The following is a 57,671-nucleotide window of genomic DNA, read 5'->3' on the forward strand; positions in this document are numbered from 1 at the left end:
TCGTACCGCTCATCCCCGTCGATCCACGCCGTGTGCCGCTTCCCCTCGCGCGCGGCCTTCACCAGGTAGGCCACCGCACGGTCCGCATCGATCGGCCACGTCCCGATCAGCGTCTGCAGCAGCAGCAGCTCGTGCTCCGGCGCTGGTCCGTGGACGCCCCGGTGGCGGGCGCCGAGCTCGTCCCACTCGCTGACGGTCCGCACCCACAGGTCCGGGCACTGCGACAGCGTCGCGAGGCGCGCTCGAACGTCCTCGCTGCGCTTGGTGTCGTGGGTCGAGGTCGTCAGCATCGTCGCGGGCCGCTCGAGCTGGCGTCGCAGGTTCGCGCCGTGGAACTCCGCGAGGCTGGTACCGAGGGAGCTCGGGTCGCCGCCGACCTCGTTGACCGCGACGAAACGCAGGTACCGGTAGAAGGTGGTGTCCTCGACACCCTTGGCCATGACGGGGCCGGACAGCTGCTGGAACCGCATCACGAAGTCGGCCGAGTCGGGGCCGCCCTGTTCGAGCGTGAGCAGCTCGGCGAGCAGGTCCAGCGGCTCGTCGAGGTCGGGGCGTCGGGCGCGAGCGCGCGAGACCGCCTCGGTGATGTAGCGACGGTCCTCGTCGGTCAGGTCGGCGCGGTCCGCCCGGACGTAGGTCCGGTAGACCGGGAAGGTGACGAGGACCTCGATCAGCGCCGCCCGCAGCGCCTCGGTGTCGCTGACGCAGGCGGCACCGTCGGCGAGGTCGCAGAGCTGGTCGTGGAGCGCGTCGAGCTCGGCGGCGAACAGCTCGGTCACGACCTCGCGCTTGGCGACGTCGACCACGTGGTCGTAGCCGGTGCGGTCGCCGGTCACGGCGGTCCAGGTGTCGTCGACCACACCGGTGATGCGTGGGTCGATGAAGAGCCCGAGCACGAGGTTGGCGAACTCGTACCCGACCGTTCCGTCGATCGGCCAGTCCGACCGCGACCCCTCCCCCGGCTCCAGGATCTTCTCGGCCACGATCCACGCGTCCGGCGCCGCAGCGCGGAGCTGCTCGAAGTAGCCGGTCGGGTCGCGCAGTCCGTCAGGGTGGTCGATGCGGAGCCCGTCGACCGTGCCCTCGGCGACCAGCTCGAGCACACGACGGTGGGCGTCGGCGAACACCTCAGGGTCCTCGACGCGGACACCACCGAGCGTGGTGATGTCGAAGAAGCGGCGGTAGTTGAGCTCGGCGTTGGCACGCCGCCAGTGGACGAGGCGGTGGTGCTGCTCGAGCAGGAGGCTCAGGAGCCGACCGCGGTCCCGCTCGAGGGCGGCCAACGTGCCGTCGACGTCGTCACCGTCGAACCCGGCGGCGGCCAGCGACCCTGGCCGGACCGGCCAGGCGTGGTCGTGGTAGATGAACCGCCAGCCGGCGTCGGGGTGATCGTCATCGCCGTGCGGCGGCTCGCCGTGCGCGAGGCGGAGATCGTGGCCGTCGGCGAGCTCGTCCTCGAGGGGGCGCCCGAGCTGCGGCACCAGCACCTGTGGTGGGCCGGCACCGCGCCGCTCCCAGCGCACGTCGAGGTGGTCGGCGAAGCGGCTTTCCGGTCCGTGCCGGAGCAGGTCCCACCACCACGGGTTGTGCGGGCTGAGCAGGCCGACGTGGTTCGGGACCAGGTCGAGCACGATGCGCAGTCCCGCGTCCGCCGCGGCGCTGGTGAGCGCCGCGAAGCCCTCGTCGCCGCCGAGCTCGTCGTCGAGCCGGCTCGGGTCGACCACGTCGTAGCCGTGGGTGCTGCCGGGAGCGGACGCGAGGGAGGGCGACAGGTAGAGGTGACTGACGCCGAGCTTGGCGAGGTACGGCACGGTCGCCGCAGCGTCGCGGAAACCGAAGCCGCGGTGCAGCTGGAGCCGGTAGGTCGAGGTCGGGGCGCTCACTCGTCGGACTCGGCTCGCAGCACCACGACGCCCCGGTCGGGCACCTTGCGGCTGCTGCCCGCCTCGAGCCGCTCGACGTCCTCGGACAGCCGCGGGAGCGCGGTGTCGACCCTGACCCGCCACCGCTGCCCCCACCGTGCTGGCGGCAGCTGGAACTCGATGGGGTCGGCGCTGGCGTTGAACAGCACGAGGAACGAGCTGTCCACCACGGTCCGGCCGCGTTCGTCCGGGCTCGCGATCCCCCGGCCGTAGAGGAAGACCTGCAGCGACCGGGCGAGATCGGCGTCCCAGTCGTCGTCGTCCATCTCCTGCCCGTCGGGGCGGAGCCAGGAGATGTCGTCGATGTCGGCGCCACGGATGGGCCGTCCCTGGAACCACCGGCGCCGACGGAACACGGGGTGGTCGCGTCGGAGCGCGATCAGATCGGTGGTGAAGCGCACGAGGTCCTCGTCGGCCTCGTCCCACCGGAACCACGACAGATCGCTGTCCTGGCAGTAGGCGTTGTTGTTGCCGTGCTGGGTGCGACCGAACTCATCGCCGCCGAGCAGCATCGGCACACCCTGCGACAGCAGCAGGGTCGCCAGCAGGTTGCGCTGTTGGCGCGCTCGCAGCGCCTCGATGTCGGGGTCGTCGGTCGGCCCCTCGGTGCCGTGGTTCCAGGACCGGTTGTCGTCGGTCCCGTCCGCCCCGTCCTCGCCGTTGGCCTCGTTGTGCTTGTCGTCGTACGACACGAGGTCGCGGATGGTGAAACCGTCGTGGGCGGTGACGAAGTTGATGCTGGCACCGGGTCGGCGGGTGTCGGACTCGTACAGGTCGGAGCTACCGGTGAACCGGGACGCGAACTCGGACAGCGTGGCCGGCTCACCGCGCCAGAAGTCACGCATCGTGTCGCGGTACATCCCGTTCCACTCCGACCACTGGGGCGGGAAGTTGCCGACCTGGTAGCCGCCCTCACCGACGTCCCACGGTTCGGCGATGAGCTTGACCTGGCTGATGACCGGGTCCTGCTGGATGACCTCGAAGAAGGTCGACAGCCGATCGACGTCGTGCAGCTCGCGGGCCAGGGTCGAAGCGAGGTCGAAGCGGAAGCCATCGACGTGCATCTCGGTGACCCAGTACCGCAGCGAGTCCATGATCAGCTGCAGCACGTGGGGGTGACGCATGTTCATGGAGTTGCCGGTGCCGGTGTAGTCCATGTAGTAGCGCGGTTCGTCCTCGACCAGCCGGTAGTAGGCCGGGTTGTCGATGCCCTTGAGCGACAGCGTGGGGCCGAGGTGGTTGCCCTCGGCGGTGTGGTTGTAGACCACGTCGAGGATCACCTCGATGCCCGCCTCGTGCAGGGCTTTGACCATCTGCTTGAACTCGGGGACCACCTGCTCGGCCGGCCTGGACCCGTACCCGTCGTGGGGTGCGAGGTAGGCGATCGAGTTGTAGCCCCAGTAGTTGGTCAGGCCGCGTTCGACGAGGTCGGACTCGGGCACGTGGCGGTGGGTGGGCAACAACTCGACGGCCGTCACCCCGAGCCCGGTCAGGTGCTCGATGACCGCCGGGTGCGACAGACCGCCGTAGGTCCCCCGGAGCTCCTCTGGGACCTCGGGGTGCAGCGCCGTCATGCCCTTGACGTGGACCTCGTAGATGACGGTCTCGTGCATCGGGGTGCGGGGATGCCGGTCGTCGCCCCAGTCGAAGAACGGGCTGGCGACGACGCAACGTGGGACGAACGGCGCGCTGTCGTCGGTGTTCGGCGGGCCTTCGGGGTCGCCGAACGTGTAGCCGAACACGGGCTGTCCCCAGTCGAGCGCACCGACAACGGACTTGGCGTAGGGATCGATCAGCAGCTTCGCGGGGTTGCACCGCAGGCCGCGCGCCGGGTCGTAGGGGCCGTGCACCCGGTAGCCGTACCGCTGGCCGGGACCCACGCTCGGCAGGTAACCGTGCCAGACGAAGCCGGTGACCTCGGGCAACGTCACACAGGTCTCGGTGCCGTCCTCGTCGAACAGACACAGATCGACGCGATCGGCGGTCTCGCTGAACAGCGAGAAGTTGGTCCCGAAGCCGTCGTAGGTGGCACCGAGCGGGTACGGCTGCCCAGGCCAGGTCTGCGTGGTCACGCTGCTCCCTCCGCGCCGCGTGGGTCGCGACGGCCCGCCCATCGTGCCCGGTCCCCAGCGGAGGTCCGACGACCGGGGAGGACCGAAAGTCCGTCCCGGGTCACCGGCGACGCAGCAGCAGGGAGGCCGGCCCGCCGATCGCGACCTCGGTCCGCGCCTCATCAACCGTGACCACGGTGCCTCCAGGACCGTCGTGCGCGGGATCCGCGGTGTCGAGCAGCAGCTCGAAACCGCCGGGGTGGGTGAACCGGACCGGGTCATCACCGGTGTGCACGACGACGAGGATGTCGGTCTCGGGCCTCCCCGGCACGCCACGCGTGAACGCGAGGGTGTGCGGGCCGTGGACGGTCGGTTCGGCCTCCCCCGCCATCGGATCGGTGATGGCCGGCAGCTCGCGGCGCCACCGCAGCAGCTCGCGGTACACCTCGAGCAGCGTGGCGTGGTCCCCTGCAGCGCGGAGCGACCAGTCCACCTTCGACCGCTCGAAGGTCTCCACCGCCTGCGGGTCCGGCGCTTCACCCTGGTCGGCGAAGTAGGCGAACTCGCGCCGCCGACCGGTCCGGACCGCCTCGACGAGGTCCGGGTCGGTGTGCGACACGAAGTACTGGAACGGGGCGGTCTCACCGTGCTCCTGCCCCATCCACAGCATCGGGGTGAACGGTGACAGCAGCAGCGCGCCGGCCGCGGCCTTGCGCTGTTCGAGGTCGAGCAACGCGGCCTGGCGTTCGCCGAGCATGCGGTTGCCGACCTGGTCGTGGTTCTGGGTGCAGACCACGAACCGCTCGTAGGCCACGTCGGGTGCCGGCCGACCGACCGTCCGGCCCCGGTGGGGCGAGTACCGGCCGGCGTACGCGAACCGGTCGTGCAGGCACCGGGCCAGGTCGTCGAGCCCGACGTAATCCTCGTAGTAGCCCGTCCGCTCCCCGGTCAGCGCGACGTGCAGCGCATGGTGGACGTCGTCGAGCCACTGGCCATCGAGCCCGTACCCGCCGACGGACGGGTCGCGGACCAGCCGTGGGTCGGACAGGTCGCTCTCGGCGATGACCTGGACGGTACGCCCGCTGGTGGCCGCCTCCGTGTGGACGGCGCGGGCGAGCTCCTCGAGCAGGTGGACGGCGGAGGTGTCGACGATCGCGTGGACCGCGTCGAGCCGCAGCCCGTCGACGTGGAAGTCGCGGACCCAGCGGACGGCGTTCTCGACCGCGAAACGCCGGACCTCGTCTGCACCGGGGCCGTCGGTGTTGACGGCTTGGCCCCAGGGGGTGTCGTACCGGTCGGTGAGGTACGGACCGAAGTCGTCGAGGTGGTTGCCCTCCGGTCCGTAGTGGTTGTAGACGACGTCGAGCACCACGCCCATCCCCGACGCGTGCGCCGCGTCGACCAGGCGCCGCAGGCCCTCGGGCCCCCCGTAGCTGTGCTGCGGCGCGTACGGCAGGACGCCGTCGTAGCCCCAGTTCCGCTCCCCCGGGAACTGCCAGATCGGCATCAGCTCGAGGGTGGTGATGCCGAGCTCGGCGAGCTCGGGCAGGCGCGGGACGATCGCCTCGAACGTGCCCTCCGGCGTGAAGGTGCCGACGTGGAGCTCGTAGAGGACCTGGTCACGGAGCGGCCGGCCGTTCCACGCCTGGTCGGTCCACGGGAAGTCCGGGTCGTCCACCGCGGAGGGGCCGTGCAGCCCGTCAAGCTGCCGCCGGGACGCGGGGTCGGCACGGTCGATGGCCGGCTCACCGTCCCGGTGCAGCCGGTAGCGGTACCGGTCCCCCGGACCGACGTCCGCCACCGTGCCGACGTGGTAGCCGCGTGCGTCGCGTTCGAGCGGGGCCAGCCGCTGTCCGTCGTCAAGGACGACCTCGACGCGGTCGACGCGAGGCCCCCAGACCACGAACCGGGTGCTGCCGTCGCCGGCCGGGCTCGCACCGAGCTGGTCGGGTGCCGGTGGCTGGGCAGCGGTCGACGACGTCGATGGCGTGGGGTCGGACACGGTCACTCCGGGACGGCGAGTCCGAGCCGCTCGGTCGCCTCGTCGATGGTCTGCAGCCACCTGACCGCGACCTCGTCCCCGGCGTCAGCCCGCACCACGAGCGAAGGACGGTGGTCGCGGACGACCTCCCAGCACAGGTTCTGCGCGGCGGCGAGCTCTGCGTCGAACGGCAGCCAGCCGGCGAGGTCCACCAGGTCGCGCACGGCCGCCGCGAACCGCTGCTGGTCCTCACCGAAGGTCTCGAACAGGTCCGGGCCCTCGAGGCTGCGGCGGAGCCGACGGGTCTGACGATCCACCGCCTCGCCGAACGCGTGGGACAACCGTTCGACGTCGAGCGGGACGCCGAACCGTTCCGCCTCGTCGACGAGCGCGCTGACCCGCGCGGGATCACCGCCGCTGCGGATCGCCTCACGGAGCTCGACGTTCAGGACCACCTCGGCCGCGCTGCGCAGCGGTTCCGGCAGCTTGGCGTCGAGGCTGGCCAGGAACCGCAGCAGCGGCGCGCGGCCGCGGTAGACCGAGCGGTACGTGGCCTCGACGTCGGCGATCGTCCCCTCGAGCACCTCGTCGAGCAGGCGACGCTGTTCGTCACGGAACAGGTCCCGCAGCGAGTACGCGCTCTGTCCGAAGTGGTCGTCGAGGACCCGGATGGTCGCCGGGAAGTCGGCTTCGTCGAACGCGGCCGACAGCGCGTTCGTCGTCGCGACGTACGCGGCGTCGGCACCTTCGGGGCGGACCCCGCAGAGGAAGTTGTGGTCCCCGAAGTGCAGGACGCCGTACTCGAAGCACCGCTCGGTGAGGGTGATCACCGACCGCACCGTCACCCGTCCGCTTCCGACGCTGGCGCGGCCGGCCTCGGAGCGCATCTCATCGTGGCGCTCGACCTCGTAGCACCCGATCCGTTCGGTGTGCCCGTAGGTGCGGGCCAGCCCGCTGATGGCGAAGTGGGCGGCGACCTTCTCGAGGTCGGCCTTGATCGGCCGCACCAGCTGGTCGTAGATGTGGGCCCCGTCACGCCACTGCGGGACGTTGCTCTCGGCCGCGTGCAGCCGTTCGACGAAGGCGTCCTCGAGGTGCACGTCGAGGACCTCGCCGGCGAGCTGGATCGCCCGAGCGGCGTAGGCGAGCACCTGCACCGACTCGATCCGCGACAGCTCGTCGAAGAACCAGCCACAGCTGGTGTACATCAGCAGCAGGTGCCGCTGGAGCTCCATGAGGCGGAGCACCGACGCGACGTCGTCGGAGCTGAGCTCGACGCAGGCGTGCTCCTCGAGGAACGGGGGGAGGTTGTCGACACGGTGCAGGACGACCCGGTGGTAGTCGTCGCGGGCCGCCCACGGATCGGTGAGCAGCTGCTTGGCGCGGGTCTCGAACGGGGCCGCGAGCTCGTCGCGGAGCCAGTCGAGGGCCTCGCGCAGCGGCGCCCGCCACGCCTGGCTCCCTCCCGTCTCGCCGTTGGTGCAACCGCAGTCGGCGCGCCACCGTTCCACGCCGTGCGCGCACGACCACGAGCTGGCCTCCACGATGCGCGCCTCGTGCTTCGGTGGCTGCAGCGCGAGGTGTTCCGCGTAGTTGATCAGGCGCACGCCCTCGGCCTCCTCGACCCGCTCGATCGCCTGCGCCAGGGCCATCTCGCCGCGGCGGTGGTGGTGGCCGTAACTCTCGCCGTCGGTGGCGATGTTGACCAGCGCGGGACCCGGCCGGTCCGGGAACGCACCGAGCAGCCGCTGCGCGAACCGGTCACCGGAGTGCAGCAGCCCCTCGAAGGCGACGGCCTGCGACACGGCACCGTCGTAGAAGTACACCGCGATGGACCGCCCGGAGGGCAGCACGATGGTGTAGGGACGGGTCGTGTCCACGGCGCCGCCGCTGACGTCGGTCCAGGTGTCGCCACCGAGCGGCCGCACCGCGTCGGCCTGGTACGGGCTCAGCACGGTGAAGGCGATCCCGGCGGCGGCGAGCTCCTCGAGGGTCGCGGTGTCGGCCGCGGTCTCGGCCAGCCACATGCCCTCCGGATCGCGCCCGAACCGGTGGCGGAAGTCGGTGATGCCCCACCGCACCTGCGTCCGTCGGTCACGGTCGTTGGCCAGCGGCATGATCATGTGGTTGTAGACCTGCGCCATCGCCGACCCGTGGCCGCCGAACCGCTCGGCGCTCGCCGCGTCCGCCGCGATGATGGCATCGTGGGTCCCGCGGGCGTGGTCCGCCATCCACCCCAGCAACGTCGGCCCGACGTTGAAGCTCATCGCCGCGTAGTTGTCGACCATCCGGGCGATCCGGCCCTCGTCGTCGAGCACCCGGGCGGTGGTGTTCGGCGCGTAACACTCCGAGGTGATGCGCTCGTTCCAGTCGTGCGCCGGCCACGCGGAATCCTGCTGCTCGACCAGCTCGAGCCACGGGTTCTCACGCGGCGGCTGGTAGAAGTGGCCGTGCACGCAGACGTAGCGGTCCATCGTGGGCGCTCGGACGGTAGGCGGATGATTCGGGGCCGGTGAGGGTACGCGGCTGCGCTATCCCGAACCGTCCCCTCCCTCAGCGCGTACCAGCCTCGCGAGTTCCGACGGGTCCACCCCACACCCCTCGAGCAGCGCGACCGCGACCCCGTGCCCCTCATCGAGCAGTGCCAGGATCAGATCAGACGTCGTGACCGGACGACCGTCGTTCTCGGCGAGCGCCTGAGCGACCTCGGAGACACGGGCCAAGTCAGCTCCGCGAAACCTCGTGGGAGCTCCGAACTCGGCAGCTCGAAGAGAGCGAGGAGGACGTGCTCCGTGCCGACCTGGCGGTGACCGATCCGAACTGCCCTCGCTCGTGCATCTCGCAGGAGCCCATGCGCGCGATCCGTCACCAACCGTCATCCGTACCGCCGTCGGCTCCCTCGCGGAGGAGCTCGGCGTCCGCCAGGTCGCGGAGCGCCTTGCTGCGGCGACGGGACGGGTCGTTGCCCGCTCGCTGTTTCATCGCGATGAGGTCCTCCGTACCGACGACCAGCAGCTCGCCACCGTCGATCGCGACGGGCCCAGCCCGTTCGATGGCCCCGTCCATCCTCGCGTCGAAGGCGACCTGCACCGGCTCGCCGTTGCGGTGCCGGAAGTTCTCGCTGTGAGCGAACGAGCCGCGGTGCTCGAAACCGACACCGATCAGTGCGTCGCCCACATCGCGACGTTCGACTCGGGAGTAGGCCGCGAGATCGACATCGATCGTCGCCCGCGGGACGCCGGAACGGACACCGACGGCGAGGCCACCGATGAGCACCACCCGGATCCCAGTGGTGGTCAGGGCTCGCACGGCATCCCGAAGCGCGGTGAGCTGGTCGGTGGAACCCGTCGTCACCATCTCCCCCCGGCTGAGCGCACGGGCCGCCGCGGTCAGCTCCGAGCTGACCTCAAGCGCTCCGTACGGCGTGGTCGACACACCGAGGAGCGTACGTCGCCGCCCCTCCGATCGGTGCCCGACCGGAGGCGACGATGACGTACCCAGGGAACTGGTCCGACGGTAAGCTGGTCGCCTGGTGGAGGGTTTCGGTGCGGAAGGCGCGCCGACGACGCTGGAGGCCCGCGGTGAAGACGACGTTGGAGCTGCCCGACGATCTGGTGCGTGAGATCAAGATCCGGGCAGCGGACGAGAACCGACGCATCAAGGACGTCGTGGCCGATGCGCTCCGACGTGGCCTCGCGCAGCACGATGCCGCGATCGGCCGCGCTGACCGACGGGTCCAGTTCCCGCTCGTCGCCTGTGCCCACGAGGCGCGGCCCTCGGAGGCGATGACCCCCGACCGTGTCGCCGCGATCATCGCGTCGGAAGACGTGGACGATCGCCCGTCCGTGACACCGTGATCCGTGTGACAGCAACGTGTGGCTCGCGTTGAGCTTGTCCGGCCACGGGCACCACCGCACAGCGCGGAGGTGGTTGGAGACCGTCGAGGCGCCGTCCGCGATCCACTTCTGTCGGGCCACACAGCAGACCTTGCTCCGCCTGCTCACCATCGCGGCGGTGCTCGCGCCGTACGGCAACCGTCCGCTGACCAACGACGAGGCCTGGTCCGTCTACGCCCAGCTCCTCGACGACGACCGCATCACGTTCCGTGGTCTCGAGCCCCCCGGCCTCGAGGCTGTCTGGGCACGGTTCGCCCGTCGCGATACCGCATCGCCGAAGTTGTGGATGGACTCGTACCTGGCAGCGTTCGCGCTCGCCGGCGACCTCACCCTCGTGACCACCGACAACGCGTTCCGGCAGTTCGACGGCCTCGATCTCCTCGTGCTGTCCTGACCGTGCGTGTTCTGGAGTCAGGTCGTCGCGCGACAGCTACGAGAGATCAGAACAGCCGGTCGTCCCGCGGCACCGGGAACGGCTCGCTGACGGCGATGGCGTCGGCATCGGGGTGAGCAGGATCGATGACGATCGTGCGGCCGACCGGGCGTGCCGGAAGCGACGGCACCGACAGCGCGGCCGAGCGCCGCTGATCCAGCCAACCGTCACCGAACGCACGGGAGGCCGCTGGCCCGCGGTCCCACGCGCCGATCCGGTGGTCGTCGGCCGTCTCGACGAGGTCGTCCGGGATCACGATACGAACGGCGTGGTGCGGCCCGGGCAGCGTGCGCGGTCGGGTCGTGTGGGCGAGGATCTCGAGGATCGGGCCCGCGAAGGACGACGCGTACACGACGGCGCGGCCGACCGAGTTCCACCGGCCGCCGACGAGTCGCGCGCCGGTCGCGTCGAACGGCGGACGACGGACCTTGCTGATCCGGAACGCGGTCACCATCTACGCCGGCAAGCCGTACTCGAGCGCGAGGAGCACGTCCTCGACCCGGCGGTCCCGAGGTCGCTGCGGATCAGATCGACCGGCCGCTCCCCGTCGAGCTGAGGTTGCACCGAGAGGAGGAACTCGCGCGCGAGCGTGGTGTCCTCCCAGACGTTCGGACAGCGCCACGATCCTGGCGAGGTGTTGCAGCCGTTCGCTCTCCTCCCGCGAGAGGCGATCGCCGCGTCGAGCGAGGGTGGTCCGGGGCACGATGACCGCCGAGGACGGATGCCACCCGTAGCGCATCGAGAGCAGTCACCAGATCCTCCCACCTGGGCACGATCACCGTACCGCGTGGGCAGGTCCATCCAGCTGTCGCCGCGGCCGCCCCGCCACGATCGTCGCGGCGTCAAGCGCTGGGCTGCAGGTCGTGCTGGAGGACCAGCACCGACAGCGGCGGCAGGGTCAGGTTGATCGAGTGCCCGAACCCGTGCGACGGTAACGGCGTGGTCGCCACTCCCCCGTGGTTACCGAGCCCACCACCGCCGTACTCGGCGGCGTCCGAGTTGAACCGCTCGGCCCAGAAGCCGCGTTCGGGGACGCCGATCCGGTAGTTGTCGCGGCCCACCGGGGTGAGGTTGGCGACCACCACGACCTCGCGGTCGCCGTCACGTGTGCGTCGGCGGTAGGAGACCACCGACTGCTCCCAGTCCCCCGCGTCGAGCCACGCGAACCCGTTCGGGTCCACGTCACCGTCGTGCAACGCAGGTTCGCTCCGGTACAGCCGGGCGATGTCGCCGAGGCAGCGCTGGAGCCCGGCGTGACGTTCGTGTTGCAGCAGGTGCCAGTCGAGGCTGCGTTCGTTGCCCCACTCCTGCCACTGGCCGAACTCGTCACCCATGAACAGCAGCTTCTTGCCCGGCGTGGTGAACATGTAGGCGTACAGGGATCGCAGGTTGGCGAACTGCTGCCACTCGTCCCCGGGCATCTTGTTGATCATCGAACCCTTGCCGTGCACCACCTCGTCGTGGGACAGCGGCAGGCAGTAGTTCTCGGCGAACGCGTACACGGCCCGGAAGGTGAGCTGGTCGTGGTGGTACTTGCGGTGGATCGGATCCTCCTGGAAGTAGGCCAGGGTGTCGTGCATCCACCCCATGTCCCACTTCATGCCGAAGCCGAGCCCACCGACGTAGGTCGGTCGCGACACCATCGGCCACGCGGTGGATTCCTCGGCGATGGTCTGCACGCCAGGGAAGGCGGCGTAGACCTCCTCGTTGAAGCGACGCAGGAACGCGATCGCCTCGACGTTCTCGTTCCCGCCCCACTCGTTGGGGATCCACTCGCCGTCCTCACGCGAGTAGTCGAGGTAGAGCATCGAGGCGACGGCGTCGACCCGGATCCCGTCGACGTGGTACTCGTCGAGCCAGAACAGCGCCGAGGACAGCAGGAAGCTCATCACCTCGGGCCGGCCGTAGTTGAAGATGTAGCTGTTCCAATCGGGGTGGTAGCCCTTGCGCGGGTCGGCGTGCTCGAACAGGTGGGTGCCATCGAAGTAGGCCAGCCCGTGTTCGTCCGAGGGGAAGTGTGACGGCACCCAGTCGAGGATCACGCCGATGCCGGCCTGGTGCAGCCGGTCGATCAGGTGCTTGAGGTCCTGCGGGGTCCCGAACCTCGATGTGGGGGCGAAGTACCCGGTGGTCTGGTAGCCCCACGAACCACCGAAGGGGTGCTCGGTGAGCGGCATGAACTCGACGTGGGTGAACCCGAGCTCCTCGATGTGGGCGATGAGGGGATCGGCCATCTCGGTGTAGTTGAGCGGGCGATCGCCCTCCTCGGGGATGCGCTGCCACGACCCGAGGTGCAGCTCGTAGATGGCCATCGGCTGGTCGAGCGCTTGGCGCTGTTCGCGCTCGGCCATCCAGTCGTCGTCGCTCCACTCGTAGGACAGGTCCCAGATCTTCGAACCGGTCAGCGGCGGGGTCTCGGAGTGCACGGCGAAGGGGTCGGCCTTGTCGACCCGGAAACCGTCGTGGCGCGACCGGATGTGGAACTTGTAGGTGTCACCCTGCCCCACCTCGGGCACGAACAGCTCCCACACCCCCGACACCCCACGGGGTGCCAGCTGGTGGGTGTCCTTGTCCCACCCGTTGAAGTCCCCGATCACCGACACCTGCTCGGCGTTCGGCGCCCACACCGAGAAGTGGGGCCCCGTCGACCCCGTCGACGGTCCGCAGGTGCGCGCCGAGCTTCTCGTGGAGGCGCACGTGCGAGCCCTCGTTGAACAGGTACAGGTCCATGTCACCGAGGATCGAGGTCGCGCCGGCGCCCGGCACGTCCGGCGGGGGTCCGTCGGCGGGTCGCTCCACCGGAGCATCCGCCACGACGGCGGGCTCGGCGGCACGCGCGGTCTTCCGGGGTGGACGGGAGGGCTTGGGAAACACGGGTGGCTCCTGCGTCGGGTCGGTCACGCGGGCGGGGCGTCGAGCACCTCGGCGATGCCGGTGAGCGGGATGTCGACCCACTCCGGACGGTTGTTCATCTCGTAGCCGAGCTCGTAGATCGCCTTCTCGAGCAGGAAGGCGTCGAGCAGGATGGCGGTGTGCGCCGGATCGTCGGGGACGAAGCTGCGGTCGGCGGCGGTGTCGAGGTACCCACGGAGGAAGCCCGCGCTGACCCAACGGTTCCACGCGGCGAGCCAACCCCGGAGCTCGTCGTAGGCGTCGCGGTCCGGGGTGACGGCACCGCGTTCGACCTGGAACCGCAGCGCCGAGTGCGACGCGTACTGGAACGAACGGAGCATCCCGGCGACGTCGCGCAGCGGGGAGCGCTTCAGACGTCGCTCGCCGAGCGGCCGGGCCGGTTCGCCCTCGAAATCGATGATCACCAGGTCGCGGCCGGTCCACAGGACCTGGCCGAGGTGGTAGTCCCCGTGGGTGCGGGTCCGGGTGGTCTCGATGCGGCCGGCCGACAGCGTCCGCAGCCGGTCGAGGATCTCGTCCTCACGGTCCGCCAGCGCGGTCACCCGTGCCTGCGTCGCCGGGTCGGGCAGCGAGGAGGCTGCCTTCTTCGCGGCCTGGAGCCCACGTCGGAGGGCGTTGCGCATCGACTGGTACAGCGAACGCTGGTAGAGGGTCGTGAAGGCCTCGGGGGCGAAGTCCTTGTCCGTGCCATCGGCGAGCGCCGAGTGCAGCTCGGCGGTCCGCACCCCGAGCAGGTGCGCCACATCGAGGTAGGGCCCGACGAGCTCGTGGGCCGACTCCGGCAGCGGTTCGCTGGCCAGCGTCAGCGGCGACCGACGCAGCTCGGGGACCCCGCCGTGTGGCGGATCGGTCATCACCCGCTCCGCGTAGCGTTCGAGCTCGTCGAGGGTGTGGACCCACGCGTCCCCCTCGTTCGGCACGAAGCGCTGCAGGATGGCGACCGTCGAGGTGGCGCCGCCACCCCGGCCGACGCGGTCGATGGTGCCGACCAGCTCGGGGACGTGGGTCAACCGGTCCGACAGGTACCGGCCGATCTCGACGTCCGGCGACTCACCCGCCTCGAGCCGACGCAGGACCTTCATCAGGAAGCGGTCACCGAACACGATCGAGGTGTTGCTCTGATCGCCCCGCAGCACCCGCGACGGCAGCTCGCCGGGACGGGCACCGCTGCCGAGTGGACGGTGGCGACGACCGACCAGCTCGCCGGACGTGGCCCGGTACCGCCGGTTCCGACCGACCGTGTCGAGCAGCAGGGCCGCCGGTGACCGGGCCGCGCCGCGCCCCCCGTCGCCGTCGTCCTGCAGCGCGTCGTAGAGGATCCCCGACTGCCCACGCTGCCCCCGACCCTTGACGTGTGCGAGCACGGCGGTCGGCGCCGTGATGCGGCCGGCCTCCTCGCCCTCAGCGAAGGCCAGCGCGAGGACGTACTCCTCCGGTTCGCCGTCGACGTACTCGACCCGCACGACCGCCAGGTGCAGTGACGGATCGTCCTTCGCGCCGATCGGAGCGACGTCGACCAGCGTGGTGCTGCTGAGCTCGCGCGCCTTGCCGCCGAACCACCGCTGACGGCAGAGGATGACCGGCAGCACCGCTTCGAGCCGCTCCTTGCCGCGGCCGCGGAGCAGCGCCCGCCACTCCCCCGCGAGGGTGAGTTCCGGTACTTCCTCCAGCGACTCGACGGTGGCGGCCCCGGCGTCCTCGCGCATCTGTGACAGCGACAGGCGTGACGGCGCCCGCTCGAGCGAGAACCAGTAGAACTGGTAGGGCCCGAGGGTCAAGGGGTAGGGCTGGTCGGTGAGCGCCGGGAAGGCGGTCCGTCCGAACATCTCGACCGGCGACAGCCCCTGGTGCTCGGCGAGCGGCAGCTGCGCCGACTGCGCGTGTCGGGACAGGTTCGCCACGACCAGGACCAGCTCCTCGGGTCCGCCCTCGGGTGGGGTCCAACGTCGCAGGTAGGCCAGCACCTTGTGGTTGCTCGGGTGCACGAACTCGATGTCCCCGCGACCGAAGACCTGCGTGTGCCGCTGCCGGAGCGCGATCAGGCGCTTCATCCACAGCAGCAGCGAGCTGGGGTTCTCCTGCTGCGACTCGACGTTGATGCGCTCGTAGTGGTACTCGGGATCGATGACGACCGGCAGGTAGAGCTTCTGCGGGTTGGCCGAACTGAACCCCGCGTTGCGGTCGGCCGACCACTGCATCGGGGTGCGGACCCCGTTGCGGTCTCCGAGCCAGATGTTGTCGCCCATGCCGATCTCGTCGCCGTAGTACAGGACCGGCGTCCCCGGCATGGAGAACAGCAGCGAGTTCATCAGCTCGATCAGGCGTCGGTCGCCGCCGAGCAGCGGCGCGAGCCGGCGACGGATCCCGAGGTTGATGCGCATCCGCGCATCGTGTGCGTAGGCGCGGTACATGAAGTCCCGCTCCTCGTCGGTCACCATCTCGAGGGTGAGCTCGTCGTGGTTGCGCAGGAACAGCGCCCACTGGTTGCCCTCGGGGATCTCGGGGGTCTGCTGCAGGATGTCGGTGACCGGGAACCGGTCCTCCTGCCGGACCGCCATGAACAGCCGTGGCATCAGCGGGAAGTGGAAGTTCATGTGGCACTCGTCGCCGTCGCCGAAGTACTCGGCAGCGTCCTCGGGCCACTGGTTCGCTTCGGCCAGGAACATCCGGCCGGGCCACCGCTCGTCGAGGTGGGCACGCAGCTTCTTGAGGTACTCGTGGGTCTCGGGCAGGTTCTCGTTGTTGGTGCCCTCGCGCTCGAACAGGTACGGGATCGCGTCCAGCCGGAACCCGTCGACGCCGATCTCGGCCCAGAAATCGAGGACCTCGGCGAGCGCCTCCTGGACCTCGGGGTTGTCGAAGTTGAGGTCCGGCTGGTGGTTGAAGAACCGGTGCCAGTAGTACTGCCCGGCTTCGGGGTGCCAGGTCCAGTTCGACGCCTCGAAGTCCTGGAAGATGATGCGGGTCTCGGGGTAGGGATCGGGCGTGTCGCTCCAGACGTACCAGTCCCGGTACCGGCTGCCCTTCGGTGCCTGGACCGCGCGCTTGAACCACGGGTGCTGGTCGGAGGTGTGGTTGATCACCAGCTCGGTGATGACCTTCAGCCCGCGCTCGTGGGCGAGCTTCACGAACCGCTTGAACTGCCGCATCGTCCCGTAGTCGGGGTGGATCGCGGTGTAGTCGGCGATGTCGTAGCCGTCGTCCCGCAGCGGTGAGGGGTAGAACGGCAACAACCAGATCGCGGTGATCCCGAGGTCCTGGAGGTAGTCCAGCCGGTCGGCCAGACCACGGAAGTCGCCGAAACCGTCGCCGTCGGAGTCCGCGAACGAGCGCACGTGGCAGGAGTAGATGACCGCATCCCGGTACCAGGCCGGGTCGGTGATGATGGTCCCGTCGGTGGGCGGGGTCACACGGGCACCTCCCGGGTCGACGGATCGGATAGCTGCGACAGGTCACGGACCACGAAGATGTGTCCGGGGGTCACGTGGGGGTCGAGCTCGACGTAGTTGCGGCGACCCTGCCAGACGTAGCGCGCGTCACCGAGAGCGTCGTAGACCTCGAAGCGTGGGTCCTCGTCCTCCTCCTCGAAGCCGAGGGCCTCGAGGTCGAGCCAGGTGAACCCGCCCTGCTTCCACGCGGGGTCGACGTTGACGACGCACAGCACGGTGTCACCCGTCACCGGGTCACGCTTGGAGTAGGCCAGCAGCGCGTCGTTGTCGACCTCGTGCAACGCGAAGGAACGGTCCTGCTGCAGCGCGGGGTGCTCGTGGCGGATCGCGTTGACCCGGGCGATCAACTCCGCCAGGGAGTGCGGCGCGTCGAGGTCCCAGGTCCGCTGCTGGTACTTCTCGTTGTCGAGGTACTCCTCGGCACCGGGACGGGCGACGTGCTCCATCAGCTCGAAGGTGGGCCCGTAGATCCCGTAGTTCGCCGTCAGGGTGGCGGCGAGCAGGAGCTTCTGGACGAAACCCGGCCGGCCGTGCCGTTGCAGGTACTCGGTGAGGATGTCCGGCGTGTTCGGCCACGAGTTCGGCCGGAGGAAGTCCACCTTGTCGGTGAGGAACAGCTCGGCGTAGTACCGCTCGAGCTCCCACTTCTCGTCGCGCCAGGCGAAGTAGGTGTAGGACTGGTTGAACCCGATGCGCGCGAGCTCCTCCATCACGGCCGGCCGCGTGAAGGACTCCGACAGGAAGATCAGGTCGGGGTGGTCGCGGGTCAGCTCGTCGAGGCACCACTCCCAGAACGGGAACGCCTTGGTGTGAGGGTTGTCGACCCGGAAGATCCGCACGCCCTCGTCGATCCACCGTTCGAACACACCCTTGAGCGCGTTCCACAGCCCCTCCGGGTCGGCGGTCTCGAAGTCCAGCGGGTAGATGTCCTGGTACTTCTTCGGGGGGTTCTCGGCGTACTGGATGGTCCCGTCGGGCCGGGCGCGGAACCACTCGGGGTGCTCGGTGACCCACGGGTGGTCCGGCGAACACTGGAAGGCGATGTCCAGCGCCAGCTCGAGCCCGTGCTCCCCGCACGCCGCGACCAGTCGGCGGAGGTCGTCGATCGTGCCGAGATCGGGGTGGATCGCCTCGTGGCCGCCTTCCTGTCCGCCGATGGCCCAGGGCGAACCGAGGTCGTCCGGCTCGGCGACCACCGAGTTGTTGCGGCCCTTGCGGTGGCTGCGGCCGATCGGGTGGATCGGCGGCAGGTACAGGACGTCGAAACCGAGGTCGGCGACGTACGGCAGCCGGGCGATCACGTCGTCGAGCGTCCCGTGCCGGTCGGGGTCGGGCGACGCCGAACGTGGGAACAGCTCGTACCAGGTCGAGTAGCGGGCCCGAGCACGGTCGACGCGCAGCTCGAAGCGGTCCGATGCCGTGGCGTGGGGCCGCGGGTCGATCCGGGCGACCAGCTCGGTGGCCGCGTCGGAGAGTGCCGGTTCAGCGCGGGCGGGCAGCTCCAGCCGCTCGTCGACGAGCTGGTCGCGGATGCGGGCGACCTCGGCGCGGTCGTCGCCCTTCGCGCGGTGGTCGTCGAGCAGCTCGGCGCCGATGGCCAGGTCCACACCGGTGGCCACCCCAGCCTCCAGCTTGGTCAGCGTGTCGCGCTGCCAGGTTCCGAAGCGGTCGATCCAGCCCGTCACGCGGTACTCGTAGCGGCCCGGCTCGTCGAGGGTGAACACGCCGCGGTGGCGGTCGTTCCCGAGGTGCTCCATAGGCGCCTCGGACCAGCGGCGTGCGCCCTTCGGGCGCCAGCAGACCGTGGCGAGCACCGCATCGTGGGAGTCGGCGAACACGTCGGCTTCGACGTCGATGAGCTCCCCGACCGACCGTTTCGCGGGGTAGCGGCCCCCGTCGACCTGCGGACGGACGGCGCGGACGGCGACGCGTCGGTTGGTGGCGCTCACGGGTCGTGATCCCTCTCGCTGCGGTGATGTCACCGGCCCGCCCCGGACCGGACCGGTCGTTGCCGACGCTAGGGCAGGTCGCGCGAGACCGGGTCGGACGGTCGTCCACCCCGTCCCGAGCCAGGATCGCGGCCGTGGCCTGCCGTAGGGTGCGGTCGTGCGCACCCGGATGTACCTCGATCACGCCGCCGTCTGGCCGCTCCGAGCGGAGGCGGCGGCTGCGTGGACGGACGCCGCGGAGGTCGCCGTCGGCGATCCCGCCCGCGCGCACGCCGAGGGACGCGCGTCGGCGGAGCTCCTCGAACGGGCGACCACCGCCACGGCCGCGGCCGTCGGTGCAGCCCCCGACGCGGTCACCTGGACCTCCGGCGGGACCGAAGCCGTGCACCTCGCCGTCATCGGGACAGCCCGCGCCGACGCGCTGGCCGGCGGCACCCGCCGCCACATCATCACCTCCGCGGTGGAGCACTCCGCGGTCCTGGCCGCCTGCGAGCGGCTCCGGACCGACCACGGGTTCGAGGTCGACGTCGTCGACGTGGACCGGTCCGGCGCCGTCGACCCGGACGCCGTGGCGGCGAAGCTGACCGACCGGACCCTCGCGGTCCACCTCCAACACGCCAACCACGAGGTCGGCACCCTGCAGCCGGTCGTCGAGGTCGCTCGGCGGTGCCGGACCGTCGGCGCGCTGCTCCACGTCGACGCCTGCCAGACCGTCGGGCAGGTCGGGCTGTCGGTCGAGGATCTCGGTGCCGACCTGTTGACCGCGAGCGCCGCGAAGTTCGGCGGTCCCCGCGGGGTGGGGTTCCTCGCCCAGGGGCCACGCGGACGGGTCGTCGCCGTCCAGGAGGGCGACGATCGCCAGCGTCGCCAGCGGGCCGGCCAGATCGACGTCCCGGCCGTGGCCGCGGCCGCGGTGGCGCTCCAGGTCGCGATCGACGGGATGCAGACCGAGCACTCCGCCCGCGAGGTCGTGCGTCGGCACCTGCGGACGCGGCTGCCGGATGTCGTCACCGATCTCGAGGTCCACGGTCCCCTCGCCGACGCCCACCCGGGCATCGTCGCGGTGTCCGCGCTGTACGTCGACGGCGAGGCGCTGGTGGGTGCGCTCGACGCCGCCGGCTTCGCGGTGCACTCCGGTTCCTCCTGCGCGTCGACCAGCGGCCAGCCCTCCCACGTCCTGGTCGCGATGGGGGCACTGACCCACGGCCACGTCCGGATCTCCCACGGTCCGGACGTGACCGTCGCCGACGCGGACCGGTTCATCGACGCCTACGCCACGGCGGTGACCGACCTCCGGGCCCGGGTGGGCAGGTAGGCCCGTAGGCTCGCGATCCACCGTCAGTGACCGGGAGAGCTCGACGTGGTCGACAGCACGATGCAGGACCACCCCCTGACCGTCACCCAGCTGTTCGAACACGGACGGCGGGTCAACGGACACCGCGAGGTGGTGACCTGGCGCGGTGATCACGCCCGCCGGGTGACCTTCGCCGAGACCTACGACCGGGCAGGACGGCTCGCCGCGGGTCTGGCGTCGCTCGGCATCGGCGAGGGGGACGTGGTCGGCACGTTCTGCTGGAACCACCAGGAGCACGTCGAGGCCTACTTCGCCATCCCCTGCATGGGCGCCGTGCTGCACCAGCTCAACATCCGCCTGTTCCCCGACCAGCTCTCGTTCGTGGTGGGCGACCTCGGTGACCGCGTCATCATCGTCGACGACAACCTCATCCCGTTGCTCGCCCGCGTCCTGTCCGAGATCGGCGACGTCGAGGTGTTCGTGGTCGTCGGCGACGGTGACGCCAGCGCGCTCGACGATCACCCCGCCCGGGTCGTCCGCTACGACGACCTGCTCGCCGAGGCGGTCGACGGCTTCGCCTGGCCCGAGCTCGACGAGAAGCAGGCAGCGGCCTCCTGCTACACCTCCGGTACGACGGGCAACCCCAAGGGGGTCGTCTACTCGCACCGTTCGATCTGGACCCACACCCTCGGTGCCGCCGCCGGCGGGGTCGGGGTCGACGACGGCGACAAGCTGCTCGTCATCGTCCCGCAGTTCCACGCCAACGCGTGGGGCCTGATCCACATCGGGTGGGTCTACGGAGCCGACCTCCTGCTCCCGGCCGAACACCTGCAGCCCGAACCGCTCGTGGCGTTCATCGAGGCCGAGAAGCCGACCTGCTCCGCCGCCGTCCCGACGGTGTGGAACGGGGTGCTCGCCTTCGGTGAGAGCCGCGACATCGACCTGTCCTCCCTCGACTGGGTCGTGGTCGGTGGCAGCGCCGTGCCCCGGTCGATGATCAGCCAGTTCGAGGAGCGCTACGGGATCACCATCGTCCAGGGGTGGGGCATGACCGAGATGTCCCCGCTCGGCACCGTGTCGACACCACCCGCCGGCGTGACCGGCGAGGAGAGCATCGACTACCGCGCCAAGACCGGCCGGCTCGTGCCCGGCGTCGACATGCGGATCGTCGATCCCGATGGCAGCGAACAGCCCTGGGACGGCGAATCCATGGGTGAGATCCAGGTGCGCGGGCCGTGGATCACCGCCCGCTACCACGGCGTCGACACCCCCGAGAAGTTCGACGGGCCGTGGCTGCGCACCGGCGACGTCGGCGTCATCGAGCCGAACGGGTTCGTCCAGCTCGTCGACCGGACCAAGGATGTCATCAAGTCCGGTGGCGAGTGGATCAGCTCGGTCGACCTCGAGAACGCCCTCATGGGCCACCCCGACGTCGTCGAGTGCGCGGTCATCGGCGTGGCGGACGAACGGTGGGACGAGCGCCCGCTCGCCTGCGTGGTCCTCCGCGAGGGCGCTGACGTGGATCCATCGGCACTCAACGGCTTCCTCGAGGGCAAGGTCGCCAGCTGGTGGCGTCCCGAGCGGTACGCCTTCGTCGACGAGGTCCCGAAGACCTCGGTCGGCAAGTTCGACAAGAAGGTCCTGCGCGCGTCCCACGAGGAGGGTGAGCTCGAGGTCGTGACCGAGTAGCGCCTGTGCGCACCGGTTCGCCCCGTCCGCCCGGTTCCCCGGGCGGGGGCGCCGTCGATACGGCATGCTGGGCGGAGCGTGGGGCGGGACGCCGCCCGCGCAGGGGAGGTCGAGCGTGGAACAGCTCGGACGCACGATCGTGGTGCCGGTGGTCAACCCCGCCTCGGTACGCCCCCTGTTGCTGTGCGCCGCCCGGATCGCCGCCCCCGACGGTGGCACCGTGATCCCGCTCACGGTCGTCCCGATCGGTGCCGACGCGGACGTCCGCGCGCACGCGTGGGGCGGCGTCGCCGACGCCGAAGCCACCGCTCGCGAGCTCGGCGTCGCCGCCCGCGGGATCGTGATCGAGGCTCGCGATCCGGTGGACGGGACCCTCCACGCCGTCCGCGAACACGACGCCTCGCTGGTGCTCATGGGGTGGCGCGGCCGCTCCTCGACGTCCAACGTCTTCGGTGAGCTGATCGACTCGCTCATCGGACGATCGTCGGTCCCGCTCGCCATCATCCGGCTCGGGGCGGTCCCCTACCGCCGTGCGGTGCTGCCCGTCCACGCCGACCACCTGCTGCCGGGCGGAGACCGTGGTCTGTCGTTGGCCGCGGAGCTGACGAGGCGGCTCGGCGCGGCAGCTCCCGAACCCACGACCGTGCTGCGCACCGGCCCGTCCGAGGTCGCGGTCCCGATCGCCATCTCCTCGCTCGGGGATCGCGTCCACCACGACCCTCGCCGCACCGACCGCGCGGTCGGAGCGCTCGCCCGCCCGTCGGACCTGGTCGTCGCAGCGGTGGCCCCGACGGCTTCGGGCCTGCGTTCGGCGACCACCCACCTGGCGTGGGCCGCCCCGGACGCCACCCTGCTCGTCGCCGTCGATGTCGGCCCGGTCCACGAGAGCGAGTCGGGGCTCGCCGAAGCGGCCAGCGCGGCCGCGACGCCCGCACCCACCCGTCGCGCGGGGGAGGCTCGGCAGGTCCGCATCGTGGTGACGGCCCGGCTGCCCGAGGCCCACGACGGCGTCGCCGGGCCCACCCCGGACGATCTCGACCGCGTCCTGCGCATCGCCGGCGCCACCGAGCACCTGATGGCCTGGTGGCCAGCGGGCGACACCCGCCCGCACGTCCGCGCCACGGTGACGGTCACCGCCACGTCGGTGAACGCCGCCATCAGCGCGGTGATGGTCGCCGTCCACGAAGCGCCCGACTTCCGCGGCGCGGAGATCACCTACGACGTCGACCGGGGCCGACCGAAGGCCACGACCCCAGCCCGGGAGGACGTCGTCCTCGACGTCGACGGCGAGGTCGCTGCGACCCCACCTCGGTAGCCTCGCGCCCCGGAGACCGGTCGCGGTCCCCCGGACGAGGAGCCGCCGGTGTCCGACCCGTCCCACGACGTCGAGGTCGAGGTCGATGCTCGCGGCCTCGCCTGTCCGCTGCCGGTGATCGAGCTCGCGCGCGCCGTCGAACAGCAGGACGTCGGGGCGGTCGTCCGGCTGCTGGCGACCGACCCCGCCGCGAAGGTCGACGTCCCCGTCTGGTGTCGGATGCAGCGTCAGGAGCTGCGCAGCGCCGAGGAGGCCGACGGGTGCTGGACCTTCCTGGTCGCCAAGCTGCGCTGAGGACCGGGAACCGGACGGCGAACCCGACGATGGCCCGCTCGACGTCGAGGCAGCTCGTCGCGACGCCCGCTCGCTGCTCGGGCAGACCGAGGAGGAGGTCCTCGAGCTGTGGGATGACGTCCGGGTCGGGCGCCACGGTGACGAACAGATGATGCTGATCGAGGACTGGCGCCCCGGTCGCAAGACCATCGCCACCGAGGACGACGGCACCGGCACCTACCGGGTCGTCGAGGTCGTGCTCGAGCTCGACGAGGGCACCGAGACGTTCACCGCCGACAGCTGAGGCGAGGCCAGTCGCCGTTCATCGGCGGCGACCCGCGACCCGATCGAGCACCGTCTCCACCCGCACCTCGTCCGCGCCGGCCATGCCACCTCGTGTCAGCGCGCGATGGAGAGCGTCGACGTCGATGCGCAAGCGTCCAGCGACCCACAGAGGGTCGGCCCGTGGACCCCGCACGTCCGCGCCCGCCGCGGCTGCGACAGCGGGTGGGAGCTCGGCGAGCAGCTCCGTCACGGCGAGCTCCTGTCCGAGCGGCACCGTGGCGAGGTCGCCGCCATCGCCCCAGACCTGCTGCAGCGCGCTCCAAGCGTCCTCGTAGCAGGCCCAGGCGGCCTGGCTCCCGAGCGCCTCGAGATCGGCACCCGTCACCTGCCCGATCGCGTCGAGCACCACCCGGTGCAACGTCTCGGTCCACCCGCGGTCGGCGCCGATCTCGTCGCTCAGCGTGCGCACGAGCGGCCCCCGCCAGCCGACGGTCAACCCCCCGACCAGGTCGACGACCGCACGACGGACCTCGTCGGACCACCCTCCGACGAGGACCTCGTTCCACCCCGACCCATCGTCGTCCACGGCGGCTCCCGGCCGAACCAACGCGGCGACGCTAGCGGCGGCCCGAGCGGACGGTCCGCGGAGCGGTCGCGGGAGCGGTTCGTCGGTACTGCGCCCAGGACGACGTCGGTAGGGTGAGCGGCCGCCCGACCGGAACGTGCGAGGAGCACCACGTGGAGAGCGCGCTGCCCGGCCTGTCCCCCGCGGACGAGGCCGCCCGGATGGATGCCGTCCGGCGGTACGACATCCTCGACACCCCGCCGGACGGGGCGTTCGATCGCATCACGGCGCTCGCGGCCCGGCTGAGCGACGTCCCGATCAGCACCATCACGATCGTCGACGAGGACCGCATCTGGTTCAAGTCCGCCGTGGGGCTCGACGGCGTCTCACAGATCGACCGCGAACCCGGCCTGTGCGCGTCCGCCATCGTCCATCCGGTGCCCTACATCGTCACCGACGCGTCCCTCGATCCGCGGACCCTGTCGAACTCGCTCGTGTGCGGCGAGCTCGGGCTCCGCTTCTACCTCGCGGTCCCCCTGCGCACCTCCGACGGCCACAACCTCGGCACCCTGAACGTCATCGACAGCGCCCCTCGGGCCGTCCGCGAGGGCGAGATCGAGAACCTCGAGGACCTCGCGACGGTCGTCGTCGATGAACTCGAGCTGCGCTTGGCTGCCAAGCGTGCCGTCGAACTCGAGTCGCTGCGGGCAGCGTCCGAGTTCCGCGACACCATCGTCGCCGGGATCTCGCACGAGATGCGCACCCCGGTCGCGGTCCTCCAGGGCATCGCGGACCTCGGGCTGACCGATGACATCTCCCCCGAGCAGGCCGACCACGTCCAGGCCGTGTTCAAGCGCCAGGTTCGCCACCTCGGCAGGCTCGTCGAGCAGTTCCTGGACTACGCGGCGCTCGAACACGGTCGGGCCCCGACGGTGCAGGTCGTGCCGACCGACATCGCCGCGTTGCTCGGTGAGATCGTCGAGCTCTACGCCGACCGCGGGGAGCTCACCCTCGAGGTCCGTGGTGACGTCCCGCGCGGGATGGTCGACCCCGCCCGGACCCGCCAGATCGTCAGCGAGCTCGTCGCCAACGGGCTCCGGTTCGGGCCGTCGGACGCTCCGGTCGCGCTCGTCCTCGCAGCGGCCGGCGGTGAGGTGACCGTGTCGGTCATCGACCAGGGGCCCGGCGTCAGCGAGTCGGCTCGGGACCACGTCTTCGAGAAGGACTACCGCGCTCCGGACAGCACCGGCAGCGGGCTCGGACTCTTCGTCGCACGCGCGCTCGCCGAAGCCCAGGGCGCTCGGATCACGCTCGACGACGGTGACGCCGGTGGCCGGTTCACCCTGACCGTGCCCGCCGCCGACGAAGCTCGAGGCTGACGTGCGGGTCCTGCTGGCCGACGACGATGCCGGCATCCGCCTGGTGGTGTCGCTGAACCTGCAGCGCCGCGGGTGGGACGTCGACACCGCCGTGGACGGCGACGACGCTCTGGCGCAGGCGACCAGCGGCGTCTACGACGCGATCGTGCTCGACCAGCTGATGCCCGGCATGACGGGCATCGAGGTGGCAGAACACCTCACCCGGGACGTGCCGGTGATCATCTACTCAGCGTTCGTGGACGACCACGTGCAGCGGCGCGCGGCCGAACTCGGCCTCCCGACCGTCGGCAAGGCCGACATCCCCGAACTGCTGGCGATGCTCGACGAGCTGCGGGCCGGCTGACCGGCCCGGCGCATCAGAACGTGGCGCTGTCGCCGCAGGCGCACGAACCCGAGGCGTTCGGGTTCTCGATCGAGAACCCCGAGGCCTCGAGCGATTCCTTCCAGTCGATGACCGCGCCCTGGATGTAGGGGGTGGACATCTTGTCGACGCGCACGGTGACGCCGTGCTGGGTCTCGATGAGGTCCCCGTCGAGCTGGCGATCGTCGAAGAACAGCGCGTAGCGGAACCCGGCGCACCCGCCGGCCTGCACGGCCACGCGCAGGGCGACATCGTCGACGTCCGGCTGGTCCACGAGGAAGCCGCGCACCTTGTCGGCGGCGGTCTCGGTCAGCGTCACGGTGGAGGTCGGGGTGTCGGTCGCGCTCACGGGGCGCTCCTCACGGTCGCTGCGGATCGGCGGTCCCGATCCCGGGTCACTGGGCGGTACCGGCCACGGATGGCAGGAACCGGGGACGAGTGTACCGACGGCCCCCCGTAGGTCGACCACCTCGCCGGCTCGCCGCCGGACGCGGCTGGGGCCGCCACCGGTCCGGTGCGGCCCCAGCCGTCGTGCGCGCGCCCGGCGTGTCAGTCGAGGAAGTTGCCCCCGACCGGCCCGTACCGGTTGTAACGGTCGAAGTCGACGGTCAGATCCGGGTAGTTACTGGATGTGACCGCTTCGATCGCCTCGAGGTGGTTCCGGAACGCCTGCTGGTCGGTGAGACCCAGCTCGGTGAACTCGGCGGCTCGCGGCTCCTGGTCGCAACCATCGAACGGGTAGGCGTCACCGCAGTTGAGCGTGAAGTTCAACCCGACCAGGGTGATGTCGTCCGAGGCATCCGCGTTCAGGACGCCGTCGGCGACCAGGACGAACGTGGTCCCATCCGCACGGGTCACCTCGGCGTCGACCACCCGTGAACCGGCCGGCTCCGATACGTCGTAGGAGAACTCGACTCCGGCCCAGTGACCGAACCGTCCTTCGACGGCCGGGAGGCCCGAGAGGCCGTGCTCGATCAGCTCGAGGAGCTTGGCCGCAGTGATCGTGTCGACGGCGATCCGGTTGCCGAATGGCGCGGTGTTGAACGTGAACAGCGCCGACAGCTCGTCCTCGGTCATGATGGCGTTGCCACGGATGCCACCACCGTTCTGCAGCGCGACGTCGGCGACGGGCACGCCGTACTCCACCGCGCGATCGCGCGACGCCCGCAACATCCCGTCGGTGAGCAGGTTGGCGATGTTGGATTCTCGGGTCCGGACCGTCGCGGTGCGGGCATCGAGCGGCACCTCGTTGTCCGCGACCGGCGTACGTGCGAGCTCGTCGAGCGCGGCAGCCACCGGTGCCTCGACGGTGGTGGCGATCCGTTCATCCTTCGGGCCGTACGGCGGGACGGCGAGGAGCGCCGAGTCGTCTCCGACAGCGACCAGGTCACCGGCCGCATCGAACTCGAGGACCAGCCTGCCGACATCCCGGTAGTCCCCCGGGGTGGTCACGAGCGGGACCTCGACCCCATCGGCGTCCTCGATGACGAACGGGTAGGCGTCTCGCAGATCTTCGGCGCCGCCGCCACCGATGACGGCATCCACGCCGGACAGCTCGCCGATGAGCTCGCGTTCGTTGTCGAGGTTCTGCAGGTGGCTGGCGAGGATGATGATCTCGACACCCGCCGCCTCGAGCGCCGCGACCTGCGCCGTGACCGCCGGCAGGACCTGGTTGATGATGACGTCCGGTCCTGGTGCGCTCACCGAGCGCAACACCTCGGTGGTGGCACCGATGATCCCGACTTCGCGGCCATCGACCGTGACGACCGTGCTCGGCGTGATGCTGCCATCAGCGACCAACGGTGCGAGCGCGTCTTCGTCGCTGAAGTCGAGGTTCGCCGACAGGAACGGGATCTCACGGTCGAACGCGGCGATGAACTGGGCGAGACCGGCAGGACCGAAGTCGAACTCGTGGTTCCCGATCGTCATCGCGTCGTATCCGGCTCCCTTGAACACCTCGGCGTCGTAGAAGAGCCCGCCGTCCTCGAAGGACTCGACCGAGGCCGAGTACTCGGGACCGGCCAGGAAGTTGTCGCCGGACGAGATGGTCACGACACCAGCGTCGTCACCGGTCCCCTCCGCCTGCAGCGTCTTGACGAAGTCGACGAAGCGAGCCGCGCCGCCGGCGGGCACCGTCTCGCCGGTGATCCGGCCGAGCAGCCCGATGACGATCGTCGCCGTCTGGTCCCTGGCCGCCAGGTGGCCGGGGGCGAACTGGTCCGCGGTCTTGCCGCGCACCAGGCCGAGCTCCAAGGCGACGACGACGTTGTCCGCGTGTGTGCCACCCATCACGTCCGTGAAGGGACTGTCCCCATCCGGCTCGACGGCGTCGTCACCGCGTGAGAACGCGAGGGCGCCGATGACCATCGTTGCCAGCTGGTCACGACGAACGGGGTCGTTCGCACCGAAGGTCCCGTCGGTTCGACCGACGACGATGCCGGCGGCAGCCAGACGTCGGATCGACGTGGAGTGGACCGAGCGACCGTGGTCGGTCTGCAGGTCGGGGAAATCCGGTGCACCCTCGACGCCGGGGACCTCAACGTCGGCGGCCTTGAGCACCCCGAGCACGAACGTCGCGACCTGACCGCGGCTGATCCACCCGGTGGGCGAGAACTCGGTGGCCGAGATGCCGTTGATGATGTCACGGTCCGAACCGCAGTCGATGCTGCCGGCGTGGGGGTTGCCCGGCCGCACGTCTGCGAAGGGTGAGGTCGGTGCCCCATCAGGACAGGCGAGGGTGAAGAGGTCCTCGTCACCGGTGAAGTCGTAGGAGCTCGGCAGCAAGGCCGACTCTCCGTCGTTGGAGTGGAGGACGGTGAGCGCGAACCCGTCCGCTTCTTGCCCGGACGCCGGGAGGGCGATGGTGCTGAGCACCATCGCCGCTGCCAGCGACGGGACCGTGAACCTGCGCCTCATGCGCTGTCCTTATCTGGTCTCTAGACGGCCCGGGCACGCGGCCCTGGGTCGCGACGCACCTCGCGGTGGACGTCACCGCTGAACCTAGAGGACCACTGTCCGTTCGAGGGGTGACCGATGTCGCTCACGGGGAGCGAGACACCCGCAGCGGGCGTGGGCCGCACTTCCGTGGTGGGCTGTCGGCCGGCTGTGCGCCGTGGCCGCACGCCGACGGACGAGGCGCGCTCCTGCTCGCCCCGCCGCGCCCGCCTCAGTGTCGGCGTGCGAGGCGTGCCGCAGCCGCCTCGACATCGCCGCTCGGATCCGGTCCGGGACCGGACTCGCTGGCCGACTCGACCACGTCCAGACGCTCCGTGTCGGTCCCGGTCGACACCGAGCCGACGACGGCTGCGACGGTCGCGACGCCGGCGGCGCGGGCCCGCTCGTGGACCGCGGCCACGACCTTCGTGGTCCACGAGGTCTGGTCGAGTCGCCCCTCGCCGGTGATCACGAGGTCGGCACCCGCGAGCGCGTCGTCCAGCCCGACCAGGTCGGCGACGACGTCGACGCCGCGAGCCACGGAGGTGGTCGGCAGCGCGCAGCGCAGACCGAAGCCGAGCCCGCCCGCGGCGCCGCTGCCCGGCTCGTCGCGGTGTCGCTGGCCTCGGGCGAGATCGCGTTCCGCCACGTCGGCCCAGGTGCCGAGCGCAGCGGTCAGGCCTTCGACCTCGTCCGGCGTGGCCCCCTTCTGCGGCCCGAAGACTCGCGCCGCGTCGGCCAGCACGTGGGGGACATCCGCCAGCAGCACCACCTCGATCCCCGACCAGTCCTCGGCCCACCCCCACGACGCTGCCGCCACCCGGTGGAGGTCGTCGTCGCCGATCTTGAGCCCGGAGCCGTCAGCCACGGTCACCCGGAGCCCGAGCCCGGTCAGCGCTCCCGCGCCCCCGTCGACGCTGGCGGACCCACCGAGACCCACCGAGATGCGGGTCGCTCCCACGTCGCGTGCGGCGTCGAGCAGTTCGCCGACCCCGTAGCTGGTGGCCAGCCGGGGGGTGCGCCGTTCGGAGGGCACCAGGGCCAGTCCGCACGCACGGGCGGATTCGATCAGCGCGCTGCCGTCGCTGCGGAGGAGCAGGGCTGCGTCGACGGGGTGCCCGAGCGGTCCAGCCACCTCGGTGACGATCCACGTGTCGTCGGGACGCGCGACGACGTCGAGCAACCCCTCGCCACCGTCGGACATCGGCACGAGCACCACGTCGTCGTCGGGCCGTTCACCCAGCCAGCCATCCGCGATGGCGTCCGCCGCCTCGAGCGCGGTGAGCGTCCCCCCGAACCCGTCGGGTGCGATCACGACCTTCACGCGCAGCTCCTGACCCAGCCCTCTCGGGCGTCAGCGGCCCACGAGCCTAGTGCGGGAGCCCGGGGTTCCCGGTTGCGTCGACCGCTGGTACGCTCACCAGGAGTTCTAGTCATAGTGACCAGAACCCCCGCGGAGAGGCTCCCCCCGTGACGCTCAACGCCACCGCGACGCCGCTGGTTCGCCCGTCTGCAGCACCGGCTCGGAACCTGACCGGCACGCCCACCATCCCCCTCGGATCACCGCTCCTGCTGCTCGGCCGGGGTGCCGATCGCAGCAGCGAGCGTGGTGTGGTGTGTCCGGGCGACCTGCCAGCAGCCGACGACCCGGCGCTGCTCGAGCGTGCTCTCACGGCCAAGGCGACCCTCGGCGACCGGGTGATGCTCCTCGGTCACCACTACCAGCGCGACCAGGTCATCGCGCTCGCCGACGCGCGGGGCGACTCGTTCGAGCTGGCGCGGCAGGCGGCCGTCGCCGACGCGCCCTACATCGTGTTCTGCGGGGTGCACTTCATGGCCGAGTCGGCCTCCGTGCTCGCTCGGCCCGACCAGACCGTGATCCTGCCCGACCTCGCCGCAGGCTGCTCGATGGCCGACATGGCCGAGATCCGTCAGGTCCGCGACGCCTGGTCCCGGCTGGAGCGCGCGGGGGTCGCCGAGGAGACCGTCCCGCTCACCTACATGAACTCGACCGCCGCCATCAAGGCGTTCTGCGGCGATCACCGCGGCGCCATCTGCACGTCGTCGAACGCACCGGCAGCGATGGCGTGGGCCTTCGACGAGGCCGGACCGGACGGCAAGGTCCTGTTCCTGCCCGACCAGCACCTCGGTCGCAACACCGCGGTGCTCGCGCTCGGCCTGTCCCTCGACGACTGCGTCATCTACGACCCGTGGCAGCCCGACGGGGGCCTGACCGACGCGCAGCTCCGCGATGCCCGCGTGGTCCTCTGGAAGGGCCACTGCTCGGTCCACGCGCGCTTCTCCCCCGAGATGGTGGATGTTCTGCGCGAGCGCGAACCGGACGTCGAGCTGCTGGTCCACCCCGAGTGCCGCCACGAGGTCGTGCAGCGCGCCGACCGCGTCGGGTCGACCGGCCAGCTCATCCGGTGGGTGGCCGAGGCGCCCCCTGGCACGACGCTGGCCGTCGCCACCGAGCTCAACCTGGTCAAGCGGCTCGCCGACGAGCACCCCGACAAGCGCGTGGTCTTCCTCGACGACACCGTCTGCTTCTGCGCGACGATGAACCGGATCGACCTCCCCCACGTGACCTGGGTGCTCGAATCGCTCGTCGCTGGCGAGGTCGTCAACGAGGTGAAGGTCGACGCCGCGACCCGAGGCTCAGCGCGGGTCGCACTGGAACGGATGCTCGCCCTCCCCGCCGACCGGCACGCGTCCGTCTGACCGCGCGCCGCCGAGGACAGCGGGTCACGTCGGCGCACGCTCGCGTGCCCAGCGCAGGGCGCCCGCGGCCATCCCCTTGAACTTCGGGACCTCGTGCAGCTCGGCCACGAGCAGCGGGGTGTCAGGCGGGAGGTGGTCCTTGAGCGCGTGGTAGACCGCCGAGCGGTGCAGGTCGCTGTCGACGAGCACGAGGCCCGGACGCAACGGGAGGACCTCCCGCCACGGGCCCTCCGGGTCGGGACCGAGGTCGTGACCGTCGAGGTAGCCGAGGTAGAGCACGTCGCCTCCCGTCGGCGGCCGAGGCTACGGACGACCCGCACCACGAGCTACGACCCCGGCCCGAGGTGGCTGCGGATGAAGGCGTCGACCGCGTCGAGGTACCGATCGCCGTCGAGCAGGGCCCGGTCGTTGTGGTCCGCCTCCTCGACCACGAGGAGCTCGGCGCCAGCGGTCGATGCCACCGCGCGGGAGAGCTCGAGCGGGACCGTCCCATCGCGCTCACCGGCCACGACGAGCACCGGTGCAGCGACGTCGCCGAGGTGGTCGAGGGTCGCGAACCGGTCACGTAGCAGGAGCCCGACCGGCAGGAACGGCAGCTGTCGGCGCGCGACGTCGACGAGGGCGGGGAACGGTGACCGCAGCACGACGGCGAGCGGTTCGCGATCGGCCGACAGCCCCACCGCGACCGCCGACCCGAGCGACTCCCCGAGGTGGACGATCCGGTCCGCGGCGACATCGGACCGGTTCTCGAGGTGCTCGCGCGCCGCGAGCGCGTCCGCTGCGAGCCCCGCCTCGCTCGGCGATCCCGGGTTCCCGCCGTAACCGCGGTGCTCGAGGAGCAGGACCGCGTGGCCCCGGGCGGCCAGGCCTCGCGCCAGCGGCAGGCGCAGCGCGCGGTTCCCGGCGTTCCCGGGTGTGACGAGGACGGTGCTGACGGGCCGATCGTGGGCGAGGAACCAACCCACCAGCTCGAGCTCGTCCGCGGTCTCGAGCCTGACCTCCTCGATGTCCGGTGGCGCTGCCGGTGGCGCGGTGTCGGGCAGGTGGATCAGCTGACGCTGGAACACCGTGGCGAGCCCAGCGACCACGAGGTAGACGACGACCACACCCACCAGCAGCCGGACCACGGCTCAACTGCCGGACGGCAACGGCTCGTGACCGAACCCGCGCAGCAGTTCGGCCGCAGCAGCGACCTGATCGATCCGCACGCTGATGGCGCGGCCCTCCGCCCAGTCGAGGGAGGGGAAGGCGGACACCGACGGCGCGGTCGCCTCGATGCCGTGGACGCCGAGCGTCACCACGAGGAGCTCCGCCTGCGCGTCGGTGACGACCGCGACGGGTGCGACCTCCCGATGTTGGGCCTGCTCGAACACGGTCCGCTCCCGCCTCTGGATCGTCGATCGGCAGCCTGCCAGGCTGGCGATCGCACCGCGACACCACCCGGAGGCGTCCGTACGGCCACCAGCGTGCGCAGGACGCGGCCGGAGCGGCATTGTGGGCCCCACGTCGCGAGCTAGCGTGGTCCGGTCGCCTTGACCTGGAGGTGGGACGTTGGCGGTCGATCTGGTCCGCGCTCGCCGTGTGCTCGAGGGTCTGCTCGGTATCCCTGCGACCGAGGGGAACACCGTGGAGCGGCTCCGCAACGGTGACGCGATCTTCCCGGCGATGCTCGACGCGATCGCGAGCGCCGAGCACACCGTCGACTTCGCCACGTTCATCTACTGGCAAGGCGACGTCGCCGAAGCGTTCGCCCGCACGATGTGCGGGCGCGCGGCGGCAGGGGTCCGCGTCCGCGTCATCCTCGACTCGCTCGGCGCGCGCCACATCGACCAGGCGCTCCTCGAGCGCATGTCGGACGCCGGTGTCGCCGTCCACCACTTCCGGCCCGAGGACGGCGGGTTCGAGGACCTCAAACGCATCGGGCACCGCACCCACCGCAAGGTGCTCGTCGTGGACGAGGAGATCGCGTTCACCGGCGGTGTCGGCATCGCCGAGGAGTGGGAGGGGGATGCCCGGGACGAGACCGAGTGGCGTGACTCGCACTTCCGGATCCGTGGCCCGGCCGTCGACGGGATGCGGGCCGCGTTCGTCGACGACTGGCTGGAGGCCGACGACTGGCCGATCACCGACGACCGCGATCGCTTCCCCGAACAGCCGCAGGACGGCTCCCAGGTCGTGCAGGTCGTCCGCGGCGAGGCCGAGCACGGCTGGAGCGACATCGCGATGCTCAAGCACGCGCTGCTCGACCTCGCCGAGGACAACGTCAACATCACCACCGCCTACTTCTCGCCCGATCCTCGGCTGACCGAGAAACTCTGCGCGACCGCACGTCGCGGTGTCGAGGTGGTGGTCCTCATGCCGGGCGACCACACCGACAAGCGCCTCCCCCAGGTCGTCGGCGAGCTGGCCTACGAGGACCTGCTCGACGCGGGGGTCCGCATCCACCGCTACGAACGGTCGATGTTGCACGCCAAGATCATGACGATCGACGGGCAGCTGGCCAACGTCGGCTCCGCCAACCTCAACAGCCGCTCCCTCCGCCACGACGAGGAGTGCGACCTGGTGATCTTCGATCCCGAGCTGACCCGCCAGCTCGACGATGACCTCGCCGAGGACCTCTCGCGCAGCCGGCAGATCGACGCCTCCGAGTGGGAGGAACGCAGCGTGATCCAGCGGGTCCAGGAGAAGGTCGCCGATGCCATCGATGGCTTCGTCTGACCCGACGGCCGCTCGCCCTACCCCTTCGGGTCGCGGCCCACGAACGGCGGTCGCACCACCTCACCGGCGATAGCCGTGCCCCGCAGGTCGACCTCCACCTGGTCGCCAGGCGCCACGTCCGCAGCGAGCAGCCCGAGGCCGATCCCCACGCCGAGCGTCGGCGAGAAGCCGCCCGAGGTCATCGTGCCCACCACCCGGTCGCCCCGTCGGACCTCGCAGCCGGCCCGCAACGGGCGGCGTCCCGTCGTGAGCACGCCCCAGAGCCGGCGCTGCGGTCCCGCGACCGCCGCGGCAGCGAGCGCGACCGCGCCGGGGAACCGGCGAGGCTCCCCGGCGGCATCGGTGAGCTGCACCGCCCATGACAGTCGAGCTTCCGCCGGCGTGACGTCCGGCCCGAGGTCGGCTCCGTGCAGCGGGTAGCCCATCTCGAGCCGCAGCGTGTCACGGGCCCCGAGGCCGCACGGTGTCGCACCGGCCGACAGGAGCGCGTCCCAGACCTCGCCGGCGAGTTCGGCGGGGACCACCAGCTCGGCACCGAGCTCTCCCGTGTACCCCGTGCGGCACAGGACCAGGTGGCCGGTCACGGGACCGTCGTCGCCGAGGTGGACGTCGGTGACACCGCCCCAGGGCACGGACGCGGCATCGACGCCGAGGGCGGCGGCGATGACCTCCAGCGACCGCGGTCCCTGCACCGCCAGCACGGCCCAAACGGCGGACGCATCGTCGATCGACACCGTCCCGACCGCGAGTTCCACCGGGTCCGGGTCCGCCGTCGCTGCCGCGGCCGCGACGTCGGGCAGCGCCTCCTCGGCGAGCTCCTCTGCCACCCGTCGGAGCCGCTCGACGACCGCTGCGGTGTTGGCCGCGTTCGGCACGGTCAGCCACCGGCTCGAGGAGAGGCGGTAGACGATGAGGTCGTCGATGATCCCCCCGTCGTCGGCGGTGCAGAGCGCGTACCGGGACGCGCCGTCCTCGATGGCGACCGCATCGGCGGTGAAAGCGCGCCCGACGGCTGCGGTCGCCGCCGGCCCCGTGATCCACACGGTGCCGAGGTGCGACACATCGAACAGCCCGACGTCCTCACGCACGGCAGCGTGCTCGGCGAGCACCCCCTCGAACGAGACCGGCATCGCCCACCCGGCGAAGGGAGCGAGCTTGGCTCCCGCGGCGAGGTGGCGGCGGGCCAGCGGCGTGCGCCGCAGGTCCCCGTCGGGATCGTCGGCGGCGGTCGGGCGGGCGGCGGTCGGTCGGTCGGCGTGATCGCTCACGGGGCGGCTCCGATCAGCGGTCGAACCGCGGTCGCGGGACGTGGTTCCTCCAGGTGGGATCGAGGCCCACCCGGGTCCCGACGGACGCTAGCGATGCGGACCGGTGGGCGGGGTGCCGCCCCCTGCGACCCCCTGGGGGCTCGGCTAGGTTCGAGCCGCGTACCGTCGCTGGTCACGGTGCCGCTCCCGCCCCTCCGATTGGAGACCCGAACGTGTCTACCGAGGTCGAGCTGCCGCAGCTGGGCGAGTCCGTCACCGAAGGCATCATCACCGCCTGGCTCGTCGCCGTCGGTGACGAGGTCGAGGTCGACCAACCCCTCGTCGAGATCTCCACCGACAAGGTCGACACCGAGATCCCCTCCCCCGTCGCCGGCACCGTCCAGGAACTCAAGGCCGAGGTCGACGACGAGATCGCCGTCGGCCAGGTCATCGTCATCATCGGCGAAGGCGCCACCAGCGACGGTGACGACAGCGATGACAGCGGCGACGCCGAGGGCGACGCGGGTGCCGACGCCGACGAGTCCGACGCCAGCGCCGACGAGGACGGCGATGCCGACGAGGGGCGCGCCGACGTGGACGACACGGAGGACGCGGAGGACGCCACTGCGAGCAGCTCCGACGAGCCTGCCGCCGATCAGCCCCGCGCGGGTCGGGTCGAGAAGGGTGACGGCCACACCCACGACGTCATCGTCCTCGGTGGCGGCACCGGCGGGTACTCGGTCGCGCTCCGGGCCGCGCAGCTCGGGCTCGACGTCGCGCTCATCGAGCGCGAGAAGGTCGGCGGGACCTGCCTGCACTGGGGCTGCATCCCGACCAAGGCCATCTTGCAGACCGCCGCGGTCGCCGAGCAGGCGCAGTCGGCCGCGGACTTCGGTGTGACGCTCGACTACCAGGGCATCGAGGTCGCGGCCCTCAACCAGCACAAGGACGCCGTCGTCGACAAGATGTGGAAGGGCCTCCAGGGCGCGCTCAAGGGGCGCGGCGTGGAGACCTTCATCGGCACCGGCGTGGTCACGGGGAAGGACTCGGTCGAGGTCACCCTCGAGGACGGCGACGAGAAGAAGGAGCTGTCGGCTCCGGCGCTCGTCATCGCCACCGGCTCGAAGCCCCGCCAGCTGCCGTTCGCCGAGTTCGACGGCAAGCGGGTCATCAGCTCCGACCACGCGCTGACCCTCGACAAGCTGCCGAAGAAGGCGATCGTGCTCGGCGCCGGCGCCGTCGGGATGGAGTTCGCGACCGCTTGGCACGCGTTCGGGGTCGAGGTCACGGTCGTCGAGCTCGAGGACCGGCTGCTGCCGCTCGAGGACGCCGACTCCTCCAAGGAGATCGGTCGCGCCTTCCGGAAGGCCGGGATCGATGCCCGCACGGGCGTGAAGGTCACCGGCGTCAAGACCACCTCACGGTCGGTGACGGTCACCCTCGAGACCGGCAAGGGCGACGAGGAGCTCAAGGCCGATCTGCTGCTCATCGCGGTCGGCCGCGGCCCGGTGACCGAGGGAGCGGGCCTCGACGCGGCCGGCATCGAGACCGACGACCGCGGTTTCGTCACCGTCGACGAGTACTGCCGCACCAACGTCGACGGCGTCTACGCCGTGGGTGACGTCATCCCGACCCTCGGCCTCGCGCACGCATCCTTCGCCGAGGGCTTCCTCGTGGCCGACCAGCTCGGCGGCCTCGACGTGCTCCCGATCGATTACCGGGGTGTGCCGCGCGTGACCTACTCCCACCCTGAGGTCGCGTCGGTGGGCTACACCGAGGCCGAGGCGAAGGACGCGGGGTTCGAGGTCGTCACCGAGCGTTACCCGTTCCAGGCGCTCGGTCGCGCGGCGATGATGAAGGCGACCGGCATGGTCAAGCTCATCGCCGAGAAGGACGACGACGCCGAGGGTGGCGCCGGCCGCGTGCTCGGCGTGCACCTCGTCGGCCCTCGTGCGACGGACCTGATCAGCGAGGGACAGCTGATCTACAACTGGGAGGCGCTGCCCACCGACGTCGCCCACCTCATCCACGCCCACCCATCGTTCGGCGAAGCCATCGGTGAGGCACACCTGGCCCTGGCCGGTCGCGCCCTGCACGGCTGACCCACCGACGCGTCAACTCGAGGAGATCCGCCGATGGCCACCGAGGTCGAACTACCGGAGCTGGGCGAGTCCGTCACCGAAGGCATCATCACCGCCTGGCTCGTCGCCGTCGGTGACGAGGTCGAGGTCGACCAACCCCTCGTCGAGATCTCCACCGACAAGGTCGACACCGAGATCCCCTCCCCCGTCGCCGGCACCGTCCAGGAACTCAAGGCCGAGGTCGACGACGAGATCGCCGTCGGCCAGGTCATCGTCATCATCGGCGAAGGCGCCACCAGCGACGGTGCCGACGACGAGGACGACGCGGAGGGCTCCGACGCCGACGAAGCCGATGCCGAGGAGCAGGACGCGACCGACGACGACCCCGAGGACCTCGAGGACGATCAGTCCGACCCCGCACAGAGCGACGAGCCTGTCTCCGGCAGCGCCGGAGACGAGGACGAACCGGCCAGCGGATCCGACGCCAAGAGCGACAGTGGTGGTAGCACCTCCGGTGAGCCGGCGTTGACCTCGCCGCTGGTCCGCAAGCTCCTGCGCGAAGCCGGCCTCTCGCCCGACGACGTCCGCGGTAGCGGCCCGGGCGGTCGCATCACCCGTGAGGACGCCGATCGGGCGATCGCCGCCGGTGGCGAGGGGAGCTCCTCCGAGTCCTCCGAGTCTGCAGCGCCCGACGCCGACGCCGGCGGGAGCGGTTCGCGCGACGCAGGTCCCGCGTCCGCAGCACCGCCGACCCCACCGCCCGCGGCGCCCACACCCACCAGCGGCCGCGCCCGCCCGGAAGCCTCGCCCCTGCAGATCGATTTCGGCGGCGAGCGCGCGGTCACCCAGGACCTGACCCGGGTGCGCAAGGCCACCGCCAAGGCGATGCAGAACGCCCTGCAGACCACGGCCCAGCTGACCGCCGCCGTCGAGGTCGACCTGACGGCGATCATGAACCTGCGGACCGCGGTCAAAGATGACTTCAAGACACGTGAGGGCGCGAGCCTGTCGCCCCTGCCGATGATCTCCCGCGCGGTCTGCATGGTGCTGCCGCGGCACCCGGCCCTCAACAGCTCCATCGACATGGAGTCGGGGACGGCCACCTTCCACCGCTACATCAACCTCGGGATGGCGGTCGACACCGAACAGGGCCTGCTGGTCCCCAACATCAAGGACGCGCAGGACCTCACCGTCCCCGCGCTCGCCCGGCGCATCGCCGACATCGCGGCACGCGCCCGGTCCAAGAAGCTGCAACCCGACGACATCTCGGGTGCCACCTTCACGATCACCAACACCGGCTCACGCGGGACCCTCTGGGACACGCCGATCTTCACACCGCCGCAGGTCGCCATCCTCGCGGCGTGCGCGATCGAGAAGCGGCCGGTGGTGGTCTCCGACGAGTACGGCGATTCCATCGCGATCCGCCACATGAGCTACCTGTGCCTGTCCTACGACCACCGGATGGTGGACGGCGCCGATACCGCCCGGTTCCTCCAGGACCTCACGTACACCCTCGAGACCCACGACTTCCGCGGCGAGCTCGGAGCCTGACGTGGCGCGCGTCCCGGGCGATCCGCGGACGTTGCGCGCAGAGCCCGGTGCGCGGATCACCGTCGTCAGAGCTGGGCAGGTGCCCTACCTCGACGCGTGGGCGTGGCAGCGCGACCTCGCTGCGCGCCGCACCACGGGTGACATCGGTGACGTCCTGCTGCTGCTCGAGCACCCCCGCGTCTACACCCTGGGTCGCCGGGCCGACGAGGACAACCTCGTCTTCGACGCTGCCGAGCGGGAGCGACGTGGGATCAGCCTCCACCGCATCGATCGCGGCGGGGACGTGACCTACCACGGTCCGGGGCAGCTGGTCGGCTACCCGATCTGGAAGCTCGACGGTCCGCGGGTGGTCGACCACGTCCGCACCCTCGAGGAGATCAACCTGCGCTTGCTCGCCGGGATCGGGATCACCGCGTCGCGGGTGGAGGGGTTCTCGGGCGTGTGGGTCGAGGACGCGAAGGTCACCGCGGTCGGGGTGCACGTCTCCGCCCGGTACGTCACGACGCACGGCTGGGCCACCAACGTGGACCCCGATCTCAGCGACTTCGCGGGGATCGTCCCGTGCGGCCTCGCCGACAAGCAGGTCGCGTCGATCGCCGCGCTCGGGCACCCCGAACTGTCCGTCGACGACGTGGCCGACCGCACCGTCGACCACGTCGCCGAGGTCCTCGGGACGCGCGTCGAGCACGCGATCCCCGCCGACCTCGGCCTCGAGATCCCCGCTCCCGTCTGACCCAGCTCGCGCCGTCAGCCCGGCGGAGCGATCGGGTGCCGGAGGGCGATCAGTTCGACGAGGGCCGGACCGACCACGTCCGGGTGGTCGCTGCCGGCACGGGCCGCGGCCGCATCGAGCAACGCCGCAGGGTCCGCCGCGATCCGGGTGTGCAGCGCCGCCCAACGCGGCTCCATCGGGTCGCGGATCACCTCCTGCAGCCAGGCAGCGAGCGCCGCCCCACCCACCTCGGCTGCGACGCCCGTGAGGAGGCCGCGCCCCCCGGCGTAGAACAGCTCGACCGGTGCGACCGCGAACCACCCACCGGTCGTGGTCACCACGGCCGGTTCGGGACCCGCCGGGAGCGCGAGCCCGTCGGTCGCGATCTGGGCCGTCAGCTCCAGCTCGTCAGCCTGCGGGTGGCGGTCCACCCCGACGGGTGCGACCTCCACGTGGAGGTCCACGCTCCCCTCGCGATGGGCGGCCGCACGTTCGAGCAGCGACCCGGCTAGGCGCACGGTCCGGTCGTGCCGGTCGCCAGCCACCGGCCCGCCTCCGAGCAGCGCGTCGAGGTCGAACGTGGGCCGCAGCTGGTCACGCAGCTCCGCGTCGGCCGCCACGATCTCGGCCAGCGGGCGGCCCGAAGGGGCGACGACGTCCAGCGAGACGAGGTCGGCGATCGAGCTCGCGAGGTCACGGAGGGCGTCCCCCCCGCGGCCGCGGAGGCTGGTCCGCGGGTCGAGCACCAGCAGGTCAGCCACCACGTCGACCGCGCGGACGTCGCCTGCCTCGGTCGCCACGAGCCACCGTCCGGCCGACGGCTCCGCGGCGGCAGCTCGGGCGGCGTCTTCACGCGCACGCGCTCGTTGGGACTCACCCGCTCCGGATGCGGCCGCGAGGCGGTCCATCTGCGCCTTCCGGCGCGCCGCCTTGCCCTTGCCGTCCCGCTTCCCGGCCACCGCGGTCCTCGTCGCTCGTCGCTCGGAAGCAGGTCGTTCACCCTACCGCCCCCGTTCGTGCCAGCCGGCGTGCCCCGACGAGCATGGCCGCCGCCGCGAGCAGGGCGACCGCGCTGGCCAGGCTCCAGGCGACCGAGTAGCTGACCTCCGTCGCGACCGCACCGAACCCGATCGGCCCGACCACTCCTCCGAGGGCGGCGGGCGCCATCGTGCCGGTGATGCGACCCGGCGTGGCCGGGTAGGCGCGCACGAGGGCGTACCAGAAGACCCCCGGGAACCCCCACGTGCCCCCGAGCGCCACCACCGCGCCGAGGACGACGGTGGCCGGTCGCCCGACGGCGAGCAGGGCGGTACCGATGGCGCCGCTGCCGAGCAGGACCGCGCTGAGGCGCAGGGGCTCGAAGGTGTACCGGTCGCACGCGGCCCCGGCCACCAGACGGGTCACGACGGCGGTCAGGCTGGCTGCGGCGAACACCAGGCCGGCCTGCCGCTCCGATGTACCGGTCTCGACCGCTGAGTCGACGTAGAAGGCGAGCACGACCGAGCTGGCCGCGAACGCCAGCCCGAAGCTGACCGCGAGCACCACCAGCGTCGCGCGGTGCGGCAGCGCTTCCGGCTTGACGCGCTCGGCACGACGGATCTTCCTCGGCGCGTTCGGCGGACGCGGGCCGACCGCGACAGCGACCATCAGGGCACCGATGCCCGCCAGGACGTACGCCCAGCGCCAACCCACGGTGAGGGAGATGGCCGGCACGGCGAGGCCGGCGAGCATCGACGCGGTGGGTGGCGCCGACTGCTTGAGACCGAACGCGGTACCGAGGCGCGCGCCCCGGACGCGGTTGATCAGCAGACGGTTGGCCGCCGGCTGCGCGAGCGCCGCCGCGAGACCCGCGACGACGAGGCCGGAGGTGAGCGAGAGCCAGTTCCGCGACAGCGCCGCGATCCCGAACGCGGCCGCGGCGATGCCGAACGAGGCGGTGCGCAGCGACACGGTCGCGCCGAGGCGGTCGGCCACCCTCCCGAGGTAGAGCGAGGACACCGCCATCGTGCCGAAGAACACCCCCACCGCTGCGCCGATGCCGACCGTGCCGAACCCCAGCTCGGCACGCAGCTGCACGGCCATCGCGGCGGTGAAGAACACCGGCAAGGAAGCCACGACCGTCGCTGCCGTCCCCACGACCATCGCTCGCCGAGGGCTGCCCGCGCCGACGGATGTCACCACCGCGGCGGGAGCAGGACCGACAGGCACGTCGGTCCGGCCTCCACCTTCTCGAACTCCCCGATATCGACCTGCTGCACGCGGTAGCCGCGGGCCGACAACATCGCCGCCGTACGCGGCGCGCTCGCGGCGATGACGACCGCGTCGCCGACGAGCAGGACGTCCGCGCCCGAGGGTTCCTGAGCGTCGATGACCTCGCGACCCGAGAACCCGGCGGCCGGCACGTGGCCGAAGCCCGCCAGGATCCGTCCGTCGGGTAGCGCGGTGGCCGCCGTCTTGAGGTGGAGCGCGCCCGCGACCTCGACCGTCGTGACGGTGCGGCCGAGCGGTGAGACGAGGTCACGCAGTTGGGCGGTCCCGGCGTCGTTGGTTCGGGTCGTGCGGCCGACGTAGATGACATCGCCGACCTGGAGGACATCACCGCCGTCCAGGGTCCCCGGCGCGGCGATCGTCGCGAGGGTGAGGCCCCGCTCGGCCAGGACCGGGCGCAAGCTGTCGGTCTCACCTCGGCGAGACGTTGCACCCGATCGTGTCAGGACCGCGAGCTGATCGACGACGACCACAGCGTCCTCGACGAAGACCCCGTCGGGATGGTCCGGCGCCGGCGGCGCGTGGACGACCTCCAGGCCGAGCCTCCCGAGCAGGTCGAGGTAGGCCGCGTGCTGGACGCGGGCGCGCTGCAGATCGAGCGGCGTCCGGGCGAGGAAGGTCACCTCACCTTCGGCGAGCTGTGGAGATGGCTCGCGGACGAGCGCGGCAGCACGTGCGGTACCGGTCATCGCTCCTCATCTGACGCGTCCACGGTACGGGCGACGCTAGGACGGTGGGCTCCCGGTCGCTGGTGGCCCCGCGGTGGCTACGCTCGTCCCGCCATCCGACCACGACCTCTCGAGTCGCCCCGTGGCCCCTCCCCCTTCCACCTCGCAGCCGGTCATCCCGGACGGCGCACGCACCCTGACGGTGCTCCCGCGCGAGCGCGTCCAGCGGGCCGGTGTCGTGCGCAGGACCGTCGACACCTCGCTGCACGGCGGGCGCAAGCCCGACTGGCTCAAGGTCAAGGCCTCGTTCGGTGACAACTTCAAGGACGTCACCTCGTTGATGGAGGGCCTCGAGCTCAACACCGTCTGCGCGCAGGCACGCTGTCCCAACATCTACGAGTGCTGGGAGCAGCGCGAGGCGACGTTCCTCATCGGGGGCGAGGACTGCACCCGGCGCTGCGGGTTCTGCCAGATAAAGACGGGCAAGCCGGCCGGCTACGACACCGACGAGCCCCGCCGCGTCGCCGAAGCGGTCGGACACCTCGGTCTGCGGTTCGCGGTCGTCACGATGGTCGCCCGCGACGACCTCGATGACGGCGGCGCGTGGCTGGTCGCCGAGACCATCCGTCAGATCCGCGCACGCACCCCCGACGTCGGTGTCGAGGTGCTGCCCTCCGACTTCGGGTACGGGCACGACCCGGCGAAGGGGTCCGCGGCGCTCGACCTGGTCGTCGCCGCCGAGCCGGACGTCTTCGCGTTCAACCTCGAGACCACCCGCCGCCTGTTCCCGATCATCCGCCCGTCGTTCGACTACGACCGGGGCCTCGAGTTCCTCGCCGAGGCACGACGACGCTTCCCCGCCACGACCGCGGTGAAGTCCAACCTGATCGTCGGGATGGGTGAGACCGACGACGAGATCCGCGGGTGCATGCGGGACCTGCGCGCCGCGGGCGTCGACAACCTCACCATCGGGCAGTACCTGCAGCCCTCCGCCCAGCACCTGCACCTCGACCGGTACGTGACACCGGAGGTGTTCGACAGCTTCCGGGTGTACGGCGAGCAGGAGCTCGGGTTCGCCCACGTCGAATCCGGACCGATGGTCCGCTCCAGCTACCACGCCGGCCAGCAGGCGATCGACGCGAACGCTTGGAGCCCCTCCCCCGGCCAACCCGGTGGCGACCCCTCGCCGACGGCCTGACCCGGTGCAGGTCCTCCGCAGCCGCGTCCTGCTGCGCCCGCGCGACCTCGACGTCTCGCTCCGCTTCTACGAGGGCATCCTCGGCCTGCACCGGTCGCGCGAGTTCGGCTCGTCGCCGCACCGGGGCGTGGTCCTCTTCCTCGGCGGTGCCGAACTCGAGCTGACCGAGACCGCTCCGGAGGACGAGCGGCCCCCGTCGCCCGACGGTGTCCGGCTCTGGCTCCAGGTGCCCGACCTCGCCGCCGTGACCGCGGAGCTCACCGCCGCCGGGGTGACGCTGCACGAGGCCCCGGAGCACAAGCCCTGGGGGCTGATCGAGGCCATCGTGCACGACCCCGACGGGCTTTCGCTGGTCCTGGTCGAGGTGCCGGACGACCACCCGTTGCGGGTCGACACCCGCTGAACGGTCAGCAGGCGACGGTCCGGCCCTGACGGGTGCCGGTCACGCCATCGATGACGTGCTCGCCGCAACCGACGTCGACGCCATCGAGCACCTTCGACAGCACCTCGAACCCCGTGACGTTCACCGTGTGGGTGGTGCTGGTCTCGCTCGCGTGACCAGCGAACGGCGACTCGTAGGCGCCGGTGCCACCGAGGACGGTCCCGGAGAGGGTGGTGCCGGCCTCGGAACCCGGACCGCGGGTGACGACGGTGTACAGCTCGGTGGGGACACCGACGGCACGCATCGCGGCCTGCATCTCCCGGCTCTGGTTGGTGGGGACCAACCCGTCATCGAGGCCGTGGACCAGGACGAGTCCGCGTAGCCCCGATGCCGCGATGTCGGGAGCGCGGGCGACCACGGTGCGTTCGAGGTAGGTCGCCGGCGCCTCCTCGAAGGTGCCGCCCATCTGCCGCTCGATGTCCTCGACGGCGTTCGCCGCGAAAGCGTTCCCACCGGCCGCGAGCCCACGGGCCCCCTGGTAGATCTCGACGACGTTGACGGCCGGCTCGACCGCGATCCAGTGGTCGAACAGCGGCGTCCCGTCGCTCCGTTCCGCGCCGGCAGCGACAGCGAGCCCCGAGGCGTTGCCGCCCATGCTCACGCCGTGGATGACGATGTGTTCGATGCTGCGGCAGCGCCGTTCGAACCACTGCGCCGCCGCGATGGAGTCCTCCGCCCCCTCCGCCACCTGCCAGCCTCTGGAGCTCGGCAGCTGACCGGGCCCGTCGGCCGGGATGATCTCGGTCCCCCGGTAGTCCATCGCCAAGGCGATGACCCCGTGCTCCTCGGCCGTCCTGGTGGCGTGCTCACGCCACGACTCCGAGGTGTGGCCGTACCCGTGCGCGAAGACCACGAGGCCCCGTGGCGCCCGTCGCGGGAGGGCCACGATCCCTCGCGCCGGCTCGCCATCCACGTCGACGGTGAACGTCCGCGCCTGGTGTGGCGCGCCCGTGCAGGGGCCGCCACCGGGGCGGGCACCGGGTGCCGCAGGTGCGGCGGCGAGCGAGAGGGCGGCGAGCCCCGCGAGCATCGCGGAGGTGAGGGCGTGACGGCGCACGGTCGGACTCCTGATCGGCCGTGCAGGGCAACGAGCGAGGCCGCGCGGGGGAACGTTCAGGTCGTCATCGGGACGTCCCGGGGTCCCCGGTCGGCGTCCCGCCCGCATCCGCGTCCTCGGACAGCTCCTCCTCCACGTCGGCGGCCACCGCGTTCTCGTCCTGGGCGAGCACACGCTCCGCGCCTCGGTCGCCGCTCCGCGCGGTGGCGATGGCGCGCTCGATGGTGGCACTGTCGAGCGGCGTCGCCGGCTGGTGGTCGGTCTCGTCGCGCACCCACATCGTCCGCTGCGGGAACGGGATCTCGATGCCGGTGGCATCGAACGCGGACTTGATGCGCCGGCGCAGCTCCCGTGAGATCGCGTACTGCTTGCCCGGCTGGGTCTTGATGACGAGCCGGATGTCCACCGAGTCCGCGCCGAGCGTCTGCACGCCCCACACGTCGGGCGTGTCGAGGAACTGATCGCGGTAGCCCTCCTCCTCGGCCATCGCGTTGGCGACGCGCTCGATCACCTCCATCGCGGTGTCGAGGTCGGTGTCGTACGACACCCCGATGTCGAGCAGCGACCGGGCCCACGTCTGGCTCTGGTTGCCGACCCGTCGGATCTCACCGTTCGGGACGTGCCAGAGGGTCCCCTCCACGTCGCGGATCCTGGTGGTCCGTAACGACACCCCCTCGACGACCCCGATCGCCTCACCGACGTCGATGATGTCACCGACCCCGAACTGGTCCTCAGCGAGCATGAACACCCCCGACAGGAAGTCGGCCACCAGGTTCTGGGCACCGAAGCCGATCGCCAGGCCGACCACGCCGGCACCCGCGACGAGCGGTGCGAGGTTGACCCCGACCTCGGCGAGGATGAGGAAGGTGGCCAGCACCCAGATGACGACCGTCGCGATGCTGGTCAGGAGCGCACCGAGCGCGTCCGCACGCTGCGTGCGACGCAGCGACACCCCTGGTTCCTCCGCAGCTCGCCGCCGCCGGAAAGGTCCCTGACGGGACTCCGGATCCTTGGCGTGCGTCACCCCGCGCGAGATCAGACGCTTGGCGAACCGCAGCACGAACGACGCGATGATGAGGATGAGCAGGATCTGCAACGCCGGCCCGAGGGTCACACCCACCACCGACGCGAGGAAGTCGTTCGGCATCGCGTCCGCGACCTGATCGGTGAAGGATCGGGTCGTCTCCTGCAGCGGGAGCGGGTTCGGGTCGAGCTCCACGTCGTCCGCGGTGGCGCCGTCGGCAGCGCCGCCGTCGGGCCCGACCACGGCGAGCCAGGTGAGAACAGCGGTCATCGGTCCCACGTGAGGTCCTCCTCGATGGACCACGAGGCTAGGGTCGGAACGCGTCTCCCCGCCCCATCCGAGCCGGAACGGACGACCGGGCCGCCTGTAACACGCCCGTAACGATCGGGACACGACCGCACAACGGACCCTTCGTAGCGTGCCGACGGCAGGAACACCGACCCGGGCGCACGTGAACCACGCGCCCACCGGCCGGGCGAGGCGCACGCCGGGCCCCAACCGCGGCACGCCGCGGCGCGGCAGGTCGCGTCGGTCGGGCGCCTCGCCCGCCTGCCGCGCACCACCGCTGGACGCCGTCCCGTTGGGGGACGACCCGCCAGCGACCACCACAAGGAGCACGACCTTGGCCAGCCCCCCGCAGACCGCTCAGGACGTCCTCGACCTCATCGAGTCCGAGGGTTTCGAGTTCGTCGACCTACGCTTCATCGACCTCCCGGGTGTCACGCAACACACGACGTTCCCCGTCACGAACGTCAACGCGGACACCTTCGAGAACGGGGTCTTCTTCGACGGGTCGTCGGTGCGCGGGTTCCAGGGCATCCAGGAATCCGACATGCTCCTGATCCCCGACCCGACCACGGCGGTCGAGGACATCTTCCGTACCCGCAAGACCCTCATGATGTACTGCCACATCCACGACCCGGTGACCGGCGAGTCCTACTCCCGTGACCCGCGCAACATCGCCCGCAAGGCCGAGGCGTACGTCGCCTCGACCGGGTTCGCCGACACCTCGTACATGGGCCCCGAGGCCGAGTTCTTCATCTTCGACTCCGTCCGCTTCGACTCGCAGGGTCACACCTCGTTCTACGAGGTCGACTCGATCGAGGGCTCGTGGAACACCGGTCGCGACGAGGAGGGTGGCAACAAGGGCTACAAGCCCCGCACCAAGGGCGGCTACTTCCCCGTCCCGCCGATGGATCACCACACCGACCTGCGTTCGGAGATGGTCCACAACCTCGAGGCGTTCGGGATCGCCACCCAGCTGCACCACCACGAGGTGGGCTCCGGTGGTCAGGGTGAGATCGGCATCGAGTTCGATCGCCTCGCCACGATCGCCGACAAGCTGATGACGTTCAAGTACGTCGTCAAGAACACCGGTGCTGCGGCAGGCAAGACGGTCACCTTCATGCCGAAGCCCATCTTCGGCGATAACGGTTCCGGGATGCACTGCCACCAGTCGCTGTGGAAGGACGGCGAACCGCTGTTCTTCGACGAGTCCGGCTACGGCCAGCTCTCCGACATCGCACGCTGGTACATCGGCGGCCTGCTCGCACACGCCCCGTCGGTGCTCGCGTTCACCAACCCGACCACCAACTCCTACCGCCGCCTGGTGCCGGGCTACGAGGCACCGGTCAACCTCGTCTACTCGGCCCGGAACCGCTCGGCCGCCGTGCGCATCCCGATGTCGGGGGACTCGCCGAAGGCCAAGCGCATCGAGTTCCGCGTCCCCGACCCCTCGTCGAACCCCTACCTCGCCTTCGCGGCGATGCTGATGGCCGGGCTCGACGGTGTCCGCAACAAGATCGAGCCGGCCGACCCGGTCGACAAGGACATCTACGACCTGCCGCCCGAGGAGCTGCTCGGCCTCCCCTCGGTGCCGCGTTCGCTCGAGGAGGCCCTCCAGGGCCTGCAGGACGACCACGAGTTCCTGCTCGAGGGCGGCGTCTTCACCGAGGACCTGATCGAGACCTGGATCCAGTACAAGATGGACGCCGAGGTCGCGGCCATCGCCCTCCGGCCGCACCCGCACGAGTTCGAGCTCTACTACGACATCTGATTCGCAACCGAACGACGAAACAGCCCCTGACCTGCGGAAACGCAGGATCAGGGGCTGTTTCCGTTGGCCAGAAATTCAGGACCCCAAGGCATTCGTCACCATGATCATGCTCGAACGCGGCGGGCTCGCCCCCGAGCTGCCCTGGAAGACCGCGTCATGACCCACGGCACCGACAGTTGTCCCATAAATGGCACCCTGACCTGCGCTTATGCAGGAGGTCGACTAGCGTGCAGGCAATTACTCAATTTAGATCTAGGCAATCATTCGATTTTTTGACAGGCAATCGCTAGAGTTAGGCCATGCCCGCCTACCTCCCCCGCATCACTGATCAGGAGCTCGCCACACGACTCCAGGTCATGGGCGCTGTCCTGATCGAGGGACCGAAGGCCTGTGGCAAGACCGCCACAGCCTCGCAGGTCGCCAAGACCATCGTCCGGTTCGACGAGGACCCCACTGCACGCGCACAGGTCTCGCTCGACCCGCAGGCACTCTTCAAGGGCGAGCCCCCGATCCTGTTCGACGAGTGGCAGCTCGAACCCGACATCTGGAACCGCGTACGCCGCCAGGTTGACGACCGAAGCGAGAAGGGCCAGTTCATCCTGACCGGGTCGGCCCGACCGCGAGACGACGCCAACCGCCATTCGGGCGCCGGACGCTTCTCGGTCATGCAGATGCGCCCGATGAGCCTCTTCGAGTCCGGCCACTCGAACGGTCAGATGTCACTCACCGCACTCCTGGAGGGCGAGAAGCAGACCGGGCTTGGCACGCATCTCACCTTTGAGGAGCTCCTCAAACGGATCGTGGTGGGCGGCTGGCCCGAGCTCGTCCATGCCGACGAGGAGTTCGCCCGCAACTGGCTCGACGACTATCTACGTCAGGTAATCGAGGTGGACATTCCCGAGATGGGACACCGCCGCAACCCCAGCAACTTGGCCCGCCTCCTTGAATCGCTCGGACGCGGAGTTGGTCAAGCCGTGAAGCTCAGTGAACTCGCCAAGGATGTCGGGGGTGAGTCCGGTCCGATCGCCCACGAGACCCTCACCGGCTACCTGGACGCACTCGACCGCCTCAAGCTCACTGACGACTCGCCCGCTTGGCGACCACACATGCGCTCCCGCACGCGCCTGCGTACCGCCCCCGTCCGCTACTTCGTGGACCCGTCCCTCGCCACGGCTGCGCTCAACATCGGAACCACCGAGCTGCGAGCCGACCCTCTGGCAACCGGCTTCCACTTCGAAGCACTCGTCGTCCGCGACCTGCGGATCTATTCGCAATTGCATCGCGGCCAAGTCGACTCCTGGCGCGACGCCAACGGCAGCGAAGTCGACGCCATCGTGACTGGGCGCGACAACAAGTGGGCCGCGTTCGAGATCAAGCTCAACCCTCGCGACGTCGACGCCGCCGCCGCCGCTCTCCTCCGGTTCGCAGCCAACGTGGACACCTCGCGACATAAGGAGCCGGCCTGCCTCGGCGTCATTACAAGCACCGGTGCTGGCGGCCGCCGCGAGGACGGCGTCCACGTCATCCCGATCGGCTGCCTAGGTCCGTAGGCGCCCTCCGAGATTCCGCAGGGATTCCGCAGGAGATCCCTTCGAGGCCAAAATCAGCCGACTTCGGCCAACCGCCAGAATCGACGTTTCCGCAGGTCAGACCGTGCTTTCCGGAGATGACCGACACCGGCCAACACCCCTTCCGGTGTTCGAGCTCTACTTACGACATCTGAGCGTTCGTCCGTCCGCGCAGGTGCTTGGCCGCCTCTGAGCGCTCGCGACCGAGCGACATCTGAGCGCTCGCACGCGATGCGGCCGCCCGGGCTCCGGCTCGGGCGGCCGCCCCGTGTCTCGGCTGCGCGTCGCTTCGCCACCTCGTGGCTCCGTGCGGGAGCCGACGGGTCGTTCGGCCGGTGCGGCCTCCTCGGTTCGCCGGCCGGTCGGTGCGACGATGGCGCACCCGTCCGAGGAGCCCCGGTGTACGACATCAAGGTGACGACCACCCCCGGTTCCCTGCGCGCCGTCCCGAAGCGAGAGGACGCAGCGCTCGACGAGGTGATCGGTCGGGTGCGTGAGCGCGGCGGCCAGCGGACGCCGGACGAGGTCTACGCCCAGCTCCTGCGTGAGGTGAAGGTCGCCTTCCCGGCGGGCTTCTTCCCGAACGGCACCCGGCTCCGTGACGTGGCCCACGACATCGCGGAGGCGTCCTGACGCCACCCGACGTGGAGGACGACGGACGGTCCATCGGCTCCGAGGCCGTCGTCGGAGCGGGACCACCAGGGACCGACCCGTCGCGTGGCGCGTCGGTTCCCCCGCCGGTCGAGCAACCCGAGCGCCTCGTCGCCTGGCAACTGATCGGTCAGGCGCGCGCCTGCCAGGTCATAGGGTCGCCGCTCTACGCCCACCTGCTGACGACGGCCGCCCAGGACGTCCTCGGCGGCGGACCGCTCGCGGATCTGCTGGTCCCCCGGGTGCGGCCGGGCCGCGGTGACGCCGCCGGGCTACGCCTGATGGCAGCGGTCCACCGGCTCGTGCTGACGCGTCGAGCCACGAAGCTCGCCACCCACTTCCCGAGCGTCGGCGGCACGCCCGACCTCGGCACCGCGGGCGCCACGTTCCTCGACGCGATCACCGACCACCTCGAGGTGCTGCGCGTGGACGTCGAGCGGCCGTGCCAGACCAACGAGGTCGGGCGCGCGGCCGGCCTCGTGGTGGGCCTGCTCGCCTGCAGTGCGATCACGGGCCTTCCTCTCGCCATCCGGGAGGTGGGGGCTGCGGCTGGGCTGAACCTCAGGCTGGATCACTGGCGCTACGAGCTCCCGGGCGACACGATCGTCGGCGACCCCGACGGCGAGGTGGTACTCGCCGGCCGTTGGCGCGCACCGGTCCCCCACGCCGACCACGGCTTCCGGGTCGTCGACCGGCGCGGCTGCGACCGCAACCCCATCGATCCGACGACCGCCGAGGGCCGCCTCGCCCTGTCGGCCTCCGTCTGGGCCGACCAGCCTGCCCGCTTCGAGCGGCTCGGCGCAGCCCTCCGCACCGCCGCACGTGTGCCCGCCACCGTCGACGCGGCGTCCGCAGCAGCCTGGACCCGCGAGCACGTCACCCCCGCCGCCGGTCGGGTGACCGTCGTCTACCACTCGATCGTCGAGGAGTACCTCGAAGCGGACGAGCGCGCGGCCTTCCACCGAGCGGTCGAGGCGGCCGGCGCCGCAGCCACGGAGGAGGCGCCGATCGCGTGGCTTCGCATGGAACCCTCGAGCGAGCTCCGCCACCACGCGGTCAGCCTGCGCCTGTGGCCGCACGCACCCGAACTCCGCCACCTCGCCACCACCGGCGCCCACGGCGACGACGTCACCCCCCGGTGACCGGCGCCGACGGCGCAGCGGATAGCCATGGACGCCACCTCAGTCGCTCGGCGGCCGCCGGGTCGACCAACGGAGCCACCCGAGACCGACGCCGGCGCCGAGCGCCAGGAGTCCGGGGACGATGCCCGAGAGGTGGGTGCCGAGCAGCGCGTCCAACGACCAGCTACCGGGACCGGCCGTCGCGAGGGCCCACGCGACGGCGATGAGGTAGCCGTTCAGCTCCCAGCCCTTGCGGACCGACCAGAAGCCGTTGTCGTCGTTGTTGACCAGGGCCGCGACCGTCATGGTCCCGATGACCGCCGCCGAGGCGAGCGGCGTGAGGAACCCGATGGCGAGCCCGAGCCCACCCGCGATCTCGCTGGTACCGGCGAGGATGGCGGCGACCTTGCCGTCACCGAACCCGAGGGAACGGAACCATCCAGCGGTCCCGGCCAGCCCGCCCCCGCCGAACCAGCCGAACAGCTTCTGGAAGCCGTGGAGGCTGAGTCCGACCCCGACCAGCACCCGGAGCAGCAGGAGCCCGGCATCCACGGCCGTCGGGTCGGCCTCGAGGGTCATCATCGAGCGTCCTGGACCGTCGGGAGGGTGAGCGCGAAGCAGGCACCCTCGTCCTGTTCGCGGTAGGTGAGGGAGCCGCCGTTGGCGCGGGCGAGTTCGGTCGCGATGGACAGGCCGAGGCCGTACCCCGGTCGGGACACGCCGAACCGTGGCATCAGCCGCGGAGGATCCCGATGAGCCAGAAGGCGATCAGCAGCGCAACGATCACCGCCGCGATACCACCGGCCCAGCTCGTGATGATCTTGTTCATGAAGCCACGGGCCTCGTCGGTGTCGGAACCTGCGTTCGGGTCCACCACGGTCGATCCTCCATCACCGGTCGTTCCGGCGTCGGGTGCGGGTGCTCGGACGTGCGGTCGGTCAGGCGGCCGGGGAGACCCACGCGGCGGGTGGGACGAGCGCTGCGGGCGTGATCTCGTCGACGACCAGGTCGGCATCGTCGAGCTGCGAGGGCTCGAACACGCCGCGGACGATGGCGACGGTGTAGGTGCCGGCGGCTCGGGCGCTCGCCAGCCCGATCGGCGTGTCCTCGACGGCGGTGCACCGGGACGCCGGGACACCGAGCGCGGCGGCCGCGGCCAAGTACGGCGCGGGGTCCGGCTTGTGGTCCTCGACGTCATCGGCACCGACGATCGCCGTGACGAGGTCGCGCAGGTCCTCGCGGTCGAGGCAACGCGACACGTGGGAACGCGTCGACGACGAGGCCACCGCGACGGGGACCCCCTCCGCGACGAACGCGCGCAGCGTCGCCACGACGTCGGGGAACAGGCGGAGCTCGGCGTCGAAGGTCGCGCCCGCCTGCTCACGAAGCTCCGCGCGGAAGCTGTCGACGTCGCCGAGATCCCCGCGGGCGGAGAAGTGGTCGAACCCTGCGGGCCACGCACGACCGATGATGGCGGCGTGATCGGCGGCGGTGACCTCGATACCTCGGCGTGCGAGGACGTCGCGCCACACCCGCGCCGAGAGGGTCTCGGTGTCGGCGAGCGTGCCGTCGCAGTCGAAGATGACCCCGGCGGGCAGGTCGCGGTGACCCTCCTGCACGCCGTCGAGCGAGGAGCCGGCGACACGCATCAGCCGGTCCGCCTTGGATCGGCCGAGATCGGGACCTGGGCCCCGGCACCGGTACCTGCGAGGGCCACGATGGCGCGCGCGACGGCCAGCGGGTCCTCCTCGTGGACGAAGTGACCCGCCCCGGGGATGGGCACCAGGGTCGCGTCGAGGTCGTGCGCGACCCGAGCCGCGAGGTGGAACGGGGTCGCCGGGTCCTCCTCCCCCCACACCACGGCGGTCGGGACGCGCATGCGGTGCGAGCCCTCGTGCTCGCGGCGCAACCCGGTCCGGGACCGGAACCGTCGGATGCTGTGATCGATGACGGCCCGGCGCGACAACCCCCGGTAGTAGCGCAACCACGCCGACGGGTTGGCCGAGATGGCGGCGGCGTAGGTGTCGATGACCTCGTCGGTGAACGGTTCACGGACGACCGACGCAGCGCGCACCGTGGCAGCGACCAGCGGCCGGGAGGCGAAACGGAAGGCCAGCTCCGGTGCGATCGGGATGTTGAGCAGCGGCACGTGCCACGAGGCACGCAGATCGAGCTGCCGGAAGGGCGAGGACATCGTCACCAGGGCCCGCACCAGGCCGGGGTGGCGGAACGCCGTCGCGACGGCGACGGCACCGCCCCAGTCGTGGCCGACGAGGACGGCCTTGCGGACGTGCAGGTTGTGGATCAGCTGGCTGATCTCGTCGGCCAGCGTCTGCGGGTCGTAGCCGCCACGCGGTGCCTCGGACCGACCGAAGCCCTTCAGATCGGGGGCCACGACGCGGTAGCCCGCATCGACGAGCAGCGGAGCCACGCGACGCCAGGACGAGCCGTCTTCGGGCCAGCCGTGGAGGAGCAGCGCGAGATCGTCCCCGTGGCCGAGCGCGCGCACGAAGAACCGGGTCTCGCCACCCGAGACGTAGCCCTCACGCCACACGAAGCCCTCCCGGACCGTCGCACCGTTGCTGCCGCGGATCCCACGGCGTCGATCGCGCCGACCGCAGGTCGTGCACGATGGTCCGAGCGTAGGGGTCCGGTCGGCTCGTAGGCTGTACCGCTCCCCGGCCGACCGCCCGTCCGTCGGCTCGCTCGACCCGACTGGAACGTCCGTGGACTCCCCGCACCCCGTGTACGACGTCGCCGACCGGTACGTGGACGCCTACGCCGCGCTCCGGCCGATCGATGCCACCTTCGCCGGCATCGACGGGCACGACCACCGCTGGGGCGATCTCGGACCCGACGGTGTCGAGGAAGCCGCCGACCTGTTCCGGCGCACCCGAGCGCAGCTGGCCGCTCTGCCCCCGGGTGAGGACCGGTGGGCGCAGCTCGCGGTGCGGGTCCTCGACGACGATCTCGCGCTGCAGCTCGAGGGCCACGACCACGACGACCCGCTGCGCGACATCGCGCACATCGCGTCCACGATCCCCGAGACCCGCGAGGCGCTCGAGGTCCAGGACACCAGCGACCCGGACGGACGTGAAGCGGTCGTCGCCCGGTTGGAGGGCTACGCCGACGCGCTCGAGGGGTGGCGGGCGAAGGTCGACCGGGGTCGGCAGCGAGGCCGCGTCGTCGCGCAGCGGCAGGTGCGTTCCACCACCTCCCAGCTGCACGAGCTCGCCGAGGACGACGGTCCCCTGCGCCGCGTCGCGACAGCGGTCGTGGCCGCCGACGGGGCGCTCGCCGATCGCGTCCAGGCCGCGCTCCCCGCTGCGGGCGCCGCCGCCACCCGGACGGCACGGTGGCTGACCGAGATCTACCTCCCGGGGGCGTCCGAAGCCGACGGCGTGGGCGAGGAGCGCTACCTGCGCTCGGCCCGGGGCTTCCTCGGCAGCGACCTCGACCCCGCCGAGACCTACGCGTGGGGGTGGGACCGCATCGGCGAACTGACGGCCCGTGCGCGCTCGGTCGCTCGGGAGCTGTCCCCGGACACCGACCTACCGGCGACGATCGCCCGCCTGCGCGGGGACCCGGCGTTCGCCGCACCGAACCCCGACGCGTTCCGCGAGGCGATGCAGGCGCGGCAGTCGGCGGCGCTCGACGCGCTCGACGGGGTGCACTTCGACGTCCCCGGACCGATCCGGCGCGTCGAGGTCAAGCTCGCGGGCGGTGGCGCGCCCGGCGCCTACTACAACGGGCCGTCCGAGGATTTCTCACGGCCGGGGACCATCTGGTGGTCCCTGCCCGAGGACGGGCCCGTGCCCCTGTACGAGGAGGTGTCCACCGCCTACCACGAGGGCTTCCCCGGTCACCACCTCCAGATCGGCATCCAGGTGGGGTTGGCCGACCGGTTGTCGCGGGCCCACCGCACGCTGATCTGGAACCCCGGCTACGGCGAGGGCTGGGCGCTCTACACCGAGCAGCTGATGGACGAGCTCGGGATGTTCGAACACCCCGCCTACGTGCTCGGGTACCTCGCCGGCGAGCTGCTGCGCGCGACCCGCGTGGTCGTGGACATCGGCCTCCACCTCGGCTGGCGCATCCCGGACACGGCGCCGGTGCACGCCGGTGAGGCCTGGGACTTCCCCCGGGCCGTCGACGCGCTGCAGCAGCTGGCGTTCCTACCCGCCGGCTACGCCGACAGCGAGGTCACGCGCTACCTCGGCTGGCCGGGCCAAGCGATCTCGTACGCCGTCGGTCAGCGGGCCATCGTGGGCTTGCGTGAGGAGCGACGGCGGCGGGACGGGGCGGGGTTCGAGCTGAAGGCGTTCCACGCCGACGTGCTCGGCTCCGGGCCGGTCGGCCTCGACCTGCTGCGCGCCGTGGTCCTCGGCTTCGAGCACCGCTGAGTCACCGGGGCGCACCGAGCAGCGCGAAACGCCGGACCCCGCACCGGGTCAGGTCCACGCCCGGGTAGCGCGAGCGCAGCCCGGCGGTGACCTCGCCCGTCCCGCCGGCGAAGGTCACCTCGTCGCCGATACGCAACCGGGTGCCAGCGACGTCGATCGTCGGCGCGCCCCCATCGAGCGGTCCGAACGCGGTCCGCTCGGCGAACAGCGGCAGGACCAGGCCCGCGTCGTCCTCGATGAGCACGCAGTCCCGCTCGACCACGAGCGTGCCCGAGACCGTCCCCGCGGGGATGCCGTCGATGTCGTCCACCGCGACGAGGTAGGGGCGGGCGGCGATGGGATCGGTCACCGGACCGGCGCACCCGGCGAGCACCACGGTGAGGGCGAGCCAGCACGAACGTCGGGCGACGCTCACCACTGGCCCTCCTCCTGCTCGTAGAACAGCCGCGAACAGACCCGTCGCACGTGACGGGCGTGCCGCTTGCGGTCCTCCTCGAGCTCCTGCCACCCCCCACGCCCGTACCCCATCGCGCGCGCCAAGGTCTCGAGCGTGGCCATCGCCTGGGGCAGGACGTCCACGTCGCGGTGGCGCAGCAGGTAGCGGCGGTTGCGGAGCTCGGACAGGAACCGGTACCCGTCCCGCAGCCACACGGCGTCCCGGTGCTCGAGCAGGTCGGCGTCCTGCATCGCGTCGAGCACCCGCATCGTCGAGGTGCCCCGCGCCGCGACCTGCGTGGCGCCGTGCCGCAGCTGCAGCAGCTGGACGGTCCACTCCACGTCGGAGAGCCCACCGGGTCCGAGCTTGATGTGGCGTTCGGGGTCGATCCGCTTCGAGATCCGCTCCCGTTCGAGCCGGGCCTTCATGCGCCGGATGCGGGTCGCCTCGCGGTCCCCGAAGTCCTCCGGGTAGGCGACAGCACGCGACGCCTCGACGAACCGGTCGCCGAGGTCCCGGTCACCGGCGACGGGCCGCGCCTTCAGCAGGGCCTGGTGCTCCCACGGTTCGGACCACCGCTCCCAGTAGGCCTGGTAGGAGCTGAGGGTCCGTGACAACGGGCCGTTGCGCCCCTCGGGCCGCAGGTCCGCGTCGACCTCGAAGGCCGTGCCGTCGGGGGTGATGGCGGACAGCGACTTCATGACCTCGACCGCCACGTCGAGCGCGAGCTTGCCGGCCGCCTGGTCGTCCCCACCGTCGACGACCTCGTGCACGAACAGGACGTCGAGGTCCGAGACGTAGTGCAGCTCCTCGCCGCCGAACTTGCCCATCCCGATGATCGCCATCCGGATGGGGAGCTGCGACGGATCGTCGAGCTCGAGCGAGCGAGCGCGCCGCCGCAGCACGTCGGACAGGGCCCCCTCGAGGCACGCCTCACCGAGCGCCGTGAGCTCGTCCCCGACGCTCGACACCGTCGCCAGCCCAGCGAGGTCACGGACCACGAGCCGCAGCAGCTCGAAGCGCTTGAACCGGCGGAGCGCCGCCCCCGTGTCCTGCCAGA

The 57,671-nt window shown here is 71.2% G+C and carries 51 protein-coding genes and 2 pseudogenes (1 of these 53 only partly in view); 22 read left to right on the forward strand and 31 right to left on the reverse strand.

Features of this window, described 5'->3' with window-relative positions:
* The 7 genes from treY to WEB03_RS05005 all read right to left on the reverse strand — a co-directional run.
* On the reverse strand, positions 1-1,883 hold a 1,883-nt coding region (gene treY / locus WEB03_RS04975; protein ID WP_368069849.1), incomplete at its 3' end, for a malto-oligosyltrehalose synthase.
* The gene (glgX, locus tag WEB03_RS04980; protein WP_368069850.1) at positions 1,880-4,036 is read right to left on the reverse strand and encodes a glycogen debranching protein GlgX; all 2,157 of its coding nucleotides are present in this window, start codon (positions 4,034-4,036) and stop codon (positions 1,880-1,882) included. The genes treY and glgX, both read right to left, overlap by 4 nt.
* Before the next feature lie 58 nt (positions 4,037-4,094).
* Positions 4,095-5,975, reverse strand: coding sequence for a malto-oligosyltrehalose trehalohydrolase (gene treZ, locus WEB03_RS04985; protein ID WP_368069851.1), 1,881 nt, complete (start codon positions 5,973-5,975; stop codon positions 4,095-4,097).
* 2 nt (positions 5,976-5,977) lie between these two features.
* A complete protein-coding gene (locus tag WEB03_RS04990; protein WP_368069852.1) occupies positions 5,978-8,428 on the reverse strand; it encodes a DUF3536 domain-containing protein in 2,451 nt (816 codons plus the stop codon).
* Between the two features lie 57 nt (positions 8,429-8,485).
* On the reverse strand, positions 8,486-8,677 hold the full coding sequence (locus WEB03_RS04995; protein ID WP_368069853.1) for a Clp protease N-terminal domain-containing protein: 192 nt from the start codon (positions 8,675-8,677) through the stop codon (positions 8,486-8,488).
* Positions 8,605-8,823 carry a Clp protease N-terminal domain-containing protein gene (locus WEB03_RS05000; protein ID WP_368069854.1) on the reverse strand — a complete coding sequence of 73 codons (219 nt, stop codon included), beginning with the start codon at positions 8,821-8,823 and terminating at the stop codon, positions 8,605-8,607. Before WEB03_RS05000 ends, WEB03_RS04995 begins: the two co-directional genes overlap by 73 nt.
* Positions 8,820-9,311 carry a nucleotidyl transferase AbiEii/AbiGii toxin family protein gene (locus WEB03_RS05005; RefSeq protein ID WP_368069855.1) on the reverse strand — a complete coding sequence of 164 codons (492 nt, stop codon included), beginning with the start codon at positions 9,309-9,311 and terminating at the stop codon, positions 8,820-8,822. Before WEB03_RS05005 ends, WEB03_RS05000 begins: the two co-directional genes overlap by 4 nt.
* 224 nt (positions 9,312-9,535) lie before the next feature.
* On the opposite strand from WEB03_RS05005, the gene WEB03_RS05010 reads away from it, so the two are divergent.
* Complete coding sequence (locus tag WEB03_RS05010) at positions 9,536-9,811, forward strand: antitoxin (protein WP_368069856.1); 276 nt, start codon at positions 9,536-9,538, stop codon at positions 9,809-9,811.
* 16 nt (positions 9,812-9,827) lie between these two features.
* On the forward strand, positions 9,828-10,244 hold the full coding sequence (locus WEB03_RS05015; protein ID WP_368069857.1) for a TA system VapC family ribonuclease toxin: 417 nt from the start codon (positions 9,828-9,830) through the stop codon (positions 10,242-10,244).
* 46 nt (positions 10,245-10,290) lie between these two features.
* Here WEB03_RS05015 and WEB03_RS05020 read toward each other — a convergent pair whose 3' ends face one another.
* The 4 genes from WEB03_RS05020 to WEB03_RS05035 all read right to left on the reverse strand — a co-directional run bounded on the left by WEB03_RS05020 (position 10,291) and on the right by WEB03_RS05035 (position 18,594).
* The gene (locus WEB03_RS05020) at positions 10,291-10,734 is read right to left on the reverse strand and encodes an RES family NAD+ phosphorylase (protein ID WP_368069858.1); all 444 of its coding nucleotides are present in this window, start codon (positions 10,732-10,734) and stop codon (positions 10,291-10,293) included.
* Between the two features lie 391 nt (positions 10,735-11,125).
* A complete protein-coding gene (gene glgB, locus WEB03_RS05025; protein ID WP_368069859.1) occupies positions 11,126-12,880 on the reverse strand; it encodes a 1,4-alpha-glucan branching protein GlgB in 1,755 nt (584 codons plus the stop codon).
* Positions 12,881-13,180: 300 nt separating this feature from the next.
* Positions 13,181-16,606 carry a maltose alpha-D-glucosyltransferase gene (treS, locus tag WEB03_RS05030; RefSeq protein WP_368069860.1) on the reverse strand — a complete coding sequence of 1,142 codons (3,426 nt, stop codon included), beginning with the start codon at positions 16,604-16,606 and terminating at the stop codon, positions 13,181-13,183.
* Positions 16,603-18,594, reverse strand: coding sequence for an alpha-1,4-glucan--maltose-1-phosphate maltosyltransferase (locus WEB03_RS05035; protein WP_368069861.1), 1,992 nt, complete (start codon positions 18,592-18,594; stop codon positions 16,603-16,605). Before WEB03_RS05035 ends, treS begins: the two co-directional genes overlap by 4 nt.
* A gap of 157 nt (positions 18,595-18,751) precedes the next feature.
* Here WEB03_RS05035 and WEB03_RS05040 point away from each other — a divergent pair, with 157 nt between their 5' ends.
* The 5 genes from WEB03_RS05040 to WEB03_RS05060 all read left to right on the forward strand — a co-directional run bounded on the left by WEB03_RS05040 (position 18,752) and on the right by WEB03_RS05060 (position 23,469).
* Positions 18,752-19,909 (forward strand): cysteine desulfurase family protein, encoded by a 1,158-nt coding sequence (locus tag WEB03_RS05040; RefSeq protein WP_368069862.1) that lies wholly within the window; start codon positions 18,752-18,754, stop codon positions 19,907-19,909.
* Between the two features lie 60 nt (positions 19,910-19,969).
* A complete protein-coding gene (locus tag WEB03_RS05045) occupies positions 19,970-21,577 on the forward strand; it encodes a long-chain fatty acid--CoA ligase (protein WP_368069940.1) in 1,608 nt (535 codons plus the stop codon).
* 115 nt (positions 21,578-21,692) lie between these two features.
* Positions 21,693-22,892 (forward strand): universal stress protein, encoded by a 1,200-nt coding sequence (locus WEB03_RS05050; RefSeq protein ID WP_368069863.1) that lies wholly within the window; start codon positions 21,693-21,695, stop codon positions 22,890-22,892.
* Positions 22,893-22,940: 48 nt separating this feature from the next.
* The gene (locus WEB03_RS05055) at positions 22,941-23,186 is read left to right on the forward strand and encodes a sulfurtransferase TusA family protein (RefSeq protein ID WP_368069864.1); all 246 of its coding nucleotides are present in this window, start codon (positions 22,941-22,943) and stop codon (positions 23,184-23,186) included.
* Between the two features lie 148 nt (positions 23,187-23,334).
* Positions 23,335-23,469 (forward strand): hypothetical protein, encoded by a 135-nt coding sequence (locus tag WEB03_RS05060; RefSeq protein WP_368069865.1) that lies wholly within the window; start codon positions 23,335-23,337, stop codon positions 23,467-23,469.
* A gap of 18 nt (positions 23,470-23,487) precedes the next feature.
* Here WEB03_RS05060 and WEB03_RS05065 read toward each other — a convergent pair whose 3' ends face one another.
* Positions 23,488-24,036, reverse strand: coding sequence for a hypothetical protein (locus WEB03_RS05065; protein ID WP_368069866.1), 549 nt, complete (start codon positions 24,034-24,036; stop codon positions 23,488-23,490).
* A 152-nt stretch (positions 24,037-24,188) separates the two neighbouring features.
* Between WEB03_RS05065 and WEB03_RS05070 the strand changes: the two genes are divergently transcribed.
* Positions 24,189-25,394 (forward strand): ATP-binding protein, encoded by a 1,206-nt coding sequence (locus WEB03_RS05070; protein ID WP_368069867.1) that lies wholly within the window; start codon positions 24,189-24,191, stop codon positions 25,392-25,394.
* 1 nt (position 25,395) lies between these two features.
* Positions 25,396-25,737, forward strand: a complete 342-nt coding sequence (locus tag WEB03_RS05075) for a response regulator (protein WP_368069868.1) — start codon at positions 25,396-25,398, stop codon at positions 25,735-25,737.
* Between the two features lie 13 nt (positions 25,738-25,750).
* On the opposite strand, the gene WEB03_RS05080 is transcribed toward WEB03_RS05075, so the two are convergent.
* The 3 genes from WEB03_RS05080 to WEB03_RS05090 form a co-directional block, all read right to left on the reverse strand.
* Positions 25,751-26,104: a HesB/IscA family protein gene (locus WEB03_RS05080; protein ID WP_368069869.1), complete on the reverse strand. Its 354-nt coding sequence runs from the start codon at positions 26,102-26,104 to the stop codon at positions 25,751-25,753.
* Between the two features lie 200 nt (positions 26,105-26,304).
* On the reverse strand, positions 26,305-28,671 hold the full coding sequence (locus WEB03_RS05085; protein WP_368069870.1) for a 5'-nucleotidase C-terminal domain-containing protein: 2,367 nt from the start codon (positions 28,669-28,671) through the stop codon (positions 26,305-26,307).
* Positions 28,672-28,921: 250 nt separating this feature from the next.
* Positions 28,922-30,013 (reverse strand): glycerate kinase, encoded by a 1,092-nt coding sequence (locus WEB03_RS05090; RefSeq protein WP_368069871.1) that lies wholly within the window; start codon positions 30,011-30,013, stop codon positions 28,922-28,924.
* 206 nt (positions 30,014-30,219) lie between these two features.
* Here WEB03_RS05090 and nadA point away from each other — a divergent pair, with 206 nt between their 5' ends.
* A complete protein-coding gene (gene nadA, locus WEB03_RS05095; protein ID WP_368069941.1) occupies positions 30,220-31,410 on the forward strand; it encodes a quinolinate synthase NadA in 1,191 nt (396 codons plus the stop codon).
* A gap of 24 nt (positions 31,411-31,434) precedes the next feature.
* On the opposite strand, the gene WEB03_RS05100 is transcribed toward nadA, so the two are convergent.
* The 3 genes from WEB03_RS05100 to WEB03_RS05110 are packed head-to-tail and all read right to left on the reverse strand — an operon-like array spanning position 31,435 to position 32,783.
* Positions 31,435-31,689, reverse strand: coding sequence for a hypothetical protein (locus WEB03_RS05100; RefSeq protein WP_368069872.1), 255 nt, complete (start codon positions 31,687-31,689; stop codon positions 31,435-31,437).
* A gap of 47 nt (positions 31,690-31,736) precedes the next feature.
* Positions 31,737-32,537 (reverse strand): alpha/beta hydrolase, encoded by an 801-nt coding sequence (locus WEB03_RS05105; RefSeq protein ID WP_368069873.1) that lies wholly within the window; start codon positions 32,535-32,537, stop codon positions 31,737-31,739.
* Positions 32,538-32,540: 3 nt separating this feature from the next.
* The gene (locus tag WEB03_RS05110; protein WP_368069874.1) at positions 32,541-32,783 is read right to left on the reverse strand and encodes a hypothetical protein; all 243 of its coding nucleotides are present in this window, start codon (positions 32,781-32,783) and stop codon (positions 32,541-32,543) included.
* A gap of 178 nt (positions 32,784-32,961) precedes the next feature.
* Here WEB03_RS05110 and WEB03_RS05115 point away from each other — a divergent pair, with 178 nt between their 5' ends.
* Positions 32,962-34,128, forward strand: a complete 1,167-nt coding sequence (locus WEB03_RS05115) for a phosphatidylserine/phosphatidylglycerophosphate/cardiolipin synthase family protein (protein WP_368069875.1) — start codon at positions 32,962-32,964, stop codon at positions 34,126-34,128.
* 17 nt (positions 34,129-34,145) lie between these two features.
* Here WEB03_RS05115 and gcvT read toward each other — a convergent pair whose 3' ends face one another.
* Entirely contained in the window at positions 34,146-35,396 is a 1,251-nt protein-coding gene (gene gcvT / locus WEB03_RS05120) for a glycine cleavage system aminomethyltransferase GcvT (RefSeq protein WP_368069876.1), read from the reverse strand.
* A gap of 212 nt (positions 35,397-35,608) precedes the next feature.
* Between gcvT and WEB03_RS05125 the strand changes: the two are divergent.
* From WEB03_RS05125 to lipB, 4 genes and pseudogenes are all read left to right on the forward strand, one after another.
* Positions 35,609-35,824: pseudogene (locus WEB03_RS05125) on the forward strand (biotin/lipoyl-containing protein); the annotation flags it as partial.
* Positions 35,825-36,082: 258 nt separating this feature from the next.
* Positions 36,083-37,477 (forward strand): dihydrolipoyl dehydrogenase, encoded by a 1,395-nt coding sequence (gene lpdA / locus WEB03_RS05130; RefSeq protein WP_368069942.1) that lies wholly within the window; start codon positions 36,083-36,085, stop codon positions 37,475-37,477.
* A gap of 30 nt (positions 37,478-37,507) precedes the next feature.
* Positions 37,508-39,007: pseudogene (gene sucB / locus WEB03_RS05135) on the forward strand (2-oxoglutarate dehydrogenase, E2 component, dihydrolipoamide succinyltransferase); the annotation flags it as partial.
* A 1-nt stretch (position 39,008) separates the two neighbouring features.
* Positions 39,009-39,740, forward strand: a complete 732-nt coding sequence (lipB, locus tag WEB03_RS05140) for a lipoyl(octanoyl) transferase LipB (RefSeq protein WP_368069877.1) — start codon at positions 39,009-39,011, stop codon at positions 39,738-39,740.
* 14 nt (positions 39,741-39,754) lie between these two features.
* Here the strand turns inward: lipB and WEB03_RS05145 are convergent, their stop codons facing one another.
* Genes WEB03_RS05145 through WEB03_RS05155 form a run of 3 tightly spaced genes read right to left on the reverse strand, consistent with a single transcriptional unit; the run spans position 39,755 to position 42,676 of the window.
* The gene (locus WEB03_RS05145; RefSeq protein ID WP_368069878.1) at positions 39,755-40,678 is read right to left on the reverse strand and encodes a hypothetical protein; all 924 of its coding nucleotides are present in this window, start codon (positions 40,676-40,678) and stop codon (positions 39,755-39,757) included.
* 37 nt (positions 40,679-40,715) lie between these two features.
* Complete coding sequence (locus WEB03_RS05150) at positions 40,716-41,834, reverse strand: MFS transporter (protein ID WP_368069879.1); 1,119 nt, start codon at positions 41,832-41,834, stop codon at positions 40,716-40,718.
* A gap of 59 nt (positions 41,835-41,893) precedes the next feature.
* Entirely contained in the window at positions 41,894-42,676 is a 783-nt protein-coding gene (locus WEB03_RS05155; RefSeq protein WP_368069880.1) for a dimethylarginine dimethylaminohydrolase family protein, read from the reverse strand.
* Positions 42,677-42,797: 121 nt separating this feature from the next.
* On the opposite strand from WEB03_RS05155, the gene lipA reads away from it, so the two are divergent.
* Positions 42,798-43,853 carry a lipoyl synthase gene (gene lipA / locus WEB03_RS05160; RefSeq protein WP_368069881.1) on the forward strand — a complete coding sequence of 352 codons (1,056 nt, stop codon included), beginning with the start codon at positions 42,798-42,800 and terminating at the stop codon, positions 43,851-43,853.
* Positions 43,854-43,857: 4 nt separating this feature from the next.
* On the forward strand, positions 43,858-44,256 hold the full coding sequence (locus WEB03_RS05165) for a VOC family protein (protein ID WP_368069882.1): 399 nt from the start codon (positions 43,858-43,860) through the stop codon (positions 44,254-44,256).
* A gap of 4 nt (positions 44,257-44,260) precedes the next feature.
* On the opposite strand, the gene WEB03_RS05170 is transcribed toward WEB03_RS05165, so the two are convergent.
* Together WEB03_RS05170 and WEB03_RS05175 are read right to left on the reverse strand one after the other, a co-directional pair.
* A complete protein-coding gene (locus WEB03_RS05170) occupies positions 44,261-45,352 on the reverse strand; it encodes an alpha/beta hydrolase family protein (protein WP_368069883.1) in 1,092 nt (363 codons plus the stop codon).
* A gap of 64 nt (positions 45,353-45,416) precedes the next feature.
* Complete coding sequence (locus tag WEB03_RS05175) at positions 45,417-46,646, reverse strand: mechanosensitive ion channel family protein (protein ID WP_368069884.1); 1,230 nt, start codon at positions 46,644-46,646, stop codon at positions 45,417-45,419.
* Between the two features lie 352 nt (positions 46,647-46,998).
* Here WEB03_RS05175 and glnA point away from each other — a divergent pair, with 352 nt between their 5' ends.
* From glnA to WEB03_RS05195, 4 genes are all read left to right on the forward strand, one after another.
* On the forward strand, positions 46,999-48,432 hold the full coding sequence (gene glnA, locus WEB03_RS05180) for a type I glutamate--ammonia ligase (RefSeq protein ID WP_368069885.1): 1,434 nt from the start codon (positions 46,999-47,001) through the stop codon (positions 48,430-48,432).
* A 299-nt stretch (positions 48,433-48,731) separates the two neighbouring features.
* The gene (locus WEB03_RS05185; RefSeq protein WP_368069886.1) at positions 48,732-49,982 is read left to right on the forward strand and encodes an ATP-binding protein; all 1,251 of its coding nucleotides are present in this window, start codon (positions 48,732-48,734) and stop codon (positions 49,980-49,982) included.
* A gap of 417 nt (positions 49,983-50,399) precedes the next feature.
* Positions 50,400-50,633 carry a hypothetical protein gene (locus WEB03_RS05190; protein WP_368069887.1) on the forward strand — a complete coding sequence of 78 codons (234 nt, stop codon included), beginning with the start codon at positions 50,400-50,402 and terminating at the stop codon, positions 50,631-50,633.
* Between the two features lie 11 nt (positions 50,634-50,644).
* The gene (locus WEB03_RS05195; RefSeq protein ID WP_368069888.1) at positions 50,645-51,793 is read left to right on the forward strand and encodes a DUF2332 domain-containing protein; all 1,149 of its coding nucleotides are present in this window, start codon (positions 50,645-50,647) and stop codon (positions 51,791-51,793) included.
* Positions 51,794-51,832: 39 nt separating this feature from the next.
* Here WEB03_RS05195 and WEB03_RS05200 read toward each other — a convergent pair whose 3' ends face one another.
* The 5 genes from WEB03_RS05200 to WEB03_RS05220 form a co-directional block, all read right to left on the reverse strand.
* Complete coding sequence (locus WEB03_RS05200; protein WP_368069889.1) at positions 51,833-52,354, reverse strand: DoxX family protein; 522 nt, start codon at positions 52,352-52,354, stop codon at positions 51,833-51,835.
* A complete protein-coding gene (locus WEB03_RS05205; protein WP_368069890.1) occupies positions 52,351-52,491 on the reverse strand; it encodes a hypothetical protein in 141 nt (46 codons plus the stop codon). Before WEB03_RS05205 ends, WEB03_RS05200 begins: the two co-directional genes overlap by 4 nt.
* Positions 52,492-52,505: 14 nt before the next feature.
* Positions 52,506-52,649: a hypothetical protein gene (locus tag WEB03_RS05210; RefSeq protein WP_368069891.1), complete on the reverse strand. Its 144-nt coding sequence runs from the start codon at positions 52,647-52,649 to the stop codon at positions 52,506-52,508.
* Positions 52,650-52,710: 61 nt separating this feature from the next.
* On the reverse strand, positions 52,711-53,421 hold the full coding sequence (locus tag WEB03_RS05215; RefSeq protein ID WP_368069892.1) for an HAD family hydrolase: 711 nt from the start codon (positions 53,419-53,421) through the stop codon (positions 52,711-52,713).
* Positions 53,421-54,326: an alpha/beta fold hydrolase gene (locus WEB03_RS05220; RefSeq protein ID WP_368069893.1), complete on the reverse strand. Its 906-nt coding sequence runs from the start codon at positions 54,324-54,326 to the stop codon at positions 53,421-53,423. The genes WEB03_RS05215 and WEB03_RS05220 overlap by 1 nt, the downstream gene beginning before the upstream one ends.
* Positions 54,327-54,498: 172 nt before the next feature.
* Between WEB03_RS05220 and WEB03_RS05225 the strand changes: the two genes are divergently transcribed.
* Entirely contained in the window at positions 54,499-56,175 is a 1,677-nt protein-coding gene (locus WEB03_RS05225; protein WP_368069894.1) for a DUF885 domain-containing protein, read from the forward strand.
* A gap of 1 nt (position 56,176) precedes the next feature.
* On the opposite strand, the gene WEB03_RS05230 is transcribed toward WEB03_RS05225, so the two are convergent.
* Both WEB03_RS05230 and WEB03_RS05235 read right to left on the reverse strand, forming a co-directional pair.
* Complete coding sequence (locus WEB03_RS05230) at positions 56,177-56,590, reverse strand: hypothetical protein (RefSeq protein ID WP_368069895.1); 414 nt, start codon at positions 56,588-56,590, stop codon at positions 56,177-56,179.
* Positions 56,587-57,671, reverse strand: the 3' end of a protein-coding gene (locus WEB03_RS05235; RefSeq protein ID WP_368069896.1) for a bifunctional [glutamine synthetase] adenylyltransferase/[glutamine synthetase]-adenylyl-L-tyrosine phosphorylase. The gene runs 1,936 nt beyond the window's last position; the window shows 1,085 of its 3,021 coding nt (coding positions 1,937-3,021); the start codon falls outside the window, past its right edge; its stop codon occupies positions 56,587-56,589. The genes WEB03_RS05230 and WEB03_RS05235 overlap by 4 nt, the downstream gene beginning before the upstream one ends.

It is taken from the genome of Nitriliruptor sp. (assembly GCF_040882075.1).
Lineage (GTDB): Bacteria > Actinomycetota > Nitriliruptoria > Nitriliruptorales > Nitriliruptoraceae > Nitriliruptor.

What these genes read in the sequence shown, in the direction of transcription:
- WEB03_RS05060 (WP_368069865.1), top strand. Translation starts at nt 23,335, where the DNA reads ATGATGCTGATCGAGGACTGGCGCCCCGGTCGCAAGACCATCGCCACC.
- WEB03_RS05200 (WP_368069889.1), bottom strand. Translation starts at nt 52,354, where the DNA reads ATGATGACCCTCGAGGCCGACCCGACGGCCGTGGATGCCGGGCTCCTG.
- WEB03_RS05215 (WP_368069892.1), bottom strand. Translation starts at nt 53,421, where the DNA reads ATGCGTGTCGCCGGCTCCTCGCTCGACGGCGTGCAGGAGGGTCACCGC.
- glgX (WP_368069850.1), bottom strand. Translation starts at nt 4,036, where the DNA reads ATGGGCGGGCCGTCGCGACCCACGCGGCGCGGAGGGAGCAGCGTGACC.
- WEB03_RS05155 (WP_368069880.1), bottom strand. Translation starts at nt 42,676, where the DNA reads ATGACCGGTACCGCACGTGCTGCCGCGCTCGTCCGCGAGCCATCTCCA.
- WEB03_RS05005 (WP_368069855.1), bottom strand. Translation starts at nt 9,311, where the DNA reads ATGGTGACGACGGGTTCCACCGACCAGCTCACCGCGCTTCGGGATGCC.
- WEB03_RS05175 (WP_368069884.1), bottom strand. Translation starts at nt 46,646, where the DNA reads ATGACCGCTGTTCTCACCTGGCTCGCCGTGGTCGGGCCCGACGGCGGC.
- WEB03_RS05045 (WP_368069940.1), top strand. Translation starts at nt 19,970, where the DNA reads ATGCAGGACCACCCCCTGACCGTCACCCAGCTGTTCGAACACGGACGG.
- WEB03_RS05185 (WP_368069886.1), top strand. Translation starts at nt 48,732, where the DNA reads ATGCCCGCCTACCTCCCCCGCATCACTGATCAGGAGCTCGCCACACGA.
- WEB03_RS04990 (WP_368069852.1), bottom strand. Translation starts at nt 8,428, where the DNA reads ATGGACCGCTACGTCTGCGTGCACGGCCACTTCTACCAGCCGCCGCGT.
- WEB03_RS05085 (WP_368069870.1), bottom strand. Translation starts at nt 28,671, where the DNA reads ATGAGGCGCAGGTTCACGGTCCCGTCGCTGGCAGCGGCGATGGTGCTC.